Below are 56,741 nucleotides of genomic sequence, written 5' to 3'. Positions count from 1 at the left end.
GAACGCCATGGTGAACAAGACCAGCAAGGTCGACAGGGCAGCGATCGACGGGTCGAAGCTGTTTTCCATATGGCCCAGCATCTCGATCGGCAAGGTGCTGATGCCGGGGCCCGTCAGGAACAGCGACACGGGCACCTGGTTGAACGAGGTGACGAAAGCGAGGAAGAAGGCGGCGATCACGGCGTTGCGGATATTCGGCAGCACGATCATGAAGAAGGCGCGCAGGCGCGACGCGCCCAGGGTGATGGCGGCATCCTCGATATCCACGCGCAAATTCACCAGGCTGGCGTACACCACGCGCACCGAATACGGAATCAGCAGCGCGATGTGGCCGATCAGCAGGCCCACGTAGACGGGCGCGTTGATGGTCAGCACCAGGTGGTGCAGCAAGCCCAGGCCCACCAGGATGGCGGGAATGATCAGCGGGGACGTCAGCACCTGGCGGATGGCGCCGATGCCCGGCGGCGGCATGCGCGAAAACGCGTAGGCCACGGGGATGCCCAGGGCCAGCGCGATGACGGTGGCGATCAGGCCGATTTCCAGGCTGGTCTGGAAGGCGCGGCGGAACTCGGGCGCCGACCACACTTCGATGATCCAGCGCAGCGAGTACGACTCGGGCGGGAAGGCCAGCGTTTCGCCGCCGGAAAAGCCCGCCAGCACGACGATGGCAAATGGCCCCAGCAGGAACAGGAACACCAGCCACAGGATGGCGCGCGAAAATAAGCTTTCTTTCATACGGAACTCCGGCTCGAGGAAATACGTTTAAGGCCGGCATTCACCAGCAGGGTCATGCAGACGAGGATGACGGCGATGACATTCGCGGCGCCGAAATCGCTCTCCACGCTGACCTTCTGGTACAGCAGGGTTTCCAGCATCAGCACCTTGGTGCCGCCCAGCAGGGCCGGCGTCACGTAGGCCGTCACGCAGCCCGTAAATACCAGCGTGCCGCCGACAACCAGGCCTTCCTGCGTCAGCGGCAGGGTGACCTTGCAGAAAACTTGCCATGGATTGGCGCCCAGGGTGGCGGCGGCCGGTTCCACGTCGCGCGGCAGGTTTTCCAGCGCGCCCGCCAGCGACATCAGCATCAATGGCAGCAGCAATTGCAGCAGGCCGACAAAGACGGCGAATTCGCTGAACAGCAGGCGCAGCGGCTCGTCCGTGAAGCCCATGTTGACCAGCGCCGCGTTGACGGCGCCGTTACGGCCCAGCAGCACGATCCAGGCGTAGGTACGCGCGATGGGCGAGACCATCAGCGGCAGGATCATCATGCCCACCACCAGGCCGCGCCACTTCGGCGACACGCGCGCCACGGCCTGCGCGGCCGGGTAGCCGAGGATGACGGACGCCAGGGTCACCAGCGCGGCGATGCGCAGGGTGCGCCAGAAGATGGTGCGGTTGAATTCCTGCGAGAAGAATTCGACGAAGCGGTCGACGCCCCATTGCATGCCGTCGCCGACGCGGAAGGCGTCGACCAGCAAGGCCAGCACGGGCAGCAGGAAGCAGACGACGATAAAGATCAGCGCAGGCAGGACCAGCAGCAGGCCCAGGCGCTTTTTTGGATCAGCAAACATGGTGTTCTCTCCTCGTCACCACTATTTGCTCATGGCCTTGTTCCACTGCGTCATCCAGTTGGTGCGTTGCTTGAGGATGGTTTCCGGTTTGACGAATTTCAGCGAATTGATCTGGTCGGCGCCATAGGTATTGAATTGGGCGGCCGCCACGGACAGGCGCACTTCCTTGTTGACGGGCGAGTCGACCAGGTTGGTCGCCAGCTGCGTCTGCACTTCCTTGGACAGCCAGAAATCCATCAGCTGGTACGCCAGGTCCGCGTTCTTCGAACCGGCGACGATGCCCATCACGTTCATGCCGGCCGCCTGGCCTTCGGCCGGGATGCTCCATTTCAGGGGCAGGCCCGTCTTGAGCATTTGCGACCACGTGAAGCGCGCCACGGGCGCGGCCCAGATTTCATCCTGGGCGAACAGGGCCGCCAGCTGGGCGCTGTTCTTCGAGAAGGTGACGACATTGCCCTTCATGCCGACGATCTTCGCAAAACCGGTGGCGTAATCGTCCGTCTTGCCGCCCCAGGCCGCGTCGGCCATGCGCAGCATCAGCGGGCCCTGCGTGGTGCTCACGTCAGGGAAGGCCACGCGACCCTTCAATTCAGGGCGCCACAGGTCTTTCCACGACGTCAGCGGGGCGATCTTGTCGCTGCGGTACACCAGACCCACCGAGTACAGGGTGTAGCCGACGGCGTAATTGCCGCCGACGGGGTTTTTCGCCACGTCGTACAGCTCCTTGTAATTGCTCAGCTTGGAGTAATCCATGGGCTGGATCACGCCCTTCTGCGCCGCTTCCAGCATGCCGGAATCGGACAGCAGCACCAGGTCGATCACCGGATTCTTGGCGTGCACCACCAGCTTGGCGATGCGGTCCGCGTTATTGCCCGTTTCCACCTTGATATCGCAACCGCATTTGGCCTTGAACGGCTCGTACACATACTTCATGAACAAGGGTTGGGCAATCGGGTAGGCCGAAATGACCAGCTCGCGTTTTTCCGCGTGGGCGGCGTTTGCCAGCAAGCCTAGGCTCAAAGCCAACATGAGGTGCTTTTTCAAGATGCTTCCTTTCAGGGGGCGGCGCTGCGGGACAGCGCCTGTAAAGATGAATCAGTCGTCAGAAATAATGTCGCATGCCAACAATCAAGACGCTTTGCGTCTTGCCGCCGGAGGCGCCAAAGCCGAACACGCGGGCGAAGGTCGCGTCGCCGGCCGCTTTCTGGTAGCTCCAGGTGACGGCGACGTCGGTGCGCTTGGACAGGAAGTAATCGGCCTGGAAGTTGACCTGATGCCATTTCGGCGTCTTGTTGACCACATCATATTTACCGGTGGTAAAGAAATACGATGCACCCAGGTTCAGCGCTTCCGTCAGCTTGTGGTTCATGTTCAGATCCACGTTCTGCAAGGTCAGATTGCTTTGATCCATGTAGTGGTAGCGCACGTTGGTGTACAGCGCGCCAAACTTGGTCCTGCCCACATTATAAAAGCCTCCCGTGCCGGCGATGGCCTGGCTGTTCACGCCGGCGCCGCTGACGGCGCTCTTGTTGAAGATCAGCAAGGAGCTGCCGTAGTCATTGCCGATGGCGCCATTCGGCGCGTCCGGGGCATTCGGGTGATCCATCTTGGTGTAGGCGACAGCCCAGCTGAAGGCATCGACTTTGTAGCCGGCACCCATGCTGTAGACGCGGTTGCGGTTGGAATCCTGCGGATTTTCGCTGAAGCCATACAGGCCCGTGAACGACAGGTTGCTGATGTTCGGGCTGACGTACTTGACGGCGTTTTGCACGCGCAAGTTGTTGTAGCCATTGTCGTTGTCGCCGATGTGCACGCCGTTACTGGCGATGACCACCGGACCCAGCAGATCCTTGACGGCCTCGTACTGGCGGCCCAGGGTCAGCGTGCCCTTGTCATTGCTGGACAGGCCCACGTACGACTGGCGGCCGAACAGGCGGCCGCTTTGCGCCGCCGTGCCCGTCATCACATTGAAGCCGTTTTCCAGCACGAAGAGCGCCTTGGTGCCGTTGCCCAGGTCTTCCTGGCCGCGGAAACCGATGCGCGGATTCTGATTCGTGCCGCTCAGCGCATGCGTGCGGCTGCCGTTGCCTTCATCCGAGACATAGCCGATACCGGCCGACAGCAAGCCATACACTTGCACGCTGCTTTGTGCCTGCGCAGCCCCCTGCGCCGCCAGCAAGCCACCCACTACCATCGTTCCAGTCATCCATTTGTTCATCGCCGCCGCCCTAAAAAAGAATAAACCCTGAGTTTTTTTGGAATTATTTTTGATTGCCTGTGCCCCTTGCATGCTGGCCGCCGCGTGTGCCGGCGCCGCCTGGCAAGCACTTCTCCGAAAATTGTTGCTTTCAAGACAAGTAAAGACCAGTCCAGAATATGGTAAATTGCGGGATAAGAAAATTTGTTTATTTTTATAAATCCATTACTTTTTCTAATAAGCAAACCCATGCATGAGTTGAGCAAGAAAATTTCCTTACGACATTTACAAGCGTTTTCCACCCTAGCCCGGGTAAACAGCTTCAGCAAGGCTGCACAGGAATTGTGCGTGACCCAGCCGGCCCTCAGCGCCTCGATCAAGCTGCTGGAAAATCAACTGGGGAAAAAGTTGTTTAACCGCACAACCCACCAGCTGGACCTGACGCGCGAAGGCAAGCTGGCGCTCGAATATGCGACCCATTTGCTCAATACGGCGAGCAATACGTTCGCCGATATCCAGCGCGCCATCGGCAGCGGCCGGCACCGCATCCGCATCGGCGCCATCCCGTCGGCCATGGCCATGACGGCGGCCGTGGTGGCGCGCTACAGCGAGCAGCATGGCGACGAAGTGGAAATCGTCCTGTCGGACATGCCCAACGATGGCTTGCTGCACGCCCTGCATTCGGGCCAGCTGGATTTTTGCGTGGGCATCGAAGTGCCCGGCTCCGTCTCGCTGGAAAGCGTCGGCCTGTTCGAAGATGAACTGGTGCTGGTGACGGCGGGACGCCATGCGCTGGCGCCGCTGAAGGAAGTGCGCTGGGAACAGCTGGCGGGCCAGGAGATCGTCGTGTTTACCAAGGGCAGCATCTGGGAGTTCGCCTCCAGCGCCCTGCGCCAGCATGGCTTGAGCCCGTCGAGCCTGTACCAGATGATCCACAGCGAATCGCTGTATGGCGTGGTGCGCGCCGGCATCGCCGTGGGCATCATGCCCAGCCTGTACACGACCTTCCTCAACGACGAAGAACTGCATGTGGCGCCCCTGCGCCAGCCCACCTGCAAGCGCAAGATCGCCTTGATGCGGCGCAATGAAATCAGCCGCAACCACCATGTCGACGACTGCTTTTCCGCACTACGGCAGGATCTGCAGCAGGTCGACCAGTGGTTTTGATGGTCACTACCGGGGTCAGCCCCCCCACTCGCGTCGACGCCTGTTCAGGCGCTGCGGGTGGAGAGGGTCTGACCCCAGCTCTGGCGATTACTGCGGCGCCTTCAGCAAGTTCGCCAGCGCCACGTATTGCTCCAGCCCCACGGTTTCCGGACGCAGGGTCGGGTCGATGCCGGCCGCCTTGATCTGCTCTTCCGTAAACATGCCGGCCAGGCAGTTGCGGATCACCTTGCGGCGCTGCGAGAAGGCCTTCATGACCACCGCTTCCAGAGTGGCCTGGTCGCAGGCCAGGCGCTGGGCCACGGGTATCATGCGCACGATGGCCGATTCCACCTTCGGCGGCGGATCGAAGGCCGTCGGCGGCACGATGAACAGCAGCGACATGTCATAGCGCCATTGCAGCATCACGGACAAACGACCATACGCCTTGCTGCCCGGTTCGGCCACCATGCGTTCGACGACTTCCTTTTGCAGCATGAAATGCTGGTCCTGCACCAGCGGCGCGAAGTCCGCCAGGTGGAACAGCAGGGGGCTGGAAATGTTGTACGGCAAGTTGCCCACGATGCGCAGCTTCTGGCCGGCCGGCACGGGAATTTGCGCGAAATCGAATTTCAGCGCGTCGCCCGAGTGGATCGTCAGCTTGGCCGGATTGAAAGTCTTTTCCAGGCGCACGATCAGGTCGCGGTCCAGCTCCACCACGTGCATCTGTTTCAGGTGGCGCAGCAGCTGCTCCGTCATGGCACCCAGGCCAGGGCCGATCTCGACCATGGCATCGTCAGGCTGGGGCGCGATGGCAGCCGTGATGTCGTCGAGGACGAAGCGGTCATGCAGGAAATTCTGGCCAAAGCGTTTGCGGGCAACGTGTTTCATAATGTGTTTTCTATCAATGCGGTAAAGCCGGCACGGGCCGGCGGAATCGGTTCAGCAAGCAGCGTCAGGTGATGGCTAACCCGACCTGCGCTCTATGCTCTGGTCGGGGTACTCGCGCGCAGCATGTCGAGCGCCGTTTGCAGGGCCTGCCGCATGCTGTGGTCGTCGGCCAGGCCCAGTCCCTGCGAGGCCAGGTCCAGCGCCGTGCCGTGGTCGACCGAGGTGCGGATCAGCGGCAAGCCCAGGGTGATATTGATGCCGCGTCCGAAGGTGGCATATTTCAGCACGGGCAAGCCCTGGTCGTGGTACATGGCCAGCACGCAGTCGGCATCCACCAGGTACTTGTGCTGGAACAGGGTGTCGGCAGGATACGGTCCGCGCGCATCGATGCCGCGCGCTTGCGCCGCGGCAATGGCCGGGGCGATGATATCGATTTCCTCGCGCCCAAGATACCCGCCCTCGCCCGCGTGCGGGTTCAGGCCGGTGACCAGGATGCGCGGCGCGGCGATGCCGAATTTCTGTTGCAGGTCGCGCTGGAGAATATCCAGGGTGACGGCCAGGCTGTCCATGGTGATGGCGGCCGGCACATCCTTCAACGGCAGATGCGTGGTGGCCAGCGCCACGCGCAGCGTCGGTTCGCCATGGCCCGGTTCACCGGCCAGCATCATGACCACTTGCGGCGTGCCGGTTTTTTCCGCCAGGTATTCCGTGTGGCCGGAAAAGGCCACGCCCGCGTCATTGATCGTGCTCTTTTGCAAAGGCGCCGTGACCATGGCGCCAAACCAGCCCGCCTGGACACCTTCTACGGCCGCGTCCAGGGTAGCAAGCACGGCACGCCCATTTTCCTTGTCGAGCACGCCCGGGATGACGTTGTTTACAGTGGGAATGTCGATCACTGCCAGACGGCCGGACCCGAACTGCGGCAAGCCGCTGTTGCGCACGGCTTGCAGGGACAGCGCCGCCAGGCGGATCTCCGGGTCGATCAGGCTGGCCGTCAGCGCCAGGAAGGCGGCGTCGCCCAGCAGGATGCAGTTGACCTCGTTGCGCATGGCCCAGGCGGCGCGGATGGAGATTTCCGGGCCGACACCGGCCGGCTCGCCACAGGTGATGGCGATGGCGGGGCGGCGTGGTGCGGGTAAATTACTCATGCGCAAACAGTCAACCGCATTACTGGTCGTCCGGACGGAATTCGACGTAGGCGCGGTCGCGCACTTCGCGCGCCCAGTTTTCCGTCGCTTCTTCCAGCTTGCGCTCGCGCAAGGCATTGCGCGCGGCGCTGCGCTGCTTCTCTTTCGAGACGTCGTCGCTCTTGCGTTCCAGCACTTCAATCAGGTGGAAACCAAAGCTCGACTCGATCGGCTCGCTCACTTCGCCCGGTTTCAATGCATTCATCGCCGTTTCGAATTCCGGCACGGTGTCGCCTGGATACAGCCAGCCCAGGTCGCCGCCCTTGGCGGCCGATCCATCATTCGAGAACAGGCGGGCCAGGTCTTCGAACTTGGCTGCCTTGTTGTCGAGGCGCTCTTTCAATTCCAGCAGTTTACGCTTGGCTTCGGCGGCCGACAGGGTCGGCGTCACTTTCAGCAGGATGTGGCGGGCATGCGTCTGCTGCACGGCGGCGACGGCTTGCGCCTCGGCGGCGCTGCGGCGGTCCACCAGCTTCAGGATATGGAAGCCCGTGTTGCTCTTGATGATGGGCGTGATCTGGCCCGGTTTCAATTTCAGCAATTGTTCCGTGAACAGGGGCGGCAGGCGGTCGCTATTGCGCCAGCCGATATCGCCGCCGCTCAGCGCATCGCTGGCGTCGGAATAGGTGGCGGCCATCTTGGCGAAATCGGCGCCCGTGCGCAGCTGGCGGCTGACTTCTTCGGCACGCGCGCGGCGCGCGGCGATCTGTTCCGGGCTGGAGTTTTCCGGGATGCGCACGAGAATTTGCGCCAGGTTCAGTTCGACCTGCTCGCTGGCGGCGGCTTTTTCCGCTTCCAGGAAATTGTCCACTTCGGAGTCGGAGATCTGGATCTTGGCATCGACTTCGTGCTCGCGCAGGCGCTGCATGATGATTTCATCACGAATTTGTTCGCGGAAAGTCGCAAACGGCGTGCCTTCCTTTTCCATCTCGTTGCGCAAGTCCTGTACCGTCATTTTTTGCTGTTCAGCAATACGGCCAATCGCGCGGTCCAAGGTCAGGTCATCGACGCGCACGCCCATTTCCTTGGCCAGCTGCATTTGCGCGCGCTCGACAATCATCCGTTCCAGCAACTGGCGACGCAGGTCGGCAGGATCGGGCATGGGAATGTTCTGCGCCTTCATGCGCTGTTCCACGCTCTTGATGCGGGCAGCTACTTCATTACGCGTGATCACATCGTCATTGACGACGACGGCGATGGCATCGATGGTCTGGCCGCTGCTCGATGCTGGCGGCGTGAAACCCTTGACTGGGGCAGCGGCGGCAGGTTTCGCGGCGGCCGGCGCGGCAGCAGCCGGCGTGGCGGCTGGCGCTGGCGCAGCCTGTTGCGCCCAGACACTACTGGTCGTGGCGCCGGAGATGGCGCACAACAAGACCGTGGCAATTTTGAGTTGGTGCATACTGGCATTACGCATAATGTGTAGAGCGCTCATGAGTTCAAGTGAATAAAAAAACCGGTTTGTGCCAGCGCCGGGGCATCCGGCGGCGGCAACGGTGACCATCTTAACGGAGTGGCTGGCTCAGTGCCTGATAACCAGGGATGGTTTTGGTAAATGTTTCCAGGCCATTCGCTCCCAGGCCCAGGCCATTCGACAAGCCCGTCAATTCCAGCTGGAAGAAAATCGGTGTCGAGACAGTCTTGGTCGTCGTCACGAAACGCTGCGCCCCCATGCGGAAAACCCAGCAATCGCCCTTGTATTCCAGGCCGATCAGGCTATCCAGCATGCTGCGATCCTTCACCGAGTAACTGATGCGGCCCACGCCATACAGGCGGTCCGTCAGCGGCCATTGTGTTGACACTTCGACATTGCGCCAACCTGAATTAGCATCACCACGCTGGAAACGATTGCTGAAATTCAATACTTTCTTCGGGCCGGGCTGGTATTGCAACGCGTAGTTGTAGTTCATCAGCTGGCGGTCGCTGGGATTGTACTGCACCAGGCTGTCGACGGTCCAAGTCTCCGACACGCGGCCCGTTGCCGCCAGCAGGATGTCCGAGCGCGACTGGTTGACGGGCGTGCTCGAATCGAGCTGCACGCGCTGGTCGGCAAAATAGAAACGCTGGCCGAAGGTCAAGCGCATGCGCTCGGCGCCGTCTGGCTGCAGGAAGCGCGAAACGACGGCCGCCGTGACCTGGTTGGCGTCGCCAATGCGGTCGCTGCCGACGAAGCGGTTTTCCGTGAAGATCTGCGTCAGGTTGAAGGTGCCGTTGGCCGTATCGAAGTTCGGGAACTGCGACTGGTCGCGGTACGGCGTATAGACGTAGAACAGGCGCGGCTCCAGTGTCTGCGTGCCGCCCTTGGAACCAAACAGATTCGTGTCGCGTTCAAACACCAGGCCGCTGTCGACCGAGAAGGTCGGTACGGCGCGCGTGAACGAAGTATTCGGGAACTGCGCCTTGGTCGTGGCATTGTTGTCGAGCTGGTAGGCGCTGGCGTTCAGCATCAGCTTGGGCGTGACGAAATAGCCAGGGCGAACGATGGGGAAACTCACCTGCGGCACGGCCACCACGCGCGAACCCTGCACCAGCGTCGGATGCGCGAAACGCGTCACTTCCGTGTCAAAGGTCCAGTCGAAACCGCCCCATACATCATATTTACCGGCGTGGAAATTTACCGATGGCAAGCGGTCATACGGCCGGGTGACGAAAAGACTGGGATTGTTAACCGCGTCGGGATCCTGCAGCACCTGGTAATTCTGCACGCGCGCCGTCAGGCTCCAGTCTTCCGTGCGGTAATCGGTGCGCAGTTCGCGCAGCAGCTGGCGCTCGGTGGCGCTGGCCACGTTTTTCGAAAAATCGTTCGGGTAATTATTGTCCGACGCTTCGCGCAAATCCCAGGCATAGGTCCAGCCCTTGGCCAGCGCCTGCTCGTGCTTGGACTTGATCATGTAGCGGTCGGTCTTGGTCTGCTTGTCGTTCGGCAAATACTCGATCGACGTCTCGCCGCTGTACAGACCGGCATCCGTCTCGCCCAGGTAGCGTCCGACGGCGCCCAGCTGAATGCCGCGCCGCTGGATATATTTCGGGTACAGGGTCAGGTCGCGGTTCGGCGCGATATTCACGTAATACGGTACCATCAGCTCAAAGCCGTTCTTCGAGGCAAAGCCTGGCGTGGGCGCCAGCCAGCCCGAACGGCGCGCGCCCGACAGCGAGAACGAGATGCCGGGCGTGCCCAGGATCGGCACGTCCTTGAAATAAATGATGGTCTTGCTACCGGTGCCCACGTCGCGGCCCGTATCAAGGTTCAGGGTGCTCGACTTCAGATACCAGTCCGGATTCGGTCCTTCGCAGGTACTGTAGGTCCCGTCGATGACATTGGCTTCGTCGGGATTGATGAAATCGACGCGCTCGGCCTTGCCCTGGCCGCCGCCCACTTCGAAACGATACGTGGGATTGAGCAGGAAACCCTTGCCCGTCTCCATGTTCAGCTTCAGCACATCGCCCGTGTAGTAATTGCCAAAACGCCACATCTTGATATGGCCTTCCGCCTCGAACTGATCTTCAACTTGTTTGTAACAAGCTGTATCGGAAGTCATTTTTGTGGTTTTTCCGCGTTCAATCACGACATTCTTGTCAAGATTGATCTCCCTTTCCGGTCGCCCGCTCATGCTTTCCGCCGTCATGACGGTAGGCGCGTCAGGATCTTCCACGTGCACCGGGCGCGGTGCCTTCTGGGCGTGGACAGGCACCGTCGTGGCGGCGACGAGCGCGCTGATGGCGAAAGCCCAGCGCTGCGAAGGGGGGGAGGCCGAAAACCAGCTCATGAATTGGAAGGGGCAAGCACCATTGACAGGCGATTTTTTAATTTGAATCCCTTATTATATGGGAATACGCACCATCAACCCGATTCCACAGGCCGCTTAATGTCATTCTCCCCCAATTCCTCCACCGCGCCGGTCCAAGCCGACGCTCGCCTGACCCTGTTGAAAGCCTGGTTGACCTCGCTTAACCTCGTCGCGCCCGATTCCGCCCGCCCCGCTTCCAGCGATGCCAGCTTCCGCCGCTACTACCGCCTCGACGTGCTGCCCGGCAATGCAACCTTGCCAGGAAACACACTCATCGCCATGGATGCGCCGCCGGAGCGCGAAAACGTGCCCGCCTTTGTCAAGGTGGCCGGCCTGCTGAAGGCGGCCGGCGTCTCCGTGCCCGAGATCATCGCGCAAGACCTGGACAACGGCTTCCTGCTGCTGTCCGACCTGGGCACGACCACCTACTTGGACGCGCTGAACCACGACAATGCCAGCGTGCTGTACGCCGAAGCGCTCGAGTCCCTGATGAAGATCCAGCTGGCCAGCGCCCCCGACGTGCTGCCCGAATTCGACCGCGCCTTCATCCTGCGCGAAATGAATCTGTTCCCGGAATGGTTCATCGGCAAGCACCTGGGCGCCACCTTGACGGATGTGCAACAAACCCAGCTGGACAAGGTCTTCGAAGCCATCACGGCGAATATATTGTCGCAACAGCAAGTATTCATGCACCGCGACTACCATTCGCGTAATTTGATGCACATCAACGATGGCTCCATCCCCAATCCCGGCATCCTCGACTTCCAGGATGCCGTCTTCGGTCCCGTCACGTACGACATCGCCTCGCTGCTGCGCGACGCCTACATCCAGTGGGATGAAGAACTGGTGCTCGACTGGGTGATCCGCTACTGGCAGCGCGCCAAGCAACTGGGCTTGCCAGTGAATCCCGACATCGACGCCTTCTACCGCGATTTCGAGTTCACGGCCCTGCAGCGCCACCTGAAAATCCTCGGCCTGTTCGCGCGCCTGAATTACCGCGACGGCAAGGACCTGTACATGGGCGACTTGCCAACCGTGCTCGACTACGTACGCAAGACGGCCAACCGCTACACGGAACTCAAGCCGCTGGTGCGTTTGCTCGATGCGCTGGAGAATAAAACGCCCCAGGTCGGTTATACCTTCTAGTCAGCGCACCTGCCCCGTCCGCTGCGGGGCCCAGGCCCCGCCTCACATTTATTGCACAGAAAACGAGTCCTACCATGAAAGCCATGATCTTCGCCGCAGGCCGTGGTGAACGGATGCGTCCGCTCACCGACACCTGCCCCAAACCGCTGCTGAAAGTACGCGGCCGTCCGCTGATCGTCTGGCACGTGCTGAACCTGGTGCGCGCCGGCATCACGGAGATCGTCATCAACCATTCGCACCTGGGCCACCTCATCGAGGAAACCCTGGGCGACGGCAGCACGTACGGCGCGCGCATCGCCTATTCGCCGGAAAGCACGCCGCTGGAAACGGCGGGCGGCATCGCCCAGGCCCGCCACTTGCTGGGCGAGGAGCCGTTTCTGGCCATTTCCGGCGATATCTATTGTCCCTACTTTGATTTCACGCAAGTACTCGACGTACTGGCCGACAAGGATGTGCTGGGCACGCCCTACCCGGCCGACCAGCGCGACATCGCCTGGACCTACCTGGTGCCCAATCCGGACTTCCATCCCAAGGGCGACTTTGGGCTGACCTTGTTCGCGATCAACAATACGGACGAAACCAAATGGACCTTCGCCAATATCGGCGTGTACCGTCCTGAAATGTTCGACGGCATCACGCCAGGGAGCCATGCCAAACTGGGCGACCTGCTGCGCCGCTATGCGGACCAGGGGCGCGTGGGCGGCGAGATCTATCCGGGCGAGTGGACCAATGTGGGCACGCCGCAGCAACTCGACGCGCTCAACGGCGTCGCGGCCAAGGCGCCCGCGGCATGATGGCCAACTACGCGGCGCGGCGCGCGGCGCTGCTGGCGCAGATGCTGCCCGGCAGCGTGGCCATCCTCGCCACGGCGCCCGAAGTGCCGCGCAACAGCGATTGCGACTATCCCTACCGCCACGACAGCTATTTTTACTACCTCACGGGCTTTACGGAGCCCGACAGCGCCGTGGCCCTGGTGGCCGCCAGCGCCACGGCGCCCGCGCGCGCCATCCTGTTTTGCCGCGCCAAGAACACGGAGCGCGAAATCTGGGATGGCTTTCGCCATGGCCCCGAGGCGGCGCGCGCCACCTTCGGTTTCGACGCGGCCTTTCCCATCGAGGAACTCGACGGGGAAATGACGCGCACCCTGGCCGACGCGCCGGCCATTTACTATGCCCTCGGCGGCAGCCTCGATGCGCAGGTCAAGGTCTGGCTGCACAATGTGCGCCAGAAGGCGCGCAGCGGCGTCACGGCGCCGGCCATCGCGCATGACATCAACGGCATGCTCGACGCCATGCGCCTGCTGAAGGACACGCAGGAGCAGCAGCTGATGCGCCGCGCCGCCGCCATCTCCAGCGCGGCGCACGCGCGCGCCATGCGCGCCACGCGGCCCGGCATGCATGAGTACGCGCTGGAAGCGGAACTGCTGTACGAGTTTCGCCGCAGCGGCGCGCAGTTCCCCGCCTATTCCTCCATCGTGGCCGGCGGCGACAATGCCTGCATCTTGCACTACAGCGCCAACAACGCCGTCCTGCAGGATGGCCAGCTGGTGCTCATCGACGCCGGCTGCGAACTCGATGGCTACGCTTCCGACATCACGCGCACCTGGCCCGTCAACGGCCGTTTCAGCGGCCCGCAGCGGGCCCTGTACGAACTGGTGCTGGCGGCGCAGCAGGCGGCGCTGGACATGGTGCGTCCCGGCCTGCCGCACAGCGCCATCCACGAAGCGGCCGTGCAGGTGCTGGCGCAGGGCATGCTGGACCTGGGCTTGCTGGACCGGCAAAAGAACGGCAGCGCGCAGGACGTCATCGCCGACAAGAGCTATGCGCCCTTCTACATGCACGGCACCAGCCACTGGCTGGGCATGGACGTCCACGACGTGGGCGCCTACCGCGACACGAGCGCGCCCGGCAAGCCATGGCGCCCGCTGGCAGCGGGCATGGTGCTGACGGTGGAACCGGGCATCTATGTGCGCCCCGGCGCCGGCGTGCCGGAGCAGTTCTGGCATACGGGCATCCGCATCGAGGACGACGTGCTGGTCACGCCGCAAGGCCATGAAGTCTTCAGCACGGCGCCAAAAAGCGTGGCTGAAATCGAACAACTGATGTCACAGGATTAAGCCCGCCGCATGCATACACCGCCCACTTTCGATCTCGCCATCTGTGGCGCAGGCCCCGTCGGCATGGCGCTGGCCGCCCTGCTGGCACGGCGCGGCGCACGCGCCGACGGCATCGCCCTGCTCGACGCCAAGTCCGTCGAGCAGGCCAGGCGCGATCCGCGCACCATCGCCCTGTCGCACGGCAGCCGCCAGATCCTCGAGGAAGCGGGCGCCTGGCCCGTGGAAGCGACGCCTATCCATGAAATTCACGTCTCGCGCCGCGGCCACTTCGGCCGCAGCCTGATGGACCGCGCCGAACATGGCGTCGAGGCGCTCGGCTACGTGGCGCGCTACGGCGCCGTGGTCGGCGTGCTGGCCGACGTCTGCGCACGCCTGGGCGTGGCCACCGTGCGCCCGGCCCTGGTCACGGGCAGCGTGGAAGACGGCGATGGCGTGACCGTGCAGATCGGGCAGGATGGCGCCACTTCCTGCCTGCGCGCCAGCCTGCTGGTGCAGGCCGAGGGCGGCCTGTTCGGCCAGCAGCAGGAACGCGCCGTCAGCCGCGATTATGGCCAGAGCGCCATCATCGCCCATGTGCGCGTGAGCGGCCCCCTCCCCCACCGCGCGTATGAGCGCTTCACGGACGAGGGGCCGCTGGCCCTGCTGCCGCAGGACGACGGCTACGCGCTGGTCTGGTGCGTGCCGCCCACGCGCGCGGAACAGCTGCTGGCGCTCGACGACGCGGCGTTCCTGGCGCGCCTGGGCGCCGCCTTCGGCAGCCGCCTGGGGCGCTTTACCCATGCGACGCCGCGCCTGGCCTATCCGCTGGGGCTGAACGCCCAGGCGGGCGGCACGGCGCGCACGGTCGCCATCGGCAATGCGGCGCAAACCCTGCATCCGGTGGCGGGGCAAGGCTTGAACCTGGGCTTGCGCGATGCCGCCGTGCTGGCCCGCGTGCTGGCGCAGGACAGCAGTCCGGCGGGACTGGAACGCTATGCGGCAAGGCGCCAGACGGACCGGGGGCTGACCGTGCGCGTGACGGACACCATGGCGCGCATCTTCACGGGCAGCGCGCCCACGCAGGGCTTGCTGGGCCTGTCGCTGGGCTTGCTGGATGCCGTTCCTTCCGCGCGCAAGGGCCTGGCCGAACTGATGATGTACGGCCGGCGCTGAGGGCGCGCCAGGGACCGGGCGCGGGCAAAAAAGAAACAGGCGGCTTCTCCGTCATGGAGTAAACGGCCTGCGGATGCGACAATGGGCCTCACCTGGTTTTTGGCGACCGTTCCATGACAGATGCATTGCCCGCAGCACCGCCTGCCGCCCTTCCCGAAGTCCTCTTTTCCCGCCTGCTGGAAGACGCCCTCGACGCCGTCATCATCATCGACGAGCAGTGCCGCATCCGCTACATCAATGGCGCCATGCAGGCGCTGTCGGGTTACGCCAGCGGCGAATTGCTGGGCCAGACCCTGAACGGCCTGCTGCCCGATGCCGTCGCCGCGCAGCACGACAACCACGTGATCAATTACATCCGCAGTTCGCGTCCCTCCAGCGTGCTGGGGAAAATCCGCGAATTCGCCATCCGCCACCGCAATGCGCAAATGATTCCCATCGAGATGAAGGCGCTGGACCTGGGCGTGGTGGACGGCATGCGCTATTTCGGCGCCTTTTTGCTCGACGTGCGCGAACGGCGCGAGCTGGCGGCGAAGAACGCCAGCCTGCTGGCGCAGCTGGAGCAGCAGGCCCTGTACGATGCCCTGACGGCGCTGCCGAACCGGCGCGCCTATGAAGCCCAGGCAGAACAGGCGATGGCGCGCGCGGCGCGCAGCGGCGCCGCCTTGACGGTGGGCGTGGCCGACCTCGATCATTTCAAGAAAATCAACGACCGCCATGGCCATGCCGTGGGCGACGCCGTGCTGCGCAACGTGGCGCAAGTGCTGCGCGACACGGGCCGCGTGACCGACGTGGCGGCGCGCCTGGGCGGCGAGGAATTCGGCCTGCTGTTTCCCGACGCGACCCTGAAGCAGGCCTACAAGGTGGCCGAGCGCATCCGCGCGGCGGTGGCCGCCGCCGTCACCGTGCTGCCCGACGGCACGCCGCTGCACGTCACCATCAGCATCGGCCTGGCGCCCCTCGTCAAGGGCGCCACGCTGGACGCGGCCATGTCGGAAGCGGACAAGGCCCTGTATGCGGCCAAGCACCAGGGCCGCAACAAGGTGGTGGCGGCAACATAGATGGCGGCATGAAAAAAACGGCCCGCGCAAGGCGGGCCGTCTCCGGTTGACCAAGGCATTGCCTTACTCGACTGCCTTGAGCATATCCTCGATCACCTTCTTCGCATCGCCAAACACCATCATCGTGTTCGGCTGGTAGAACAGTTCATTGTCCAGGCCCGCATAGCCGGAGGCCATCGAACGCTTGTTGACGATGATGCTCTTGGCTTTATACGCTTCCAGGATCGGCATGCCGGCGATCGGCGATTTCGGGTCTTTCGCAGCCGGGTTGACCACGTCGTTCGCGCCCAGCACCAGCACCACGTCGGTCTGGCCGAATTCGCCGTTGATGTCCTCCATCTCGAAGACCTGGTCGTACGGCACTTCCGCCTCGGCCAGCAGCACGTTCATGTGGCCCGGCATGCGCCCGGCCACCGGGTGGATCGCATACTTGACGGTGACGCCCTTGTGCGTGAGCTTTTCCACCAGTTCCTTGAGCGAGTGCTGCGCGCGCGCCACGGCCAGGCCGTAGCCGGGCACAATGATGACGGTTTCCGCATTGCCCATGATGAAGGCGGCGTCGTCTGCCGACCCCGATTTCACGGGACGCTGCTCCTGCGCGCCCGCCGCGCCCGCGGCCGGCGCATCGCCGCCGAAGCCGCCCAGGATGACGTTGAAGAAGGAGCGGTTCATGGCCTTGCACATGATGTACGACAGGATCGCGCCGGACGAACCCACGAGCGAGCCGGCGATGATCAGCATCGAGTTATTCAGCGAAAAGCCGATGCCGGCCGCGGCCCAGCCCGAATAGCTGTTGAGCATGGAGACCACCACCGGCATGTCGGCGCCGCCGATGGGGATGATGATCAGCACGCCCAGCGCAAAGGCGATGAGGGCCATGATGACGAACGGCGTCCACGCGGGTTCGACGCCATCGGCGAAGCAGAACGCCAGGCCCAGGCCCACCATCACCAGCGCCAGCACCAGGTTGAGCAGGTGCTGGCCCTTGAAGCTGACGGGCGCGCCCTGGAACAGGCGGAACTTGTATTTGCCCGACAGCTTGCCGAAGGCGATCACCGAACCGGAGAAGGTGATGGCCCCCACGAAGGTACCGATGAACAGCTCGAAGCGGTTACCGATGGGCAGCGCCTGGCCCTGCTCGGCGATATTGAAGGCCCACGGTTCCGACACGGCCGCCACGGCGATGCAGACGGCGGCCAGGCCGATCAGCGAGTGCATGGCCGCGACCAGTTCCGGCATCTTCGTCATTTCCACGGTTTTCGCCAGGTAGGCGCCGATGGCGCCGCCCGTGACGATGCCGATGATGACGAGGGTCAGGCCCATGCCGCCCGCCTGCTGCTCCTTCAGTTTCAGGATCAGCGCCACGGTGGTGACGGCGGCGATCGCCATGCCGCTCATGCCGAAGGCATTGCCGCGGCGCGCCGTCGAGGGCGACGACAGGCCTTTCAGGGCCTGGATGAAGCATACGGAGGCGATCAGGTACATCATCGTCACCAGGTTCATGGTGACGAAGCTCATGGCATGGCTCATTCTTTCGCTCCTTGCTTGGCCTTCGGTTCTTTTTTGCGGAACATCTCGAGCATGCGCTGCGTGACGAGGAAGCCGCCAAACACGTTGACGGCGGCCAGGGCCACGGCCAGGGTGCCGGCCACTTGCGCCAGCGGGCCGTCCGTCAGGCCGGCCGCCAGCATGGCGCCGACGATGATGATGGCGGAAATGGCGTTGGTGACGGCCATCAGCGGCGTGTGCAGCGCCGGCGTGACGGTCCAGACGACGTGGTAGCCGACATAAATGGCCAGCACGAAGATGATCAGGTTAATGATGGTGTGACTGATTTCCATGATGTTGTTCTCTCCGGCGCTGCATTAGTGACGCAAGATCGCGCTGTCCGCGCAGACCAGGCTGGCCTTGATGATTTCATCCTCGCGGTCGATCAGCAATTGATCGTCCTTGTCGATGATGAGCTTTAAAAAATCCAGCACGTTGCGCGCGTACAGGGCCGAGGCATCGGCCGCCACCAGGGTCGCCAGGTTCGGCTCGCCCACGATGTACACGCCGTGCTTCACCACCGTCTTGCCCAGCTCGGACAGGGGGCAGTTGCCGCCCTGCTCCACGGCCAGGTCGACGATGACGGAACCGGGCTTCATGGCTTTAACCGTTTCTTCGGAAATGAGCACGGGCGCGGCGCGGCCGGGAATCAGGGCGGTGGTGATGATGATGTCGGCCAGCTTGGCCCGTTCATGCACCAGTTCGGCCTGGCGGCGCATCCAGTCGGCCGGCATGGCGCGCGCATAGCCGCCCGAGCCCTTGGCGATCTCTTTTTCCTCGTCGGTGAGGAAGGGCACGTCGAGGAACTTGGCGCCCAGGGATTCGACCTGCTCCTTGACGGGCGGGCGCACGTCGGATGCCTCGATGACGGCGCCCAGGCGCTTGGCCGTGGCGATCGCCTGCAAGCCGGCCACGCCCACGCCCATGATCAGCACGCGGGCCGCCTTGACGGTGCCGGCCGCCGTCATCAGCATCGGCATGAAGCGCTGGTAGGTGTTGGCCGCCACCAGCACGGCCTTGTAGCCGGCGATGTTCGCCTGCGACGACAGCACGTCCATCGACTGCGCGCGGGTGATGCGCGGCACGGCTTCCAGGGCGAAGGCGGACAGGCCCGCCGTGGCCATGGCGGCGATATTGTCGCCGTCGAACGGATTGAGCATGCCGATCAATACCGTGCCGCTGGCCATCAGGCCCCGCTCGCCGGCGTCCGGCGCGCGCACCTTGAGCACGATGGCGCAGCCATACGCTTCCTGGGCGGTGCCGATCTGCGCGCCGGCGGCGGCATAGGCTTCGTCGGGGATCGACGCCTGCACGCCGGCCCCCGCCTGTACGACGACCTGATGCTTGGCCGCCAGCTTCTTGACTGTCTCGGGCGTTGCTGCCACCCGCGTCTCACCGGGCCGCGATTCGGCCGGTATGCCTATCCTCATGATGCCTCCGCTAATTGATAAACTGACTAGAATCTAACACGGAAAGCAGCGCGTTAAACGTTTGTGAAGCAGCAACTTTTAGTCGTACGACACTAATTTCCCCGTTACAACAACATTCGTTTCACCATGCGGCGCGGCGACCATATTGTGGGAAAGGTGTGTCAATCTCACCACAGTCCACTGCACGTGCGCGCTTGTTTTGACCACGGGGAAAGCCTATATTAGCGGGCGTTTCCTGCCATCTTGCCGCACCAGCCCCCATGCTAGTGCGCGCCCCGGGAAAGACGTAAGTACCTCCCACCGCTATTTGCTAAAACGTTGTCATTTATCAATATGTCCGCGCAACAAAAGGCCGGCTTCAAACCGCGCGCGCAGAACAAGATAAAATGTCGGCTCTTTCAAGGATGGAATCATGCCGAGAATCTGGAAACCCTCTGTCACCGTTGCCGCCATCGTCGAGCGCGATGGCCTGTTTTTACTGATTGAAGAAGAGACCAGCGAAGGCATCAAGATCAATCAACCAGCCGGCCACCTCGACCCGTTCGAGTCGCTGGAGCAGGCGGTGATCCGCGAAACGCTGGAAGAAGCTGCCTATGATTTCATCCCCACGGCACTGGTCGGCATGTACATGTCGCGCTATCAGTCGCTGCGCACGGGCGAGGACGTGACATATTTGCGCTTCACCTTTTGCGGCACGGCCGGCGCCGAGCATGACCGCCCGCTGGACGAAGGCATCCTGCGCACCCTGTGGATGACGCGCGATGAACTGGCGGCGTGCCAGGAACGCCACCGCAGCCCCCTGGTGCTGCAGTGCGTGGACGAATACCTGGCCGGCCGGCGCGCGCCGCTGGCCCTGCTGCACACGCATGCGTCTGTTTTTAATAGCGCCTAGACGCGTGCATGGCAACATTATCTAAAAGTAACTGGAAAGCAAGATGAGCAAGAAGAAAGTCGTTATCGGCATGTCGGGCGGGGTCGATTCCTCGGTCGCGGCATGGATGCTGAAGGAACAAGGCTATGAAGTCATCGGCCTGTTCATGAAAAACTGGGAAGATGACGACGATTCGGAATACTGCTCCACGCGCCAGGACTGGATCGATGCGGCCAGCGTGGCCGACGTCATCGGCGTCGATATCGAGGCCGTCAATTTCGCGTCCGAATACAAGGACCGCGTCTTCGCCGATTTTCTGCGCGAGTACCAGGCCGGCCGCACGCCGAACCCGGACGTGCTGTGCAACGCCGAAATCAAGTTCAAGGCTTTCCTCGACCATGCCATGACCCTGGGCGCCGACCTGATCGCCACGGGCCACTATGCGCGCGTGCGCCAGGCTCCGACGGATGCGGGCCGCTTCGAATTGCTCAAAGCCGTCGACGCCAGCAAGGACCAAAGCTACTTCCTGCACCGCTTGAACCAGGCGCAGCTGTCCAAGACCCTGTTTCCCCTCGGTGAAATCCCGAAGACGCAAGTGCGCCAGATCGCCGAAAAGCTGGCCTTGCCGAATGCGCAAAAGAAGGATTCGACGGGCATCTGTTTTATCGGCGAGCGCCCGTTCCGCGAATTCCTGAACCGCTACCTGTCGTACAAGCCGGGCCCCATGAAGACGGCCGACGGCAAGACCGTGGGCGAACACGTGGGCCTGAGTTTCTATACCCTGGGCCAGCGCAAGGGCATCGGCATCGGCGGCGTGAAGTCGTACCAGAACGCGGACGGCAGCAGCGACGCCTGGTACGTGGCGCGCAAGGATATCGCCAACAACACCCTGTACGTGGTGCAGGGCCATGACCATCCGTGGCTGCTGTCGCAATCCCTGACGGCCGACCAGGCCAGCTGGATCGCGGGCGTGGCGCCGCAGGCGGGCGCCTTGTCCGCCAAGACGCGCTACCGCCAGGCCGATGTGGCCTGCCAGCTGCTGCCGGACGGGAATGAACACTTCAGCCTGGCGTTCGACCAGGCGCAATGGGCCGTCACGCCGGGCCAGTCGGCCGTGCTGTACGACGGCGACGTGTGCCTCGGTGGCGGCATCATCGCCAGCGCCACAGGCGTGAGCAGCGTCTAGGAGTTGCCCTGCGCGGCAGCGGCCAGGGCCTGCTGCTTGCGCACCATGGCGATCACCGTGTTGCGCACGGTTTTCAGCACCGTGTCGGCCATGAACGGTTTCACGATGAAGCCGGACACGCCCATGGCGTGCGCCGCCTGCAGCGAGGCGGCGTCGATGCCGCCCGAGATCATGAAGATCAGCGTCTTCGGATACTGCTCGCGGATGGTTTGCACCACGTTCGTGCCATCTTCCACCTGTTCGCGCGCGATACACACGAAATGCGGCCGATGCTTGACCAGCAGCGCCAGTCCCAGCGCGCTGGTATGCGTCTGGCCGCAGACATCGTAGCCACCGTCGGTCAGGACCGTGTTCAGCAGGCCGCGCGCCACGGCGCTGCTATCGATCAGGACTGCCTTTAACATCATGATTTACTTCCCTTGCTTGATTGTTCTTGTCTTGCGCCAGGTGTCACTTCTCCCAGACCAGCTTGTTCCAGGTCACGCCCAGAGTCACGTCGGTTTTGAGTTCCACTAGCTTTCTTGAAAGATACAGTATTTCCCGCTCTTTTCGCAGGCTTTCCCCCAGCGCGCCGGGCAAAATGCCCGCGCCGGCCATCACGGCATCGATATTGCCGTAGGCGCGCAACAGTTTCGCCCCCGTTTTCAAGCCGATCTTCGATACGCCGGGAATGCTGTCCGTGACGTCGCCCATCAGCGCCAGCAGATCGGGCAGCAGTTCCGGCGGCACGCCGAACTTTGTCTCGACCCAGGCGTGGTCGTGCCAGACGCCCTTGAAATGGTCCCACACCAGCGCGCCGTGGGCGATCAGGCCGTGCAAATCCTTGTCGGTGGTGGCGATGACGGCCGCGCCGCGGCCCTCGTGCAGCCAGCGCATGACGGCCGTGCCGATCACGTCGTCGGCCTCGACTTCGGGAATGCTGACCACGTGCATGCCGAAGCCGGCCAGGGTGGCGTAAAAGCCGGGCAAGGCGTCGCGCAGCACTTGCGGCATGGGCTGGCGCCCCTCGCGGTAGCCCGCATACAGGGCATGGCGCCAGGTGGGTCCGCCAAAGTCGAAGGCCGGCAGGATGTGCGTCGGCTCGTGGTCGTTGATGAGGGTGCGGAACGACGACAGCGCATGGCGCAGCGCGATCTCCGCCTTCAGGTCGGAATCGGGTTCAGGACTGGCTTCGTAGACGCGGCGTACGATATTCAAGCCGTCGATAGCGAGGAGTCTGGCCATGCGGTAAGTGGATACTGGTTGAATCGATCATTTTACCGTATGGCGCAAGCACTATTGCCGGCCAATTCCGCTTGGCAGGTTTTACGCAACGTCACAACGCCGAACAAAACCGTAGCGAGCGGAAGTGAATTGTGGCTAAGAAGCGCAACCGTACTCTGTACGGGGGCGCCGAGCCGGTGAGCATCGCAGGCCGCAAGTCGCGACGCGCAGCAGGTTTGCTTAGGCGCTCTCACTTGGCGAAATCGTACGGGCCGCCTTTTTCCAGCGCCCGCTGGTAGGCCGGCCGCGCGTGGATGCGCTGCAAAAAGGCCGTCAATTTCGGCTGGCGTTCATCGAGTCCGCCGCGCGAAGCGGCCGCTTCCAGCGGAAAGCTCATCTGGATGTCGGCCGCCGAGAACTCATTGCCAGCAAACCATTTTTCTTTTTCCAGCTCCGCTTCCATGTAGGCCAGCTGGCTGTTGATGTTCGGCATGATGAAGGTCTGCTTCACCTTGCTGGCGATGCCGCGCGCGATGGGCTTGACGAAAAATGGCATGGGCGACGCCTCGATCTTGTCGAATACCAGCTTCATCAGCAGCGGCGGCATGGCCGAGCCTTCCGCGAAATGCAGCCAGTAGGTCCAGCGCAGCTTGTCCGGCGTGCCGGCTGCCGGCACCAGGCGGCCGTTGCCGTAGCGCTCGAGCAGGTATTCGATGATGGCGCCCGATTCGGCGATGGTGTTGGCGCCATCCGTGATCACGGGCGACTTGCCCAGTGGATGCACGGCCTTCAGCGATGCGGGCGCCAGCATGGTTTTCGGGTCGCGCTGGTAGCGCTTGACCTCGTACTCGAGCCCCAGCTCTTCAAGCAGCCAGAGCACGCGCTGCGAGCGCGAATTGTTCAGATGGTGGACGATGATCATGGCGGTTCCCGTTAAGCGATGGTTGAGTTCCAGTATAGCCGGGGCAGCGCCATTGCGGCGAGGCAAGCGAAATCCATGAAAAATTGCGAAAAATAGTAGTTTCAATTGATAACTTTTCAGTAATCCTTTATCTTGTTTTGTTTCCAATAAGTAAGGATCTACCCCCGTGGATGTCGACGTCAACAACAACAGCGCCAAGCGCGAAGCCATCACCTTCAGCGCCACCGGCAGCGAATACTTCCGTATCTGGATCGTCAACCTGCTGCTGAGCATCGTCACCCTGGGCATTTATTCCGCCTGGGCCAAGGTGCGCCGCAACCGTTATTTCTATTCCAGCACCCACCTGGCGGGCAGCAGCTTCGAATACCATGGCAATGCCGTCGCCATCCTGAAGGGACGCATCGCGGCGCTGGTGCTGATCGGCGGCTACAACATCGCCTTCCAGGTCTCGCCCGTCATCGGCCTGGTCATGCTGGTGCTGATGATGGCCGTGCTGCCCTGGCTGGTCTGGAAAAGCCTGCAATTCAAGCTGTACAACACCAGCTACCGCGGCATCCGCTTCGGCTTTGGCGGCAGCGCCAAGGAAGCCTACAAGTATTTCCTGTGGCTACCCATCCTGAATACCTTCACGGGCGGCCTGATGACGCCGTTCCTGCACCAGCGCGTGAAGCGCTTCCAGCATACGCACAGCCGCTTCGGCACCAGCAACTTCAGCTTCAACGCCAGCGTCGGCAGCTTCTACAAGACGTATCTGCTGTTCTTCGCCCTGCTGCTGGCCGGTTTCCTGGTGCTGATCTTTATCGTCTTCGCCAGCGTCTTCGCCACGTTTGCCACCAATGCCAACGACGTCACCAAGGCCGGCAGCATCTTCGGCGCCGTGGCCGCCCTGTACGCCTGGCTCTTCATCGTGCTGCCGCTGTTCCTCACCATGATCCAGAACCTGATCTGGAACCATACGCGCCTGCAGCAGCACCAGTTCCAGTCGCAGCTGACCTGGGGCCGCACCACCTTCATCATGCTGACCAACCTGCTGGGCATCGTCGTCACCCTGGGCCTGTTTTCGCCGTTCGCCCACGTGCGCTGGCTGAAGTACCGCCTGGAAGCGACGTCGCTGCTGGTGCACGGCAGCCTCGATGAGTTTGTCGCCGCCACCGGTGAGCAAGTGTCGGCCACAGGCGAAGGCGTGGTCGACCTGCTGGACTTCGACCTGTCGCTGTAGCATGACGCTCGGTCAACAGGACACGGGCGCCGCGCTGGCCGCGCGCTATTTCGACGGCCAGAGTTCGCGCCTGTACCACGTCACCTTGAGCGTGCGCGATGGCATGGCCGTGCTGGCCGGCGATATCGAGCGCAGCTGCCCGCTGGGCCAGCTGCACGTGTCCGAGCGCAGCAGCCACGCCGCGCGCAAGGTCAGCTTTCCCGATGGCGCCTACCTGGAAATCGCCGACCAGGCCGCCTTCAACGCCCTGCTGCACGACACGGGCCACCGCGACGGCTGGGTGGTGCGGCTGCAGCAAAGCTGGCGTGGCGCCATGCTGGCCCTGCTAGCCACGGTGCTGGCCCTGTGGCTCAGCTATCAGTACCTGCTGCCCGTGGCGGCGAAGGGCGTGGCTTATGCGATTCCCCAGTCCGTCGAGCGCCAGCTGGGCCAGGGCGTGCTCGACTTCCTCGACCGGCACGTGTTCGCCGCCAGCCAGCTCGACGCGGCACGCCAGCAAGCCTTGCGCGCGCAGTTCGCCCGCCTGGCCACGCCGGGCGACAGCGTGCCCGCGCACCGCATCATTTTTCGCAAAAGTAAGATCGGCCCGAACGCCTTCGCCCTGCCGTCCGGCGACATCGTGCTGACGGATGAAATGGTGGCGCTGATGCCCGACGATGCAGCCATCATGGGCGTGCTGGCACATGAGCTGGGGCACTTGCAGCAACGCCACCTGACGCGGCGGCTGATTCAGACCTCGGCAGTGGGCGCCGGCGCGGCGCTGCTGTTCGGCGACGTCTCGACGGTGGTGGCGACCTTGCCGCCGCTGCTGCTGGACCTGAAGTATTCGCGCGATGTCGAGCGCGAAGCGGACGACTACGCGATCGCCATGCTGCGCCAGAACGGCATTCCCCTGGAACACCTGGCGCAGGTGTTTGTCGCGCTGGGCAAACTGGATAGCGACACGCCCTATCTGTCGAGCCATCCGGCCAGCGCGGAACGCGTCGCGCGCATCCGCGCCGCACAGCGGTGAACACCTGACCAAACCTACTGCGCGTTGCGCTTTGCGGCCGGCGATGCTCACCGGCTCGCTACGGTTTGGTCAGGTGTCGCGCGTATGGATAGCGTCGCTCCAGCAGTACACCTGCCCAATCAGCAAGATCCACAAATCACCGGTACACTCAGCAATATCAGTCTGACTTCACCGGAGTGCCCATGCACCTAGTACCATTTCGCTACCTGACCTTCATTGCGACGGCCGCCATCTTTGTCCTGTCCCTGTTTTACTACGATCACTACTGGCTGCCCGTGCTGGCCGGCGCGCTAACCCTGCTGGGCGTCAGCGATCTGCTGCAAACCAAGCGCGCCCTGCGCCGCAACTACCCCATCCTCGCCCACTTCCGTTTTCTCTTCGAAAGCATCCGCCCCGAGATCCGCCAGTACTTCCTCGAAAGCGACACGGAAGCGACGCCGTTCTCGCGCAGCCAGCGCAGCATCGTCTACCAGCGCGCCAAGGAGCAGACGGACAAGCGCCCGTTCGGCACCCAGCTCGACGTGTATGAAGCGGGCTATGAATGGATCAACCATTCCATCGCTCCCGCCAAGGTGACGGGCCACGACTTCCGCATCGAGATCGGCAACCATCCGGACTGCCCGCGCGCCAAACCGTATTCGGCCAGCGTCTTCAATATCTCGGCGATGAGCTTTGGCGCCCTGTCGGCCAACGCCATCCTGGCCCTGAACGGCGGCGCGCGCAGCGGCGGCTTCATGCACGATACGGGCGAAGGCAGCATCAGCCCTTATCACCGCGAGCACGGCGGCGACCTGGTATGGGAAATCGGCTCCGGCTATTTCGGCTGCCGCAACCAGGACGGCACCTTTTCCGAGGAGCGCTTCATCGCCAACGCCAGTTCCGAGCAAGTGAAAATGATCGAGCTGAAGATGTCGCAAGGCGCCAAGCCGGGCCACGGCGGCGTGCTGCCCGGGCCGAAAGTCACCATCGAGATCGCCACCACGCGCGGCGTGATGGTGGGCGAGGATTGCGTCTCGCCGGCCGCGCACAGCGCCTTTTCCACGCCGCTGGAAATGCTGCATTTCATCGAGCGCCTGCGCACCCTGTCGGGCGGCAAGCCGACGGGATTCAAGCTGGCCATCGGCCACCCGTGGGAGTTTTTCGGCATCGTGAAAGCCATGCTGGCCACCGGCATCACGCCCGATTTCATCGTCGTCGACGGCAGCGAAGGGGGCACCGGCGCCGCACCCGTGGAATTCACGGACCACGTGGGCACGCCGCTGCAGGAAGCCCTGGTGCTGGTGCATAACACATTGGTGGGCGCCAACCTGCGCGACAAGATCAAGATCGGCTGCTCGGGCAAGATCATCACGGCGTTCGATATCGCCCGCCTGCTGGCGCTGGGCGCCGACTGGTGCAATTCGGCGCGCGGCTTCATGTTCGCGCTGGGCTGCATCCAGTCGCAAAGCTGCCACACGGACCGCTGCCCGACGGGCGTGGCCACGCAGGACCCGCAGCGCCAGCGCGCCCTGGTGGTGGAAGACAAGTTGGAGCGCGTGGCGCACTTCCACCAGAACACCATGAAGGCGCTGGCCGAACTGATCGCCGCCGCCGGCCTGGCACACCCGCAGGAACTGCGCCCGCACCACCTGGTGCGGCGCATTTCACCGAACCAGGTGAAACTGGTCTCCGCCCTGCTGCCCTTCCTGGAAGCGGGCCAGCTGCTCGACCCGAGCCAGCTGCCGCAGCTGCCGCCCGTATTCGGCCTGTACTGGCCCAAGGCGCAGGCGGCGTCGTTCAAGCGCCTGGATTGACGGCGTCGTTGCGCAGGTGGGGCAGTGGAGCAATACCACTTAATAACCACTTGCGCAAAAATCTGAATCCAATACAATACCAAAACAAGTACACAACAAGGCAGCTTTTCCGCTCACCGCCACGCTGCGGCATCGCGGGCCACAATACGTCTGCCATCATCACAATGAATACCGGAGGAGTTGCAGCATGGAGCAGGGTTTGCGCGAAAAAGTAGGACAGTTGTTCATGGTGGGCTTTGACGCCCTGCAGGCGGACGAGCATATCAAGACCTTGATACGGCAAAAGAAAGTGGGCGGCGTGATCCTGTTCCGCCGCAACGTGCACACGCCGGCCCAAGTGTCGGCCCTGTGCCGCGAACTGCAAGAGATCAACGCGGAAGTGTCCGACACGCCGCTGCTCATCTCCATCGACCAGGAAGGCGGCATGGTCATGCGCATCGAGCAGGGCGTCACGCCGATTCCCGCCGCCATGGCCTTCCAGGCCGCCGGCTCGCCGATTGACTGCGAGCGCATGAACCAGATCAGCGGCGACGAGATGCGCCAGGTCGGCATCAACATGCTGCTCGCGCCCGTGCTGGACGTGAACAACAACCGCAACAACCCCGTCATCGGCGTGCGCGCGTATGGCGAAGATGCCGACACCGTCATCGAATACGGCATGTCCGCCATGCGCGGCCAGCGCGCCAGCGGCCTGGCCGTCACGGCCAAGCATTTCCCCGGCCACGGCGACACGGCCATCGACACGCACTACGCCATGGCCCTCGTGCCGCACGACAAGGAGCGCCTGCGCGCCGTGGAACTGGCGCCCTTCCGCGCGGCCATTGCCGGCGGCGTTGACGCCATCATGACGGCGCACGTGGTCTTCCCCGCCTTCGAGGCCGACACCAGCGTGCCGGCCACCTTGTCGAAAGGCGTGCTGACGGACCTGCTGCGCGGGGAAATGAACTACCAGGGCGTGGTCATCACCGACTGCCTGGAAATGGCGGCCATCGCCGACGGCATCGGCATCCCCAAGGGCGCCATCGCCACCCTGCAGGCGGGCGCCGACATCGTCCTCATTTCGCACCGCGAAGCGCAGCAGACGGCCGCCATCGACGCCGTCATCGCCGCCGTGGAACGCGGCGAGATCGCCATGACGCGCATCGACGCGGCGCTTGCCCGCGTGGCTGAACTCAAGCGCAACCGCGCCGTGCGCGACTGGCGCGAACGCCCCGTCGCCCCGCCGGCGCTGATGCAGCCGGCCGCCATGGCCCTGTCGCAGCTGCTGCAAAAGGCGGCCTTGCGCGTGCAGGGCGACTACCGCGCGCTCGATGCCAGCCTGCCCGTGACCCTGCTGACGGTGGAAGTGCGCTCGCGCAGCGAGATCGACGAAGTGGCGCTGGGCCGCAACAAGGAAGCGCGCAGCTCCATGCTGCCGGCGCTGCAGGAGGCGGGCCTGGACGTGCGCGAATATGCGCTGTCGGCCGAAGCGCTGGACGACGAGGTCAACGAGGCCATCGCCTTTGCCCAGGGCGCGCAGCAGATCGTGCTGCAGACGTATAACGCCATGTTCGTCGACGGCCAGCGCCGCCTGGTCGACGCCCTGCCGCACGACAAACTGTGGCTGGTGGCGGGCCGTTTGCCCTACGACCTGGACCTGGCGCCCGATGCGCAAGGCCGCCTGGCCGCCTTCGGCTGCCGCCCGGCGGCGCTGGCGCCCGTGGTGGAGAAGCTGGTGGGCAAGGCGTAAAGCCACGCCCCCTCCCGTACATGCCGGGCGCCGCCCGGCATTTTTTATGCGGCGCCGCAATCGAAGCGCAGGCATGTCATCTGCTCGCTCAGCGTCCATAGCCGGCGTGCCTGCACGGGATCGATGGCCCAGCGCCGCACACCCGGCCCCGTGCTGTCGTCGGGCACCAGCGCGGCGATATCGCCATCCTCGCAATACACGCCGCCAATGCCCTCAAGCTGCGCGCTGGTGGCACACCAGACGGTGGTGGCCGCTCCCTGCGGCACATTCTTGAAACCCGACTGCGGCGGCGGGTTCACCTTGCCATCATCATCGAGCGCCCCCACCCTGCGCAAATCATCCTGGTCCAGGTGGCGCACCAGCGGCGTCAGGATGGCGCCCGGATGCAGCGAGTAGGCGCGCACGCCGTGCCCCGCGCCGCGCCGGTCCAGTTCCACGGCAAACAGCGCATTGGCGCTTTTCGACTGCGCATACGCGCGCCATTTGTCGTACGGCTGGCGCAGGAAATGCGGATCATCCAGGTCGACGCCCGCCTGCCGGTGTCCCAGCGACGACACGCACACCACGCGCGCGCCGCGCGCCTGCCTCAAGGCTGGCCACAGGCGCGCCGTCAACTGGAAATGTCCCAGGTGATTCGTCGCGAACTGCGCCTCGTAGCCACGCGCATCGCGCAGCAAGGGCGTGGCCATGATGCCGGCGCCGTTCACCAGCAGGTGCAGGGCGCGGCCGGTGGCAAGGAAGGCAGCCGCGAATGCGTCGATCGATTGCGGATCGAGCAGATCGAGCGCCGCGACCTCCACGCCAGCCATGCCGGCCAGGGCAGCTTGGGCCTGATGCTGGTCGCGCGCCGGCACCAGCACCCTGGCGCCAGCGCCAGCCAGCACGCGCACCGTTTCCAGCCCCAGGCCCGACGCGCCGCCCGTGACGATGGCCTGCACGCCGGACAGGTTACGGCCAGCCAACACCTCGCTGGCGGTCGTGGCCGCGCCGAAGCCGGAATGAAGGGGAATTTGCCTGTGATCGCCGTATGTCATGTCTGCCTCTGCATGTGGGTGGCCAGCGCGGGATGGCTGGCGACATGCTTATTTTGCGCGGACATTTCTGGACTGTGAATGGCGTAAAATCTTCATTACTATCGCCACCGTCCAGAATTGCCCTCGCCATGGATTTGCTCTCCGATGTACTCTCGCTGTTTGATACGCGCAGCTCCTACTTTGCCGGCCTGAAGGCGGGCGGCGACTGGGCCATCGACTTTCCGCCGCCGGACGGCATCAAGTTCAACGCCGTGATCGAAGGCGCTTGCTGGCTGACGGTCGCGGGCATCGACGCGCCCCTGCCGCTGCAGACGGGCGACTGCTTCCTGCTGGCGCCGGGACGCGCGTTCACGCTGGCCAGCACGCCCGGCTTGCCGGCCGCGCCAGCGCTGGAAGTGTACCGGCACGCGCAGCAGGGCGTGGCCCGCCACGGCGCGCCGCAGCACGATTTCTTCCTCATTGGCGGCCGCTTCCACTTTGGCGACGAAGCGGCCATCCTGCTCGACTGCCTGCCGCCCCTGCTGCACGTGCGCGGCGACACGGACCAGGCCAGCGTGCTGCACTGGGCCTTGCAACGGCTGGCGCAGGAACTGCAGGCGACGGCGCCTGGCGCGGCGCTGATGACGCGCCACCTGGGCCACATGATGCTGCTGCAAATGCTGCGCCAATATCTTGAAGCGCAGGCCTCGCACCCGGCGGGCTGGCTGTTCGCCCTGGCCGATCCACGGCTGCGCGCCGCCATCGAGGCCATGCACGCGCAGCCGGCGCGGCGCTGGACCTTGCCGCAACTGGCCGCCGTCGCGGGGCAGTCGCGCTCCGCCTTTGCCTTGCACTTCAAGACGCGGGTGGGCGTGACGCCGCTCGGCTACCTGCTGCGCTGGCGCATGCGCCTGGCCACGCGGCGCCTGAAGGACAGTGCCGCGACAGTGACGTTGATCGCGCAAGCGCTGGGCTACGATTCCGACAGCGCCTTCAGCCACGCCTTCAAGCGCGTCATGGCCTGCTCGCCGCGCCAGTACCGGCTGCGCCACGCGGGCGAGCAGGCGTAAAAAAACCCGCGCTTGCGGGTTTTTTTAATACAGGGTCAGCGCGCCGTCACGGGCGGCAGGGCCGCCACCGCCAGCAAGGCAAACGGTCCGAGGAACAGGCCGATGCCGAACCAGACGCCGCCATGGCGGCCGCGCCGGCTGGCCAGCAGCCAGGTGGCGACGGCAAACAAAAACATGAAGATCAACAGTATCGCCATTGCCACTCCTTTCCATACGGAAAGCCGAGTGTAGCCCAGGGACGCGCCCGTGGCTAGATCTGCGTCAGTCCTGGCGCTGCACCTGCATCAGGATCACGCGCTTGCTGCTGCCGTCCGCGGGCGGCGCGGCGGACGGTGGCGGCGGACTGTCGCAGGAGCCGCAGGAACCGCAGCCGCTGCCGCAGCCGGGCGCCACCTTGAAGAAGGCCGACAGCTTCGCCTCGTCGAGACCGCAGCGCACGAGGCCCCGCACGATGGCGCGGCGCACGCCGGCCGGCAGGTACTTGGTCGAAAAATGCAGCAGCGCGGCTGCGACGATGAGGGCGACGATGAGGGTTTGCCACATGGTTTTCTCCTAAGCGCCCAGCAACAGGGCGACGCGGTACGTGATGAACGAGGCGGCATACGCCAGCGCGAACATGTAGCCGGCCATCAGCAGCGGATAGCGCCAGCCGCCCGTCTCGCGTTTCACCACGGAGAGGGTCGACAGGCACTGCGGCGCAAAGACGTACCAGGCCAGCAGGGACAGCGCGGTGGCCATCGACCACGAGTGGGCGATCAGCGGCTCCAGGGTCGAGGCCAGCGCATCGCCCGTCTGCGACAGGGCGTACACGGTGCCCAGTGCGCCGACGGCCACTTCGCGCGCCGCCATGCCCGGCACCAGCGCGATGCAGATCTGCCAGTTGAAGCCGATCGGCGCGAAGATCACTTCCAGGCCGCGGCCCAGGATGCCGGCCAGGCTGTAGTAGATCGGCGGGTGGATGGCGTTGTCCGGTGCGCCAGGGAAGGTGCTGAGGAACCACAGGATGATCATCAGGCTCAGGATGATGGTACCGACGCGCGTGAGGAAGATCTTCGCGCGTTCCCACAGGCTGACGGCCAGGTTGCGCAAATGCGGCCAGTGGTAGGCAGGCAGTTCCAGCATCAGCGGCTGGTTGCCGCGCACGCCCATGCCGCGCTTCATGACCCAGGCCACGGCCATGGCCGAGATGATGCCGGCGAAGTACAGCACGAACAGCACCAGGCCTTGCAGGCTCAGGTAGCCCCACACTTCGCGCTCGGGGATGAAGGCGGCGATGATCAGCGCATACACGGGCAGGCGCGCGGAACACGTCATCAGCGGCGCGATCATGATGGTGACCAGGCGGTCGCGCGGGTTCTGGATGGTGCGCGCCGCCATCACGCCGGGAATGGCGCAGGCAAAGCTCGACAGCAGCGGGATGAAGGCGCGGCCGGACAGGCCCACGCCGCCCATCAGGCGATCCAGCAAAAAGGCCGCGCGCGGCAGGTAGCCGCAGTCTTCCAGCGCCAGGATGAAGAAGAACAGGATCAGGATTTGCGGCAGGAATACCAGCACGCTGCCGACGCCGCCGATGATGCCTTCCACCAGCAGACTCTTCAGATGGCCGTCGGGCATGTTCGCCGTCAGCACGGCGCCCAGGTGGCCCACGCCATCGGTGATCATTTCCATCGGCGTGGCGGCCCAGGCAAACACGGCCTGGAAAATCAGGAACATCAGCACCGTCAGGATGAGGGGGCCGACCACGGGATGCAGCACCACGTCGTCGATCTTTTCCGTCAGATTGCCTTTGTCGCTCGCGTCATTGCTGACGGCGGCCAGGATGCGGCGCACTTCGCGCTGGGTTTCTTCGACGGAAACGGCGTCGATGGCCGCCAGCGGCTTGGCGTCGACTGCCGGCAGCGGCAGCATGGCGTCGATGGCGTCCAGCAGGGCTTTTTCGCCATCGTGCTGCACCGCCACGGTTTCCACCACGGGCATGCCCAGTTCGGCCGACAGCTTGGCCGTGTCGATCAGCATGCCGCGCTTGCGCGCCACGTCCGTCATGTTCAAGGCCAGCAGCATGGGCAGGCCCAGGCGCTTGACTTCCAGCACCAGGCGCAGGTTCAGGCGCAGATTGGTGGCATCGACCACGCAGACGATGGCGTCCGGACGCGGGTCGCCGCGGCGCAGCCCGCCCACCACGTCGCGCGTGATGGCTTCATCGGGCGTGGTGGCGGACAGGCTGTAGGCGCCCGGCAGATCGAGCACGCGCACGGGTTTGCCGGCCGGCGAGGTGAAATGGCCTTCCTTGCGCTCGATGGTCACGCCGGCGTAGTTCGCCACTTTCTGGCGCGCGCCCGTCAAACGGTTGAACAGGGCGGTCTTGCCGCAATTCGGATTGCCCAGCAAGGCAATTTGTGGCTGATGCGGCGGCTGGTGCACGCCCGCATCGACGATCGTTTCTACAGCGCCCATGGTCATTCCGGTTGAGTCAACGGTTGAATCGTGATCAGCGCCGCTTCGAAGCGGCGCAGTGCGAAGGTGGCATTGCCGACCTTGATGGCGAGCGGGTCGCCACCGGGAATGCCGCGCTTGAGCATGCGGATGCGTTCGCCGGGAACGAAGCCCAGCTCCATCAGGCGGCGGGCCAGATCGACGCCGTCCTCCGTCTGTCCGGCCGCGTGGGGCGTGATATGCAACACCGTGCCGCTCTGGCCGACTGCCAGCGCGTCGAGCGTCATCAAGGGTGGAACTAGAGTCATGAGCAAAATCCGTTCAAATTAAGAACACCGGAACAAGTTGCCGCGCCAGGCGCAGGACAATTGCGATCAGTGTTGTGAGGTAAAACGCAACTGTTGCGCATTACCGACAAGCGGCCTTTCATTATGTCCAGACGGCGACCGTCCGAGACAATACCAGCATTATAAACATGAATGCGAATAGTTTTTATTTAGCCCGGAGAGCCACCGCCGTCAAGGGCTTTGTCATTCGCGCGCAGGGCATTTCCGGCCCCTGCCGCCGCGCCGCGCCAGGCCGCCTGCAGCCACACGTTTCATCAAAATCGCTTGCATTGTCCTGCACTTTGCGCGACAATGAAACGTAATGATAATGATTCTCATTAAAACACTAGCAATAATGCTTCGCGGCACTAGTGTGTTTTTATCCTCCAGCCAGAAGGTGCATCAATGATTGTATGTGTCTGCAACAACATATCTGATCGTGAAATCCGTCAAGCCGTCGATCTTGGCCTGTCCAGCATGGCCGAACTGCGCCGCGACCTGGGCGTGGCCACGTGCTGCGGCAAATGCCATACCTGTGCACGCGAAGTGCTGAACGATCACCTGAGCGCCAGCGTCGTGCTGCAAGAAACCGTATTGATGCGGGCTGTACTGACAAACTAAGGAAAGTGATGAATGCCATGACGATGATGCCCCCGCCCATAACGGTGCAGGCCGTGGAACAATTTGCCGGTTTCGAGAAGAAGCGCAGCAAGTTCGTGCCACTGATGGCCATCGTCGTCCTGCATATCGCCGGCTTCTACGCGATCCAGAGCGGCTTGCTGAGCCGTGTCGTCTCGGCCACCATCCCGACCATCACCACCATCAGCATCATCGCTCCGCCAGCGCCGCCGAAACCGCCGGCACCGGCCGTGCCGAAAACCGTGGAACTGAGCGCGCCCGTGCCGCGCGCCGTCATCCCGCCACTGCCGCTGATCGCCGTGGCGCCGAGCGAACCGACGATCACGCCGCCGCAGCCGACGCGCTCCGAAGCGGCGCCTGCCGCCACGGCCGCGCCAACGGCGCCGTCGGCACCGGCGCCATCGCCGCCGGCCCCCGCGACGCCGCGCACCGTCAGCAGCGTGGAATACATCAAGGCGCCGCAACTGATCTACCCGAACCTGTCGCGCCGCCTGGGCGAGAGCGGCACCGTGGTGCTGCGTATCCTGATCAATGAAAAAGGCTTGCCCGAGCAAATCCTGATCCATAAATCCACCGGCTACAGCAACCTCGACGAAGCAGGCCGCCAGGCTGCGCAACGCGCCTTGTTCAAGCCGATGGTGGAAAACGGCAAAGCCGTGCCGGTGTACGTCCTCGTGCCGCTGACCTTCCAACTGAGCTAGCCCACGGCGGCGCCCTGCGCCGCTGCCAGCCCGCAAGCATCGCACCGTGTGCCCTGCTTGCTTTTTTGCGCCCTGTTTTCCGACCTGTTTTTAGTCAAGCGATTTGCTTGTTTCAGTCTGCCAGCCTACATCCCCGGGCCAGGCAGACTTTTTTTTGTCCGGGGTCAGACCGCAGGGGGAATGGGCCCCAATCGGGCGCATTCCGCTCGCGCAGCGACTGCCCCCTGTCTTACATCTCCGCCCACATCCGCAGCAGGTTGTGATAATGCCCCGTCAATCCCACCGTGGCCGGCGAATCGCCATGCTCGCCGCGCACGCTCTGGATATTCTGGTCAAGCTCGAACAGCATGCTGCGTTTCCAGTCTTCGCGCACCATGCTTTGCGTCCACAGGAATGAGCAGATGCGCTCGCCGCTGGTGACGGGCAGCACTTGATGCACGCTGCTCGACGGATACACGATCACGTCGCCGGCCGGCAGTTTCACTTCATGCGTGCCATACGCATCGACCACCACCAGCTCGCCGCCCTCGTATTCGTCCGGCTCGCTCAGGAAGACGGTGGACGAGACGTCGGCGCGCATCGACTGCATGCCGTTTTTCGGCGTGCGGATGGCGCCGTCGATATGCAGGCCGTAGTGCTCGCCGCCAGCGTAGCTGTTGAAGAACGGCGGCAGGATGCGCAGCGGCAGCACGGCCGAGAAGAACAGCGGATTGGCCATCAGCGCGCGGCTGACGATCTCGCCCAGCTCCAGCGCCAGCGGCGAACCTTCCGCCAGCTGGCGGTTGCGCTTGACTTGCGCACCCTGCGCGCCCACGCTGGCGCGTCCGTCGACCCAGTCCGTTTGCGCCAGGCGCTGGCGAAAGTGCGTGACCTGTTCCGGCGTCAGCACGCCAGGTATGTGCAGCATCATCTTGCATTCCTTTGTAGTGAGTTCCCCAGGGATTATCGCATCGCCGCCAGCGGCCAAGAAGACATAAAGGCAAGAACGGCGCAAACATTTGCCGCCTTTTCCAGCGGGCCGCGCAGGCGTGCAGCACATGCAAAAAAGACAGCAGAAACGCGAATGAGAATGGCCTCCATTTGCCTTAACAAATAAAAAACGGGAAAGTGTGGCGATTTACTTGAGAATGGGTTTTATTCGCACGATATTTACGTTAAAAAGACGGAAAAACGCCGTTTCGCAGCAAAAACCGCCCACATTTTGCGCTATCATGCGGGCATAGCGAGACCGGCAATTGCGCGCCACCAGGCAGCCCTTCGCCACCCGGCAGTGGCCGCCAGCAGCCTCCGGTTTCATCATCGAACGCAACACAGAACAAAGGAAATCCCATGAAGGGCGATAAAGAAGTCATCCGCTTGCTCAACGCACAGCTCACCAACGAACTGTCCGCCATCAACCAGTATTTCCTGCATGCCCGCATGTACAAGCACTGGGGCCTGGAAAAGCTGGGCAAGAAGGAATACGAAGAGTCGATCGGCGAAATGAAACACGCCGACAAGCTGATCGACCGCATCCTGATGCTCGACGGCCTGCCCAACCTGCAAGCGCTGCACAAGCTGCTGATCGGCGAGAACACGCCGGAAATGCTGGAATGCGACCTGAAACTGGAACGCGCCGCGCACGCGACCGTCAAGGAAGGCATCGCCACCTGCGAAAAAGCGGGCGACTACGTGTCGCGCGACCTGTTCCTGATGATCCTGGAAGACACGGAAGAGCATATCGACTGGCTGGAAACGCAGATCGACCTGATCGCCAAGGTCGGCATCCAGAACTACCTGCAAAGCCAGATGGCCGTCGAGGAGTAATGACACCGGATAAAACTGGCCGCGCGTCGGCATGGGCGGCCTGCGATGCTCACTCACCGTACCACAGTACGGTTGTGCTTCTCGGCCACCTCATCCTTCCGCCCGCGACGGTTTTATCACATGATTTAATGCCTGCATGGGCATAAAAAAAACCGGCAATGGCCGGTTTTTTTACATCCCCGCCTTTACTGCGGCACGGTATCCTTGAAGGACTGGCGCTCGGAGAGCTTGTCGAACAGGCGCACCAGCGCGGGATGGTCGGCGCGCCAGTCGATTTCCGGGAAACGGAAGCTGAGCCAGCCCAGGGTGCAGCCCACGGCCACGTCGGCCAGGGTGTAGTTCTTGCCGGCGCAATACGCGCTCTCGCCCAGGCGCGCTTCCAGCGCCGCCAGGCCCAGGGTGACTTTGTCCAGCTGGCGCGCGATCCAGGCCGCGCTCTGCTGTTCCGGCGGGCGCTGCGTGCGCTCCAGGCGCACCAGCACGCCCGCGTCGAGGATGCCGTCGGCCAGCGCTTCCCAGTTCTTGATGTCGGCCCGCTCGCGGCCATTGCCGCCGGCCGGCAGCAGCTTGCACACGGGCGTGAGCGTGTCGAGGTATTCGACGATGACTCTCGAGTCGATGAGCGCGCTGCCATCTTCCATCACCAGGCAGGGCACCTTGCCCAGCGGATTGGCCTGGGCGATGCGCGTTTCCGGCACCCACACGTTTTCCAGCTCAAAAACATAGTCGAGCTTTTTTTCCGCCAGCACGATGCGGGCTTTGCGGACATATGGGCTGGCGAGGGAACCGATCAGTTTCATGGATACTTTAAGGTGAAGGAGCAACGCCCAGTATAGCATCGGCGGCAGGCGCATTTGGCAGCGCGCGGATGACCTGGCGCAGGCTGTGGCAAGCAGGCCGCATCACGCGCGGATTCGCCGCCAAAACGGCCCTTTCACGGGCCAGCCAGCCCGCGCAGTGGTAAAATCGCCCTTTATCGTGGTGCGCCACCATGATCGCGCTCACGCCAGCGCCACCCTCCCCGCGCGCCACACGCCAACCGTTTCCTTAACTTGCGTCCGCTCTCATGACTTCTACTACTCCGTATTCCACGCTGTCGGCCCTGTCTCCGCTCGATGGCCGCTACGCCAGCAAGACCGATCTGCTGCGCCCGATCCTGTCCGAAGCCGGTTTCATGCACCACCGCGTGAAAGTGGAAATCTCCTGGCTGCAAGCCCTGTCGCAAGCCGGCTTCGCCGAAATCAAGCCATTCTCGGCAGAAGCGAATGCCCTGCTCGAGAAGATGGCGTCCGACTTCTCGGAAGCCGACGCGGCCCGCATCAAGGCCATCGAAGCGGTCACCAACCATGACGTCAAGGCCGTCGAGTACTGGCTGAAGGAACAAGTGGCGGACGTGCCGGAACTGGTGGCGGCATCGGAATTCATCCACTTCGCCTGCACCTCGGAAGACATCAACAACACCTCGCACGGCATGATGCTCAAGGCCGCCCGCGATGGCGTGATGCTGCCGGCATTGAACGGCCTGGTGGCCAAGCTGACGCAAATCGCGCACGACAATGCGGACGTGCCGATGCTGTCGCGCACGCACGGCCAGACGGCCAGCCCGACCACCCTGGGCAAGGAATTTGCCAACGTCGTGGCGCGCCTGCAGCGCGCCGTGAAACGCATCGCGCAAGTGGAAATCCTCGGCAAGATGAATGGCGCCGTCGGCAACTACAACGCCCATTTGTCCGCCTACCCGGGCTTCGACTGGCCGGCGTTCTCGCAAGCCGTCATCGAACAGCGCCTGGGCCTGGTGTTCAATCCGTACACCATCCAGATCGAGCCGCACGACTACATGGCCGAGCTGTTCGACGCCTTCGCGCGCGCCAACACCATCCTGCTGGACCTGAACCGCGACATCTGGACGTATGTCTCGCTGGGCTACTTCAAGCAGAAACTGAAAGCGGGCGAAATCGGTTCGTCGACCATGCCGCACAAGGTCAACCCGATCGACTTCGAAAACTCGGAAGGCAACCTGGGCCTGGCCAACGCCGTGCTGAAACACCTGTCGGAAAAACTGCCTGTCTCGCGCATGCAGCGCGACTTGACCGACTCGACCGTGCTGCGCAACATCGGCGTGGGCCTGGGCTACACCCTGCTGGCCTATGACAGCTGCCTGCGCGGCCTGAACAAGCTGGAAGTAAACCACGCGCGCCTGGCGCAAGACCTGGACGCCACCTGGGAAGTGCTGGCCGAGCCCGTGCAAACCGTGATGCGCCGCTATGGCATCGAAAATCCGTACGAGCAGCTGAAGGAATTGACGCGCGGCAAGGGCATCTCGAAAGAGGCGCTGCAAACCTTCGTCAACGGCCTGGCCATCCCGCAAGATGCCAAGGACGTGCTGCTGACCATGACGCCGGCGAACTACATCGGCATCGCGGCGCAGCTGGCCAAAGCCATTTAAGTTTTACGTAGTTTCCACATCCGGGGCCATGCGCCACCGGTGCACGGGGCGGCCAGCATACAAATGCTGCCCGCCCCGCGGTTTTTCTGCCACGCTTTCTTGTAGAATCTGCAGCACGCAACGCAATTTGCTTTTCTTTGGTATATTAGGCCGAATTAGTCCTAATACGTACTACTTTCAAGAAAGCCCCGCCGATGCAACGCTACACCACTACCGCCATCATCCTGCACTGGCTGACGGCCTTGCTGATCATCAGCGCCTTCATCATGGGCCTGGTCATGGTCGATATTCCCGGCCTGACGCCCACCAAGCTCAAATATTTCTCGTGGCATAAATGGCTGGGCGTGACCGTGCTGGCCATCGCCGCCATCCGCTTGCTGTGGCGCAAGGCCAACGTGCCGCCGCCGCATCCGGCCAGCATGGTTGCCTGGCAAAAGAAGGCGGCCGACGCCATGCACGTGCTGCTGTACATCCTGATCTTCGCCGTGCCCATTTCCGGCTACCTGTACACCCTGGCCGCCGGCGTGCCGGTGGTCTACCTGGGCCTGTTCCAGCTGCCCGTCTTCATGGCGCCGGACCCGGAACTTAAGCCACTTTTAAAAGAAATTCATTATGTTCTGAACATGACGATGGCTGCCGCCGTGGCTGCCCACGTACTGGCGGCGCTGAAGCACCAGTTCATCGACCGCGACGGCGTACTCAAGCGCATGCTGCCCTGATACCGACTTACCCTTGCCCACTGAAACTCCAGGAAAAAACAAGATGAAAACCACCCAACGCATCGTCCTCGCCTCCCTGCTGGGCCTGTCCGTGGCCGCCACCGCCGCCACCCTGCTGAAAGTCGATCCCGCCAAGACCAGCGTCTCGGCCGTGTTCAAGCAAATGAACGTGCCCGTGGAAGCGAAGTTCAAGAAATTCAATATCGCCATCGATTACAACCCGGCCACGCCGGACGCCTCGAAAGCATCGGTGGACATCGAAACGGCCAGCATCGATATCGGCGACCCCGAGTACAACAAGGAAGTGGCCAAGAAAGAATGGTTCAATTCCGCCCAGTTCCCGAAAGCCACTTTTGTCTCGAGCAGCATCAAGGCCGCCGGTGCAGGCAAGCTGACGGTGACAGGCAAGCTGAGCATCAAAGGCAAGACCAGCGACGTGACCTTCCCGCTGACGGTGAAAGCCGACGGCGGCAAATACACCTTCGACGGCGCCCTGCCCATCAAGCGCCTGACCTACAACATCGGCGAAGGCGAGTGGAAAGACACGAGCATGGTCGCCGATGAGGTCACCATCAAATTCCACGTCGCCGCGCAGTAAAGCCTGAGAAAACGTGCATGACGGGGATCTCTTGCCGGGTTGTCCACCTTGTACGTGCGTACTGCCTTCGGCAAGACGCCTTGTCCTGAACGTTTTTCAGACGTTAGCAAAAACAATCCCACAACCCTTTAGGATCTGCATGAAATTTTCGCACTTGATGATCGCCGTGCTGGCAGCGGCCGGCGCGGGTTCGGCCATGGCCGCCGCCGAGACGTACAACCTCGACCCGACGCATACCTTCCCCAGCTTTGAGGCCGATCACATGGGCATGTCCGTGTGGCGCGGCAAGTTCAACAAGACCAAGGGCACCGTGACCCTGGACCGCGCCGCCAAGACGGGCAGCCTGGACCTGGTCATCGATGCCGACTCCATCGATTTCGGCCTCGACGCCATGAACACGCACGCGAAAAAAGCGGACATGTTCAACGTGGAAAAATTCCCCGAAATCAGCTACAAGAGCAAGTCGTTCAAGTTCAACGGCGACCAGCTGGTGGAAGTCGACGGCGAGCTGACCCTGCTGGGCGTGACCAAGCCCGTCAAGCTGAACGTGAGCAAATTCAAGTGCATCATGCACCCGCGCTACAAGCGGGAAGTGTGCGGCGCCGACGCCACGGCCGAATTCAAGCGCAGCGACTTTGGCCTGAACTACGGCCTGCCGGCTTTCTCGCCGGAAGTCAAACTGGCCATCCAGGTCGAGGCCATCAAGGCCGATTAAACGGCACTGTGCTACAAAGCAAGCCCGCCTCGCTGCCCGCAGCCAGGCGGGCTTTTGCATGGGGCGCACGAATCCACTGGACTTTTCTATCGTGCGGCATCACTATCAGCTGGCATGATGCCTTTCTGACATGAAGAACCCCCTTACCATCGCGCGGAGGATTACATGAATTTCATTATCTGGATCGTTATTGGCGGTGTCATCGGCTGGCTGGCCAGCATGGTCATGAAAACCGATGCGCAACAGGGCATCTTCCTCAATATCGTCGTCGGTATTGTGGGCGCTTTCTTGGGCGGCTGGCTGCTGGCGCCCCTGTTTGGCACGGGCACGATCAATAGCGACAACTTCAGCTTGTCCTCGCTGCTGGTCTCGTTCCTGGGCGCCGTGATACTGCTGGGTATCGTGAATCTCTTGCGTCGCGGCAAAATACGCTGACGCTTAAACCAGCGCACCATCGCACACTGGCCGGGCCGCGCAAGCGCCCGGCCATTTTATTATCGCCGAAACAATTGTCTGGACAATACCACAGTCGCCAGCACGGCAACATGCGGCTTGGCAGCCTGAATAGCCCCGTGACAGCGCATGGAATATTTCCTTTAATGCATCAATTCTTAACATACCCAGCGGAAAATGTCATTGACTAGTCACACTTCGAAACGGATACTCTAGGTCGCCCGCTGAGAAAACCACTGGGTACGCACGCTGATTCCGACTTCCCACCATGTAAAAGACAAGAACTCGAATGAAAAAATCTCTAATCGCGCTCGCCATCCTGAGCAACTTCGCACACGCCGATGAAGGCATGTGGATGCCACAACAGCTGCCACAAGTAGCCAAGGAATTGAAAGCGGCCGGCCTGAAACTGGACCCGACCACCCTCACCAAACTGACCGAGTTCCCGATGGGCGCCATCGTCAGCCTGGGCGGCTGCTCGGCGTCGTTCGTCTCGCCGCAAGGCCTGGTTGCCACCAACCACCACTGCGTCTACAACAGCGTGGCAGTGAACTCGACCAAAGAGCGCGATTTGCTGGCCAACGGTTTCCTGGCCAAGACCTTTGCTGAAGAATTGCCGGCCGCCCCGGGCAGCCGCATCTTCGTTACCTCGGCCGTGACCAATGTCAGCGACAAGATCATCACGCCGGAAGTGGCCAAGCTGCAAGGCAAGGCGCGCATCGACGCGATCGAGAAAAACCAGAAGCAACTGGTGGCCGCATGCGAAAAAGAAGCGGGCTTCCGCTGCACCGTGTCGAGCTACTACGGCGGCCTGGAGTTCTACCTGATCAAGCAACTGGAAATCCGCGACGTGCGCCTGGTGCATGCACCGCCAGCCGGCGTGGGCAAGTTCGGCGGCGACACCGACAACTGGATGTGGCCACGCCACACGGGCGACTACGGTTTCTACCGCGCCTACGTCAGCAAGGACGGCAAAGCTGCCGACTTCAGCAAGGACAACGTGCCGTACCAGCCGAAACACGTGCTGAAACTGGCCAAGGATGGCTTGAAGGAAGGCGATTTCGTCATGGCGCTGGGCTACCCTGGCCGCACCAACCGCCACCGCCTGCCATCGGAAGTGGCGTTCACGTTTGACTGGAACTACCCGGCCTTCGTGAAGGCATCGGGCGAAACCCTGGCCATCATCGCGCGCGAAACCAAGGACAACAAGGATGTTGCCCTGAAATACGCGGGCCAGGTGGCCGGCGTGAACAACTACTACAAGAACCGCCAGGGCATGCTGGACTCGTACGCGGGCAGCGATTTCCTGGCCCGCAAGACGGCGGAACATGAAGCGCTGAAAACCTGGGTCAACGCCAATCCGGCACGCAAGGCGGAATTTGCCGGCGACATCGAGCAGGTGGAAAAACTGATCGCCGAGCGCGATGCGGACATCAAGCGCGATTTCTTCCTCGGCTACGCACAGCCACGCCTGCTGAACACGGCGCGCAGCCTGTACCGCCTGGCCAACGAGAGCACCAAGGCCGACACGGAACGCAAGTCCGGCTACCAGTCGCGCGACTTGCCACGCCTGGAAGCGGGCATCACGTCGGTCGAACGCACCTACGATGAAAAAGTCGACAAGGCGCTGGTATTGAACAGCCTGGCCAAGTACGCCGCCCAGCCGGCCGCGCAACGCCGCGCCAGCTTCGACGCCGCCATCGGCATCAAGGATGGCATGTCGCAAGCGGATCTGGCTGCAGCCCTGGACAAACTGTATGCCGGCAGCAAGCTGGCCGACAAGGCCGAGCGCGCAGCCTGGCTGAAACGCACGCCAGCCGAATTCCAGGCCAGCAAGGACAGCTTCATCCATGCCGCCGTGGCCATGTATCCGGATTCGCTGAAAAACGAAGCGGAAGACGAAGAATTGGCAGGCAAGATCCAGCAAAGCTACGCCAACTACATGAAAGCAAAAATTGCCTTCATGAAGAGCAAGGGCCAAGCCGTCTATCCTGACGCCAACAGCACCCTGCGCGTAACGTTCGGCAAAGTGGCCGGCCGTGACCATGGCGCCGATGGCACCACCTGGACCGCGTTCACCACCGTCAACGGCGTGGTGGCCAAGGCCACGGGCGAAGGCGAGTTCAATGCACCAGCGAAACAACTGGCCGCGATCAAAGCCAAGGACTTCGGCAAATTTGTCGATCCGAAGCTGAAAACCGTGCCGGTCGATTACCTGGCCACCCTGGACATCACCGGCGGTAACTCCGGTTCGGCGGCCCTGAACGCGAAAGGCGAATTCATCGGCCTGGCATTCGACGGCACGCTGGACTCGATCATTTCCGACTGGGACTACAACAAGGCCAACACCCGTTCGATCCAGGTCGACCTGCGCTACATGCTGTGGAACATGAAACACATCGACCACGCAGACAACCTGCTGAAAGAAATGGGCGCCGAGTAATTCGCGGATAACAACAACGAATAAGCCCGGCAACGGGCGGTTGTCGCCTGAGCCACTCCCCCGGGAGTGGCTTTTTTTCGCCTGGCGCTTTACCGGCGCCTTGCTAGCGCCTGACCTTGGCAAAGCGGAAAGGCACGGCTTGCTCCGCACCAAACACCTGCGCACCTGCACGTCCCAGCGGCAGCATCACGCGCCGCCCCTGTTCCAGCAGCAGGGCCAGGTCGGCGCCGGGAAAACGCTGCGCCAGCGCGGCATAGTCTTGCCGGGCAATGGGGGCGGCGGGAATCACGATGCGGTAATCGCCGTCGCCCACATCGAGCAGCAGCGCGGGCGCCTCGCCTGGCCCCGGCAAGGCCGTGATGCGCAGGCGCGTGCCGCCCTTGACCAGCTCGAACGACGACCACAGCGGCAAGTCATGCTGCGTGGCCGCGGCCTGCACGCGGGGCGCACGGCGCGCATGCGCCGACGTCAGCACGACGTCGGGACGATCGGCCGAAGCCGCCCCATCGACGGCCAGCAGCCAGCCCCGGTAGCGTATCAGCGCCCCCTGCGCGGCAGCCGTGACGGAGCCGCCATCCGCCACGCTCCCCTTCCCCGCCGGCAAGCGCAGCGGCGCCGCCTGCACCGCCAGGGCCAGCCACCACATCAGCACCGCCATCGCCGTCCTGCCCATGCCGCCTCCCGCGCGCGTGAAACGTATTCATACCACAAGTGCCTGCCTGGCCCCCTGCCGCGCATCAGGCCGGGGGCGCCGATGCTACAATTGACGCCTAGCGGGCGTACTTACCCAGCGCGCCTTCCCCCTCCCAGACTCAGACCGCTATGCCATCAGACTTGCGCACGACCTACGAACTCGGTAACCACAACCAGACCACGACCTGGCTGGAATGCATCACCTTCTACAACGATCTCGCCGCACGCTACCCGCAAGTGCTGCATTTCGAACAGATCGGCCTGTCCGACTCGGGCGTGCCCATCCATGCTGGCGTCGTCAGCGCGGACGGCGTGTTTGACCGCGAGCAGATCAAGCGGGCAGGGCGCACCGTCTTCTTCAACAACAACGGCATCCACCCGGGCGAGCCGGAAGGCATCGACGCCTGCATGGCCATCGTGCGCGACCTCTGCACGCAGCCGGAACGCCTGGCGGCGCTGGGCAGCACCGTGCTGCTGTTCATTCCGATCTACAACGTCGATGGCAGCCTGAACCGCGCCAATACGTCGCGCGTGAACCAGGATGGCCCGGAGCAATTCGGTTTCCGCGGCAACAGCCGCCACCTGGACCTGAACCGCGATTTCATCAAGTGCGACAGCCTGAACGCGCAAGTGTTCAACCGCCTGCTGGCCAGCTGGGACCCGGACGTGATGGTCGACACGCACACATCGAACGGCGCCGACTATCCGTACACGATGACCCTGATCCACACGCAGACGGACAAGCTGGGCAATGGCCTGGGTCCCTTCCTGCAAGACACCATGCTGCCGCACATCTTTGCGCAGATGGAACAGGCCGGCTGGCCCACCTGCCCGTATGTCAATCCCGTCAAGGACAGTCCTGACCACGGCATCGCCGAATTCCTCGAAGTACCGCGTTTCTCGACGGGCTTTGCGGCCCTGCATCACGTCATCGGTTTCATGCCGGAAACGCACATGTTGAAACCGTTTGCCGACCGCTACGCTTCCATGCGCGCCCTGCTCGACATCACCATGGCGTTCACGGTCGAACACGGCCAGCAGATCCAGCAGCTGCGGGCGCAAGCCAAGGCGGCGGGACGCACGCAAACCGCGTGGCCCATCCACTGGGCCATGAACGAAGCGCAACCGTCGACCTTCCCCTTCAAGGGCTATGCTGCCCGATACACGCCGAGCGTGCTGGGCGACTACCAGCGCCTGTCGTACGACCGTTCGCAGCCGTGGGAACGCGATATCGCCTATTACAACCGCTTCGATGCGGACGTCACCGTGGCCGCGCCGAAAGCCTATGTGGTGCCGCAGGCGTGGCGCGAAGTCATCGAGCGCCTGCGCTGGAATGGCGTCGAACTGACCCGCATCACCGCCGAACAGACGGCATCGGCACGCTACTACCACATTAGAAACCTCGGCACGCGCGCCACGGCCTACGAAGGCCACATGTTCCACGACACGGTGGAGGTGGAAGCGCGCACGGGCCAGTTCACCCTGCAGCCGGGCGACTATGTCGTCACCCTGGACCAGGACAACGCGCGCTACGCCGTGGAAACCCTGGAACCCGAGGCGCACGACAGCTTCTTCCGCTGGGGCTTCTTCAACAGCGTGCTGGAGAAAAAGGAAGCGTTTTCCGACTATGTGTTCGAAGACATGGCATCCGAACTGCTGCGCGACGAGCCGGCGCTGGCCGCCAAGTTTGCTGACTGGAAAGCGGCAAATCCAGCCCTGCTGAGCGATCAGGAAGCCGTGCTGAACTTTATTTTTGCACACTGCCAGCGCTTTGCCGAGCCGGAGTGGCGGAGGTATCCGGTGGTTGCCCTGATGTAAATCCGGGCTGTAGCGAATGCAATATCCTGGCGCCGCATCGGAGACCCCGGTGCGGCGCCTCTTTCTGTGCTCTACCCACAAGGTACACCCATGCACTACGCACTGAACCTGCGCACCTTCATTTACAGCCATTATTTTTACCTGGGCTTGCGCGTGGCCATCGGCCTCGTCGGACTGGCCTTGCTGACCCAGGAAATCAGCGACAGCGCCACCGCCATGACGGTGTGCATCGGCGCCCTGTGCACCACCCTGATGGACATGCCCAGCCCCCTGCGCCACAAGTTCAATGAAATGCTGGCCTCCGTGCTGCTGTGCAGTGCCGTCACGCTCCTGATCAGCCTGTGCGGCCCCGTGCACTGGCTGCTGCTGACCGTGCTCGTGCTGGTCAGTTTCCTCGCCAGCATGATGGTGGTGTACGGCAAGAAATCCATGCCCTTGCAACTGGCCGCCCTGTTCATCATGACCATGTCGATGGAACACCAGATGACATGGCAGCAATCGTTTCATCACGCGGGCCTGTTCATGCTGGGGGGATTGATCTATCTCGCCTACGCCATGGCCATCGCCTGGGTCTTGCGCCACCGCATCAAGCAGCAGGTGCTGGCCGAAGCCCTGTTCGAACTGGCCGCCTACATCGACATCAAGGCCGATTTCTACGACACGCGCTTCAACTTGACGGAGCAATTCAACAAGCTGGTGCGCCATCAAAGCATCCTGGCCGACCGCCAGCAGGCGTCGCGCGACTTGATCTTGCGCAGCCACAAGAACAGCAAGGATGCCATCGTCGTGCAGGTCCACGTCTGCATGCTGGACCTATATGAACTGATCCTGTCCACGCACACGGATTACGCGCTGCTGCGCCAGCACCTGGCCGATTCCGACGTGCTGACCTCCCTGCACGACCTGGCCTACAAGGCGGCGCGCGACATCGAATCCGTGGCCTACGCCGTCACGCGCAAGCGCGCCTCGTATGCGCAGATCAGCTACGACAGGGAATGGGACGCTATCGAAGCGGAAATTGCCCGCCTGCAGGCAAAAGGCGACAGTGCGCAAGAGGCGCTGGCCACCCTGGGTGCGCAGCGCAACAAGATCCGCGCCATCCTGAAGATGATCGGCGACCTGCACCTGGCCACGCAAAAAGTCTATGCCGACGTGCCGTTCTGGAGCGGCGCGGACATGGCGCCGTTCCTGTCGCAGCAAAAATACGAGCTGAAAACCCTGCTGTCGAATCTGCGCCTGGACTCGCCCGTGTTCCGCTTCGCCCTGCGCGTGTCGATGGCCATCTCGGTGGGCTTGCTGATCGGCCACTGGCTGCCGTACGCGGCGCACAGCTACTGGATCGTGCTCACCATCGTCATCATCCTGCGTCCCACGTTCAGCATGACGCGCCAGCGCCGCGCCGACCGCATCATCGGCACCATCATCGGCTGCGTCATCACGGCCATCGTGATCCGCTTCGTGCACAGCAATATCGTGCTGATGGCCATCCTCTTCCTCTCCATCGTCGCCACGCCCACCTTCATCTATCTGCGCTACCGCTACACGGCCATCGCCGTCAGCCTGATGATTCTGCTGCAAATGCATCTGGTAGCGCCCAGCAACCCGAACCTCGTCAGCGAACGCCTGATCGATACCCTGATCGGCGCGGCGGTGGCTACCGTGTTCAGCTTTGTGCTGGCCAACTGGGAATACCAGAGCCTGCCACGCCTCGTACGCCAGGTGCTGAACGTGAATCTGTCATACATGCAAGCCAGCTTCGAACTGCTGCAGGGAAAATGTTTCGATGATTTTGCCTACCGCATCGAGCGCAAGCGCCTGATGGACAGCCTGGCCGCACTGAGTTCGGCGCTGGTGCGCATGCTTGACGAACCGGCCAGCAAGCAGCGGGCAGTGGAAGACATCAACCTGTTCATCGTGCAAAATTACCTGCTGGTGGCCCACGTGGCGGCGCTGCGCTCCATCCTCGGGCGCCACGCCAGCCAGCTGCCTGTCGCGCCCGTCAATGCCTTGCTCAGCCACAGCCACACGCAAGTGTGTTTGACCCTGTCGCGCGCGCTGGACCAGCTCGACAACAAGGCCGCCATCAGCGCGCCGCTGGCGGCCCCCGCCGCGCCGCCCGTCAGCGAAGTGGACTGGTCGGGCTGGCCGCTGGTCAAAAGACGCATCCGCCTGTTGCAGGCAGATGCCGACAAGATCGTGGTGCATAGCGCGGCGATCGTGCATATCGTGGCACCCCGATAATCTATTCCAGCCACCCTGGCGCAAGTGGTGTCATCAGGAGGTCATCTGACCTCTCTATGATGCGATGGTTTTTTCCACTTCCAGCCAAGGTAATCCATGCACGCATTTCCCCTGACCCGGCGCCTGCCACTGGCGCTGGCCATCAGCGCCGCCCTCGCCCTCGCCGCCTGCGGCGGTTCCGATCACCCGGAAAGCGCACTCGTCATTCCCGCCGCGCCAGCCGATCAGGGCGCCGCCGATACGGCGCCGCCATCGGCCACGGCCCTTCCTTTCGTCGATAACATCGCCAGCAACCAGCGCGGCGACGCCCGCTACGCGACGGCCGCCACGAATGCGGGCGTGCGCGTGCTGACCGGCATGCTCGACATCTGGAAACCATTGACGGAAATCGTCGATGCGGGCGTGAGCGCACCGGCCGTGGACGGTTTCCCCGCCGTCGTGCCTTCCGCCTGGACGGGCGTGCCCAACGATGGCACGCCGGGCGGCACCATCGTCAATGCCAGCGTGCACAACGCGAATATCGATTTCGTCGTGAAAGCCACCACCAGCCGCACGCCGGCGCAGGAACTGGCCGCCTACCTGGACGACCGCCGCGGCAAGGGCTACAGCATCACCGACGGCATGGGTCCGCTGACGGACGCCTGGCGCAGCGCGGCGCGCCAGACCACCAGCATCACGGCCATCGCGCCGGACGCGACGAGCGTGCTGTACAACGACAGCGGCAGCAACACTGGCGTGGCCGGCAGCGGCAATGCCGAATTCGGCAACGTGGTTGGCCTCGTCAATGCCATGGGCAACAATGGTTCGACGGAACCGGCCAAGCGCTTCTACAAATATGCGCGCCCCTTCCGCTGGAGCAGCAATGTGGTGCTGATTCCCGCCCTGGTGCCGGCCAAGAGCGCCACGCCCGCCACCGATGGCGGCTTTACCAGCGGCCACTCGGCCGAAGCCGTGCGCGGCGCGCTGGGCATGGCCTATGCCTTGCCGGAGCGCTACCAGGAAATGGTGGCGCGGGGACTGGAACTGGGCGAAAACCGCATCATCGCGGGCATGCATTCGCCGCTCGACGTGATCAGCGGCCGCGTGCAGGCGCAAGCCATCGTCGCCGCCAACCTGCTCGATCCCGTCACGGCCGCCACCAAGGCGGCCGCCGTGACGCAGGCGCACGCAACCCTGATGGCAAAAACGGGCACCACGGCCGATACCTTCTATGACTATGCCCATTCGGGCACCAGCGCCAACGACCGCTTTGCCGATTACGCCAGCACCAAGGCCGCGTACATCCGCCGCCTGACCTTCGGCTTCGCGCAAACGGGCGCCACCACTGCGCCGGCCATCGTGCCCAAGGGTGCGGAAGTGCTGCTGGAAACGCGCCTGCCCTACCTGTCCGACGCACAGCGCCGCGTAGTGCTGAAAACCACGGCCTTGCCATCGGGCTACCCGGTGATGGACGATGCCGAAGGCTGGGGCCGCCTGAACCTGTTTGCCGCCGCCGACGGCTATGGCGTGTTTACCGGCAACGTGGTGGTGGCGATGGATGCGGCCAAGGGCGGCTTTTATGCAGTCGACCGCTGGCGCAACGATATCAGCGGCACGGGCAAGCTGAACAAGCAAGGCACGGGCACCCTGAAGCTGGGCGGCAACAACAGCTGGAGCGGCGGCACGCAGGTCGAAGCGGGCCGTCTGGAAGGCGTATCGGCCACGGCCTTCGGCAAGGGCGACGTGTATGTCAGCGGCGGCACCGTGGTCAGCAATGCCCAGTCCCCCCTGGCACTGGCCGGCAAATACACCCAGCTGACCGGCGGCAACCTGGAATTGAAACTGGGCAGCAGCCAAGGTGGCCGCCTGAGCGTGGCGGGCCTGATGACGGTCGCGGGCGGCAGCCTGAAAGTGACATTCCAGAATGGCTACAAACCGGCCGCTGGCGATACCCTGAACGTGATCACGGCGTCCAGCCTGAAAGGCAAATTCGACAGCATCACCGTCGAGGGCTTCAAGGTCACGCCGACCTACACGGAAACGGGCTTGCAGCTGCGCCTGGATATGTAATCTGCAGCGTCCTGCAGGAAAAAAGCCGCCCCAGGGCGGCTTGTTGACTTTTACTTCAAGTACTGCTCGAACCAGCCGACGATGCGGCGCTGCAAGTCGCGCTGGTGCTCGGGCTTGCGGAAGGAGTGCCCCTCGCCATCGTAGATGAACAGGCTGGACGGCACGCCCATGGCGCGCAAGCCGTGCCAGAATTCCAGCGACTGGGCGGCCGGCGTTTCCACGTCGCGCTCACCCACGTAGATCAGGGTCGGCGTCTTCGCCGCCTTGATCGATTCGATGGGCGAAGCCTTGCGGTAGACGGCCGGATCGTCATACGCGGAGGCGCCGAAGAAGGGAATCATCCACTGGTTGATGCCGTTCTGGCCGTAATAGCTGATCCAGTTCGCCACGCCCGCGCCCGCCACGGCCGCCTTGAAGCGGTCGCTGTGCGTGACGCCCCACATGGTCATGAAGCCGCCGTACGAGTGGCCGATCAGGCCCAGGCGCTGGCCATCGACGGGCGCCACTGCTTGCACGGCATCGATGCCGGCCAGGATGTCGCGCCAGTCGCCGCCGCCGAAGTCGGCGATGTTGGCGCGCGTAAAGGCCTGGCCCTGGCCAAAGCTGCCGCGCGGATTGGGCAGGAAGACAAAATAGCCTTTCTGCGTCAATTCCTCGATCACGGTGGCCGTTTCCACGTAACGGGGCGCAGCGGCGGCGCCCGGTCCGCCGTGCACGTTGACGATCATCGGATACTGCTTGCCCGCTTCCTTTTTCAACGGCCCCAGCAGCCAGCCTTGTACCCGGTATTGCTCATTGTTCCAGCCCACGTTTTGCACGCTCACCTGCGGCGCAAACTGGTCATTGTCGTGCGTAATCTTTTTCAGCTGGCCAAGCTGCCCCGCCACCAGGTGGCTGGCATGCGTAAAATCTTCCTGCACGGCCGCCGCCTGCCGGCCATCGGCACTGAACGACAGACGGCCATCGCTGCCGCCGCTGCTCAGTTCACCGAGCAACACGGGCTGGGCTGGCCCGGTTTGCGCATCGACGGGCACCAGCGCCAGCTGCGAGTCGATCAGGGCCGTCGCCAGCAGGCCGGCGCCGCGCCAGACGACGCCGTTGAAGGTGCCGCGGTAATCGGGCGTCAGGTTGCGCGGCGTGCCGCCGGCCAGCGGCACCGTGTAGAGATCGCCGCCGATGGAACCGAAGTCGCTCATCAGGCCGCCGATGAAGGCCACCGTCTTACCATCCGGCGACACCGAGGGCAGGTTCAGCTGCATGGCCGGCGAGGCGATCACGCGCAAGGCCCCCGTGGCCCCGTCGATATGGCTGAGCTTGGCGACCCACCAGTTGCTGTCGCCATTGCCCTGCGCGCTGGTGGCCACGAAGCCGCGGCCATCGGGCGTCCAGTTGTATTCATACACATAGGTGTCGTCCGGCGACAGCAAGCGCAGCTCGCCGCCGCCGGCCGGCACCACGGCGATGCGCTGGGCATCGTCATCGCGGCCCACTTCGCCCACCTGGCGCGCGCCCGCTTCCACGGCACCGGCCAGCTTGCGCGCGCCCACCGTGGCCAGCAGGGCCAGCCGCTGGCCATCGGGCGACCAGCGCACCGTACTGGCCACGCCTTTGATACTGATCACCATCCGGGCCTGCGCCTGTGCCATCGTGGCCAGATACAGATGCGCCTTGCCCGCCTTGGCATCATACGCAATGAAGGCCAGTTGGCGGCCGTCCGGCGACCAGCTGGGCTTGTCGTAGGAACACGCTGCGCAAGGATCGAATTGCTGCACGATGGCGCCGTTGGCGGTGTCGCGCACGATAATGGCCGCATGCGGGCGCTGCGGCTGCTCCCCCGCCTTCACCGACTCAATGGCAGCGATGCGCTGGCCATTGGCGGACAGTGCCACGGCACGGTAATCGCGCAAGGCCGGCGCGGCGCCGTTCGCCACAGGGGCCGCGTGAGCCGCCACGCCCAGGAGAAGGCTTGCGAACAAGCCAGAGCCGACCATATCAGTTATTTTCATCATGTAAATTCCGGTTAGAAATAAAAAAACCGCCGGCAAGCGCGGCGGTTTTTGAGTCGACAACGCGACATCACTTGGCTTGCTTGCCCAGGTGCGAATGCCGCACGCTGTACAGGAAGTAAATGGCCACCGTCACCGCCATCCAGATGCTGAACACGACGAACGTCGTATGCGGCAAGTCGCGCATGATGTACAGGCAGGCGAGCACGCTCAGGCCGGGAATCACGTACGGGCCGAACGGCACGCTGAAGCCTTCGATGCGGTTGGCCCCCTGCTTGTGGCGCAGCACGGGCACGGCGATCGACACCACCATGAAGGCCGTCAGGGTGCCGATGCTGACCATGTCCCACAAATACGTCGCGTCGACCGTGCCCGCCACCACGGCCACCACCAGGCAGACGATGATGGTATTGCTGACCGGCACCAGGGTGCGCGGGTGGATCTTCTGGAACGATTTCGGGATCAGGCCGTCGCGGCTGACGGCGAACAGGATGCGCGTCTGGCCATAGATCGTCACCAGCGTCACGCTGAAGACGGAAATGACGGCGCCGGCCGACAGCACCAGCGCGGGCCAGGTCTTGCCCGTGACGTTTTGCAGGATCACCGCCAGGCCCGCTTCCTGGCCTTCGAACAGCTTGGCCTGTTGCGCGCCCAGGGCGGCCACGGCCACCAGCAAGTAAAACACGGTGACGATCAGCAAGGCGCCAAGGATGCCGCGCGGCACATTGCGCGTGGGATTTTTCACTTCGTCGCCCGCCGTGGCCACCGTGTCGAGGCCGATGAAGGAAAAGAACACGGTGCCGGCGGCGGCCGTCACGCCCGTCATGCCGGCAAAGCCCTTGCTGTTGTCGGCATTAAAGAAGGGGAAGAAATTGTCGGCATTGAAGCCGGAAAACGCGATGACGATGAAAAATACGAGGATCGCCAGCTTGATGATGACCATGATGGCATTCATCAGCGCCGATTCCTTGGCGCCGCGCAGCAGCAGGAAGCCGCACATGCAGATCAGGAAGATGGGCGGCAGATTGATGTGGCCGGCCCGGAATTCCATGCCGTGGGGGCCGGAGACGATCATCGGCGTGCGCAGCATCTCGGGGATGTGCCAGCCAAACGCATTTTCCAGGAAGTTGTTCAGATACGATGACCAGCCGATGGCCACGGCACTGCCGGCCAGCCCGTACTCGAGCAGCAGACAGGCGGCCATGATGAAGGCAAGAAACTCGCCCACCGTGGCGTAGGCAAACGAATACGAGGAGCCGGAAGCGGGGATGCGGAACGACAGTTCCGCATAGCACAGCGCTGTCAGGCCGGCCGTGATGGCAGCGATGAGGAAGGACAGGATGACCGATGGGCCCGCCTTGGGAACGGCTTCAACCATGGTGAAGAAGATGCCCGTGCCAACGGTGGCGCCGACGCCGATCATGGTAAGGGAGAACAGGCCGATGGACCGGCTCAAGCCACTGCTGCTGAGGCCTTCACCATACTCGACCGTGGTATCGATCGGCTTGGTGCGGCAAATTTTCTGGACCAGGGTTTGGCTCACTAGGCTTCCTTTATGAGGCATGCTGTTGGAACTCCGATCAAAACCCGCTGCGCGTGGCGATTCGCGGCCGGCGATGCTCACGGACTCGGCGTCCCCGTGCATTCGCACGGTTGCGCTTCCTGGCCACGACGCATCCCGCGCGCTGCGGTTTTGTCAGATGTTGCTCGAAACATGACGGGTAAAAACACTTAAAAACGGCGCTCCGGCCTTAAGTAAGCCCCAATAAATTCTTGTGTTTTCTAGCTTCCATAAGTGGCGCGCTGCTGCGTTACCCATCGCTAGCAGTGCTCGCACTGCGTCGCGCCGGGCGCCTTGCATCACATCCACTTCTGTTTGCTATAAATTCACAATCATTTCCTGGAGATTACTTACCTGGAAAAAACCGGAAAGATCGCGTCCATTTTCAAAACTAAGCGATTATAGGGCTTTCATCGGCCCAGCTAAACAGAACTTTGATGCGAGGAAACAACGCCAGGCCTGCGCCGGCCAAACGGCGCACGTGCCGGCGGCGATGGAAATTGCTTGTATGAAATAAAAAGCGCGCCGCTGCAGAAGCAGGGGCGCGCCGTGGATCAGTTCAAGCGAGCTGACTTATTTCTTGCCGTGCGGGGCATCGGCCGGTGGCCAGCCTGCTTCGTAGCCTTGCGGCACGTCTTCGCGGCGCTCTTTCGGCGCCAGGCCCAGCACGTAATACAGCACCGTCAGCAGGATCAGCCAGGCCGGTCCGATCATCAGGGCGATGCGCGTATCGGGGAAATACGCCATCAGGCCGATCACCAGCGCCAGGAAGGCCAGCGAAATCCAGGAACCATATGGCGCGAACGGCATGCGGAAGGCCAGGTTCTTGATTTCCAGCGGCGTCAAGGTCTTGCGGAACTGGATCTGCGTCACCAGGATCACGCCCCAGGTCCAGACGGCGCCGAAGGTGGAGATCGACGTCACCCAGATAAACACTTTTTCCGGCACCATGTAGTTTAGCAGCACGCCGAGCAGCAGCGCCACGACGGACACCATGATGGCGCGGCGCGGCACGCCGCTGGCCGTGGTTTCCGCAAACGCTTTCGGCGCCTGGCCTTGCAGCGCCAGGTTGTACAGCATGCGACCCGTGCTGAAGATGCCGCCATTGCACGAGGACAAGGCCGCCGTCAGCACGACGAAGTTGATGATGCCGGCCGCCGTCTTGATGCCCAGGCGTTCGAAGGTCATGACGAACGGGCTGCCGGTGGTGCCGATTTCATTCCACGGGTAGATCGACAGGATGACGAACAGCGCGCCGACATAGAAAATCAGGATGCGCCAGAACACGGAATTGATGGCGTCCGGGATCGACTTCTTCGGGTTCGCCGCTTCGCCGGCCGTCAGGCCGATCATTTCCACGCCCAGGTAGGCAAACATCACCATCTGCAAGGACATCAGCACGCCCTGCGCGCCATTCGGGAAGAAGCCGCCATGCGTCCACAGGTTGGAAATGCCGATGGCCACGCCGTCATTGCCGAAACCGAAGATGATCATGCCGGCGCCGCCGACGATCATCAGGATGATGGTGACGACCTTGATCAGGGCAAACCAGAACTCGAACTCGCCGTAGGCTTTCACGGCCAGCAGGTTGATGGCGCCCATGGAGCCGAGGGCCGCCAAGGCCCAGATCCAGCGCGGCACGTCCGGGAACCAGATGCCCATGTAGATGGCGACGGCGGTAATTTCCGCCACACAAGTCACCAGCCACAGGAACCAGTAATTCCAGCCCGTCAGATAGCCTTGCAGGGGGCCCAGGTAATCCTGGGCATAGCGGCTGAAGGAGCCGGCGACGGGATTGTGCACGGCCATTTCGCCCAGCGCGCGCATGATCATGAAGATGACCGCGCCACCG

At 63.1% G+C, this 56,741-nt stretch carries 50 protein-coding genes (2 of these 50 cut by a window edge); 25 read left to right on the top strand and 25 right to left on the bottom strand.

What is annotated here, in order from left to right; genetic code table 11:
* The 4 genes in view from ACZ92H_RS07975 to ACZ92H_RS07960 are tightly spaced (at most 58 nt apart) and all read right to left on the bottom strand, a layout consistent with a single transcriptional unit that may run on beyond the window.
* Window positions 1–735, bottom strand: partial view of an ABC transporter permease gene (locus ACZ92H_RS07975; RefSeq protein ID WP_131373329.1) — the 5' portion only. 45 nt of this gene lie to the left of the window's left edge; 735 of the gene's 780 nt are visible here — the first part of the coding sequence; it begins with the start codon at window positions 733–735; its stop codon lies beyond the left edge, outside the window.
* The gene (locus ACZ92H_RS07970) at window positions 732–1,571 is read right to left on the bottom strand and encodes an ABC transporter permease (RefSeq protein ID WP_465048918.1); all 840 of its coding nucleotides are present in this window, start codon (window positions 1,569–1,571) and stop codon (window positions 732–734) included. Before ACZ92H_RS07970 ends, ACZ92H_RS07975 begins: the two co-directional genes overlap by 4 nt.
* 21 nt (window positions 1,572–1,592) lie before the next feature.
* Window positions 1,593–2,615, bottom strand: a complete 1,023-nt coding sequence (locus tag ACZ92H_RS07965) for an ABC transporter substrate-binding protein (RefSeq protein WP_465048917.1) — start codon at window positions 2,613–2,615, stop codon at window positions 1,593–1,595.
* Window positions 2,616–2,673: 58 nt separating this feature from the next.
* Window positions 2,674–3,777, bottom strand: a complete 1,104-nt coding sequence (locus ACZ92H_RS07960) for a porin (protein WP_131373326.1) — start codon at window positions 3,775–3,777, stop codon at window positions 2,674–2,676.
* A gap of 240 nt (window positions 3,778–4,017) precedes the next feature.
* Between ACZ92H_RS07960 and ACZ92H_RS07955 the strand changes: the two genes are divergently transcribed.
* Entirely contained in the window at window positions 4,018–4,935 is a 918-nt protein-coding gene (locus ACZ92H_RS07955; protein WP_131373325.1) for a LysR family transcriptional regulator, read from the top strand.
* Between the two features lie 87 nt (window positions 4,936–5,022).
* Here ACZ92H_RS07955 and rsmA read toward each other — a convergent pair whose 3' ends face one another.
* The 4 genes from rsmA to ACZ92H_RS07935 form a co-directional block, all read right to left on the bottom strand.
* Window positions 5,023–5,802 carry a 16S rRNA (adenine(1518)-N(6)/adenine(1519)-N(6))-dimethyltransferase RsmA gene (gene rsmA / locus ACZ92H_RS07950; RefSeq protein ID WP_131373324.1) on the bottom strand — a complete coding sequence of 260 codons (780 nt, stop codon included), beginning with the start codon at window positions 5,800–5,802 and terminating at the stop codon, window positions 5,023–5,025.
* Between the two features lie 92 nt (window positions 5,803–5,894).
* Window positions 5,895–6,950, bottom strand: coding sequence for a 4-hydroxythreonine-4-phosphate dehydrogenase PdxA (gene pdxA, locus ACZ92H_RS07945; RefSeq protein ID WP_465048916.1), 1,056 nt, complete (start codon window positions 6,948–6,950; stop codon window positions 5,895–5,897).
* A gap of 19 nt (window positions 6,951–6,969) precedes the next feature.
* Window positions 6,970–8,388 carry a peptidylprolyl isomerase gene (locus ACZ92H_RS07940; protein ID WP_465048915.1) on the bottom strand — a complete coding sequence of 473 codons (1,419 nt, stop codon included), beginning with the start codon at window positions 8,386–8,388 and terminating at the stop codon, window positions 6,970–6,972.
* Window positions 8,389–8,491: 103 nt separating this feature from the next.
* On the bottom strand, window positions 8,492–10,753 hold the full coding sequence (locus ACZ92H_RS07935) for an LPS-assembly protein LptD (RefSeq protein WP_465048914.1): 2,262 nt from the start codon (window positions 10,751–10,753) through the stop codon (window positions 8,492–8,494).
* 99 nt (window positions 10,754–10,852) lie between these two features.
* Here ACZ92H_RS07935 and ACZ92H_RS07930 point away from each other — a divergent pair, with 99 nt between their 5' ends.
* From ACZ92H_RS07930 to ACZ92H_RS07910, 5 genes are all read left to right on the top strand, one after another.
* Window positions 10,853–11,920: an aminoglycoside phosphotransferase family protein gene (locus ACZ92H_RS07930; protein WP_465048913.1), complete on the top strand. Its 1,068-nt coding sequence runs from the start codon at window positions 10,853–10,855 to the stop codon at window positions 11,918–11,920.
* A gap of 74 nt (window positions 11,921–11,994) precedes the next feature.
* Window positions 11,995–12,714: an N-acetylmuramate alpha-1-phosphate uridylyltransferase MurU gene (murU, locus tag ACZ92H_RS07925; RefSeq protein WP_465048912.1), complete on the top strand. Its 720-nt coding sequence runs from the start codon at window positions 11,995–11,997 to the stop codon at window positions 12,712–12,714.
* Window positions 12,714–14,036: an aminopeptidase P N-terminal domain-containing protein gene (locus tag ACZ92H_RS07920; RefSeq protein WP_465049237.1), complete on the top strand. Its 1,323-nt coding sequence runs from the start codon at window positions 12,714–12,716 to the stop codon at window positions 14,034–14,036. The genes murU and ACZ92H_RS07920 overlap by 1 nt, the downstream gene beginning before the upstream one ends.
* A gap of 9 nt (window positions 14,037–14,045) precedes the next feature.
* A complete protein-coding gene (locus tag ACZ92H_RS07915; protein WP_465048911.1) occupies window positions 14,046–15,188 on the top strand; it encodes a UbiH/UbiF/VisC/COQ6 family ubiquinone biosynthesis hydroxylase in 1,143 nt (380 codons plus the stop codon).
* Between the two features lie 113 nt (window positions 15,189–15,301).
* Complete coding sequence (locus tag ACZ92H_RS07910) at window positions 15,302–16,246, top strand: GGDEF domain-containing protein (protein WP_131373316.1); 945 nt, start codon at window positions 15,302–15,304, stop codon at window positions 16,244–16,246.
* A gap of 63 nt (window positions 16,247–16,309) precedes the next feature.
* On the opposite strand, the gene ACZ92H_RS07905 is transcribed toward ACZ92H_RS07910, so the two are convergent.
* From ACZ92H_RS07905 to ACZ92H_RS07895, 3 genes are read right to left on the bottom strand one after another with little or no spacing between them, the layout of a single operon-like run.
* On the bottom strand, window positions 16,310–17,764 hold the full coding sequence (locus ACZ92H_RS07905) for an NAD(P)(+) transhydrogenase (Re/Si-specific) subunit beta (protein WP_131373692.1): 1,455 nt from the start codon (window positions 17,762–17,764) through the stop codon (window positions 16,310–16,312).
* 8 nt (window positions 17,765–17,772) lie between these two features.
* Window positions 17,773–18,087, bottom strand: a complete 315-nt coding sequence (locus tag ACZ92H_RS07900; RefSeq protein WP_465048910.1) for an NAD(P) transhydrogenase subunit alpha part 2 — start codon at window positions 18,085–18,087, stop codon at window positions 17,773–17,775.
* A gap of 24 nt (window positions 18,088–18,111) precedes the next feature.
* Complete coding sequence (locus ACZ92H_RS07895) at window positions 18,112–19,224, bottom strand: Re/Si-specific NAD(P)(+) transhydrogenase subunit alpha (RefSeq protein WP_131373315.1); 1,113 nt, start codon at window positions 19,222–19,224, stop codon at window positions 18,112–18,114.
* Between the two features lie 412 nt (window positions 19,225–19,636).
* On the opposite strand from ACZ92H_RS07895, the gene ACZ92H_RS07890 reads away from it, so the two are divergent.
* Both ACZ92H_RS07890 and mnmA read left to right on the top strand, forming a co-directional pair.
* Window positions 19,637–20,116: an NUDIX hydrolase gene (locus tag ACZ92H_RS07890; protein WP_131373314.1), complete on the top strand. Its 480-nt coding sequence runs from the start codon at window positions 19,637–19,639 to the stop codon at window positions 20,114–20,116.
* Window positions 20,117–20,159: 43 nt separating this feature from the next.
* Window positions 20,160–21,281 carry a tRNA 2-thiouridine(34) synthase MnmA gene (mnmA, locus tag ACZ92H_RS07885; RefSeq protein WP_131373313.1) on the top strand — a complete coding sequence of 374 codons (1,122 nt, stop codon included), beginning with the start codon at window positions 20,160–20,162 and terminating at the stop codon, window positions 21,279–21,281.
* Here mnmA and ACZ92H_RS07880 read toward each other — a convergent pair.
* The 3 genes from ACZ92H_RS07880 to ACZ92H_RS07870 form a co-directional block, all read right to left on the bottom strand.
* Complete coding sequence (locus ACZ92H_RS07880) at window positions 21,278–21,685, bottom strand: response regulator (RefSeq protein WP_092803097.1); 408 nt, start codon at window positions 21,683–21,685, stop codon at window positions 21,278–21,280. The genes mnmA and ACZ92H_RS07880 overlap by 4 nt on opposite strands.
* Before the next feature lie 46 nt (window positions 21,686–21,731).
* A complete protein-coding gene (locus tag ACZ92H_RS07875) occupies window positions 21,732–22,505 on the bottom strand; it encodes a 5'-3' exonuclease (protein WP_465048909.1) in 774 nt (257 codons plus the stop codon).
* A 229-nt stretch (window positions 22,506–22,734) separates the two neighbouring features.
* On the bottom strand, window positions 22,735–23,406 hold the full coding sequence (locus ACZ92H_RS07870) for a glutathione S-transferase (RefSeq protein WP_465048908.1): 672 nt from the start codon (window positions 23,404–23,406) through the stop codon (window positions 22,735–22,737).
* A 166-nt stretch (window positions 23,407–23,572) separates the two neighbouring features.
* Between ACZ92H_RS07870 and ACZ92H_RS07865 the strand changes: the two genes are divergently transcribed.
* From ACZ92H_RS07865 to nagZ, 4 genes are all read left to right on the top strand, one after another.
* Entirely contained in the window at window positions 23,573–24,625 is a 1,053-nt protein-coding gene (locus tag ACZ92H_RS07865) for a YjgN family protein (RefSeq protein ID WP_465048907.1), read from the top strand.
* Window position 24,626: 1 nt separating this feature from the next.
* Window positions 24,627–25,637: a M48 family metallopeptidase gene (locus ACZ92H_RS07860; protein WP_465048906.1), complete on the top strand. Its 1,011-nt coding sequence runs from the start codon at window positions 24,627–24,629 to the stop codon at window positions 25,635–25,637.
* A gap of 182 nt (window positions 25,638–25,819) precedes the next feature.
* Complete coding sequence (locus ACZ92H_RS07855; protein WP_465048905.1) at window positions 25,820–27,430, top strand: FMN-binding glutamate synthase family protein; 1,611 nt, start codon at window positions 25,820–25,822, stop codon at window positions 27,428–27,430.
* Window positions 27,431–27,617: 187 nt separating this feature from the next.
* On the top strand, window positions 27,618–29,159 hold the full coding sequence (gene nagZ, locus ACZ92H_RS07850; protein ID WP_465048904.1) for a beta-N-acetylhexosaminidase: 1,542 nt from the start codon (window positions 27,618–27,620) through the stop codon (window positions 29,157–29,159).
* 44 nt (window positions 29,160–29,203) lie between these two features.
* Here the strand turns inward: nagZ and ACZ92H_RS07845 are convergent, their stop codons facing one another.
* Window positions 29,204–30,193, bottom strand: a complete 990-nt coding sequence (locus tag ACZ92H_RS07845; protein WP_465048903.1) for an oxidoreductase — start codon at window positions 30,191–30,193, stop codon at window positions 29,204–29,206.
* 128 nt (window positions 30,194–30,321) lie between these two features.
* Here ACZ92H_RS07845 and ACZ92H_RS07840 point away from each other — a divergent pair, with 128 nt between their 5' ends.
* On the top strand, window positions 30,322–31,242 hold the full coding sequence (locus ACZ92H_RS07840) for an AraC family transcriptional regulator (RefSeq protein ID WP_465048902.1): 921 nt from the start codon (window positions 30,322–30,324) through the stop codon (window positions 31,240–31,242).
* Window positions 31,243–31,277: 35 nt separating this feature from the next.
* On the opposite strand, the gene ACZ92H_RS07835 is transcribed toward ACZ92H_RS07840, so the two are convergent.
* The 4 genes from ACZ92H_RS07835 to ACZ92H_RS07820 form a co-directional block, all read right to left on the bottom strand.
* Window positions 31,278–31,439 carry a hypothetical protein gene (locus ACZ92H_RS07835; protein WP_465048901.1) on the bottom strand — a complete coding sequence of 54 codons (162 nt, stop codon included), beginning with the start codon at window positions 31,437–31,439 and terminating at the stop codon, window positions 31,278–31,280.
* A gap of 64 nt (window positions 31,440–31,503) precedes the next feature.
* The gene (locus ACZ92H_RS07830) at window positions 31,504–31,785 is read right to left on the bottom strand and encodes a hypothetical protein (protein WP_131373304.1); all 282 of its coding nucleotides are present in this window, start codon (window positions 31,783–31,785) and stop codon (window positions 31,504–31,506) included.
* 9 nt (window positions 31,786–31,794) lie between these two features.
* Complete coding sequence (gene feoB, locus ACZ92H_RS07825; protein ID WP_465048900.1) at window positions 31,795–33,696, bottom strand: ferrous iron transporter B; 1,902 nt, start codon at window positions 33,694–33,696, stop codon at window positions 31,795–31,797.
* A gap of 2 nt (window positions 33,697–33,698) precedes the next feature.
* Window positions 33,699–33,983 (bottom strand): FeoA family protein, encoded by a 285-nt coding sequence (locus ACZ92H_RS07820; protein ID WP_092802906.1) that lies wholly within the window; start codon window positions 33,981–33,983, stop codon window positions 33,699–33,701.
* Between the two features lie 423 nt (window positions 33,984–34,406).
* On the opposite strand from ACZ92H_RS07820, the gene ACZ92H_RS07815 reads away from it, so the two are divergent.
* Together ACZ92H_RS07815 and ACZ92H_RS07810 are read left to right on the top strand one after the other, a co-directional pair.
* Window positions 34,407–34,622 (top strand): (2Fe-2S)-binding protein, encoded by a 216-nt coding sequence (locus tag ACZ92H_RS07815; protein ID WP_092802909.1) that lies wholly within the window; start codon window positions 34,407–34,409, stop codon window positions 34,620–34,622.
* Between the two features lie 17 nt (window positions 34,623–34,639).
* Window positions 34,640–35,341, top strand: a complete 702-nt coding sequence (locus tag ACZ92H_RS07810; RefSeq protein WP_131373302.1) for an energy transducer TonB — start codon at window positions 34,640–34,642, stop codon at window positions 35,339–35,341.
* Window positions 35,342–35,570: 229 nt separating this feature from the next.
* Here ACZ92H_RS07810 and ACZ92H_RS07805 read toward each other — a convergent pair whose 3' ends face one another.
* A complete protein-coding gene (locus ACZ92H_RS07805; protein WP_131373301.1) occupies window positions 35,571–36,251 on the bottom strand; it encodes a Fe2+-dependent dioxygenase in 681 nt (226 codons plus the stop codon).
* A gap of 419 nt (window positions 36,252–36,670) precedes the next feature.
* On the opposite strand from ACZ92H_RS07805, the gene bfr reads away from it, so the two are divergent.
* Window positions 36,671–37,147: a bacterioferritin gene (gene bfr, locus ACZ92H_RS07800; protein ID WP_092802915.1), complete on the top strand. Its 477-nt coding sequence runs from the start codon at window positions 36,671–36,673 to the stop codon at window positions 37,145–37,147.
* Window positions 37,148–37,332: 185 nt separating this feature from the next.
* Here bfr and ACZ92H_RS07795 read toward each other — a convergent pair whose 3' ends face one another.
* Window positions 37,333–37,947: a glutathione S-transferase N-terminal domain-containing protein gene (locus ACZ92H_RS07795; RefSeq protein ID WP_131373300.1), complete on the bottom strand. Its 615-nt coding sequence runs from the start codon at window positions 37,945–37,947 to the stop codon at window positions 37,333–37,335.
* Window positions 37,948–38,213: 266 nt separating this feature from the next.
* On the opposite strand from ACZ92H_RS07795, the gene purB reads away from it, so the two are divergent.
* The 6 genes from purB (at window position 38,214) to ACZ92H_RS07765 (ending at window position 44,521) form a co-directional block, all read left to right on the top strand.
* Window positions 38,214–39,593, top strand: a complete 1,380-nt coding sequence (gene purB, locus ACZ92H_RS07790; RefSeq protein WP_465048899.1) for an adenylosuccinate lyase — start codon at window positions 38,214–38,216, stop codon at window positions 39,591–39,593.
* A 194-nt stretch (window positions 39,594–39,787) separates the two neighbouring features.
* Window positions 39,788–40,312 (top strand): cytochrome b, encoded by a 525-nt coding sequence (locus ACZ92H_RS07785; protein WP_131373298.1) that lies wholly within the window; start codon window positions 39,788–39,790, stop codon window positions 40,310–40,312.
* 43 nt (window positions 40,313–40,355) lie between these two features.
* Window positions 40,356–40,910, top strand: a complete 555-nt coding sequence (locus ACZ92H_RS07780; protein WP_131373297.1) for a YceI family protein — start codon at window positions 40,356–40,358, stop codon at window positions 40,908–40,910.
* 139 nt (window positions 40,911–41,049) lie between these two features.
* Window positions 41,050–41,625 carry a YceI family protein gene (locus ACZ92H_RS07775; protein ID WP_131373296.1) on the top strand — a complete coding sequence of 192 codons (576 nt, stop codon included), beginning with the start codon at window positions 41,050–41,052 and terminating at the stop codon, window positions 41,623–41,625.
* Window positions 41,626–41,790: 165 nt separating this feature from the next.
* Window positions 41,791–42,060, top strand: coding sequence for a GlsB/YeaQ/YmgE family stress response membrane protein (locus ACZ92H_RS07770; protein WP_071075198.1), 270 nt, complete (start codon window positions 41,791–41,793; stop codon window positions 42,058–42,060).
* Window positions 42,061–42,367: 307 nt separating this feature from the next.
* On the top strand, window positions 42,368–44,521 hold the full coding sequence (locus ACZ92H_RS07765; protein WP_465048898.1) for a S46 family peptidase: 2,154 nt from the start codon (window positions 42,368–42,370) through the stop codon (window positions 44,519–44,521).
* Between the two features lie 103 nt (window positions 44,522–44,624).
* Here ACZ92H_RS07765 and ACZ92H_RS07760 read toward each other — a convergent pair whose 3' ends face one another.
* Window positions 44,625–45,194 (bottom strand): hypothetical protein, encoded by a 570-nt coding sequence (locus ACZ92H_RS07760; protein ID WP_131373294.1) that lies wholly within the window; start codon window positions 45,192–45,194, stop codon window positions 44,625–44,627.
* Between the two features lie 149 nt (window positions 45,195–45,343).
* On the opposite strand from ACZ92H_RS07760, the gene ACZ92H_RS07755 reads away from it, so the two are divergent.
* From ACZ92H_RS07755 to ACZ92H_RS07745, 3 genes are all read left to right on the top strand, one after another.
* The gene (locus tag ACZ92H_RS07755) at window positions 45,344–47,032 is read left to right on the top strand and encodes a M14 family zinc carboxypeptidase (protein WP_465048897.1); all 1,689 of its coding nucleotides are present in this window, start codon (window positions 45,344–45,346) and stop codon (window positions 47,030–47,032) included.
* Between the two features lie 90 nt (window positions 47,033–47,122).
* A complete protein-coding gene (locus ACZ92H_RS07750) occupies window positions 47,123–49,273 on the top strand; it encodes an FUSC family protein (protein WP_465048896.1) in 2,151 nt (716 codons plus the stop codon).
* Between the two features lie 96 nt (window positions 49,274–49,369).
* Window positions 49,370–51,322, top strand: coding sequence for an acid phosphatase (locus ACZ92H_RS07745; protein WP_465048895.1), 1,953 nt, complete (start codon window positions 49,370–49,372; stop codon window positions 51,320–51,322).
* A 50-nt stretch (window positions 51,323–51,372) separates the two neighbouring features.
* On the opposite strand, the gene ACZ92H_RS07740 is transcribed toward ACZ92H_RS07745, so the two are convergent.
* The 3 genes from ACZ92H_RS07740 to ACZ92H_RS07730 form a co-directional block, all read right to left on the bottom strand.
* On the bottom strand, window positions 51,373–53,331 hold the full coding sequence (locus ACZ92H_RS07740; protein WP_465048894.1) for a S9 family peptidase: 1,959 nt from the start codon (window positions 53,329–53,331) through the stop codon (window positions 51,373–51,375).
* A 67-nt stretch (window positions 53,332–53,398) separates the two neighbouring features.
* A complete protein-coding gene (locus ACZ92H_RS07735; RefSeq protein ID WP_131373290.1) occupies window positions 53,399–54,871 on the bottom strand; it encodes an amino acid permease in 1,473 nt (490 codons plus the stop codon).
* Window positions 54,872–55,462: 591 nt separating this feature from the next.
* Window positions 55,463–56,741: the 3' portion of an amino acid permease gene (locus tag ACZ92H_RS07730; protein ID WP_465048893.1), read on the bottom strand. 152 nt of this gene lie beyond the right edge of the window; only the last 1,279 of its 1,431 coding nucleotides appear in the window; the start codon falls outside the window, past its right edge; it ends in the stop codon at window positions 55,463–55,465.

It is taken from the genome of Janthinobacterium foliorum, assembly GCF_978021625.1.
This window is presented reverse-complemented; position numbering and strand designations above follow the sequence as displayed.

Bases quoted from the DNA above. Each gene is read 5' to 3' on its own strand.
- ACZ92H_RS07970 (WP_465048918.1), bottom strand. From the start codon at position 1,571: ATGTTTGCTGATCCAAAAAAGCGCCTGGGCCTGCTGCTGGTCCTGCCT.
- ACZ92H_RS07960 (WP_131373326.1), bottom strand. From the start codon at position 3,777: ATGACTGGAACGATGGTAGTGGGTGGCTTGCTGGCGGCGCAGGGGGCT.
- ACZ92H_RS07955 (WP_131373325.1), top strand. From the start codon at position 4,018: ATGCATGAGTTGAGCAAGAAAATTTCCTTACGACATTTACAAGCGTTT.
- rsmA (WP_131373324.1), bottom strand. From the start codon at position 5,802: ATGAAACACGTTGCCCGCAAACGCTTTGGCCAGAATTTCCTGCATGAC.
- pdxA (WP_465048916.1), bottom strand. From the start codon at position 6,950: ATGAGTAATTTACCCGCACCACGCCGCCCCGCCATCGCCATCACCTGT.
- ACZ92H_RS07940 (WP_465048915.1), bottom strand. From the start codon at position 8,388: ATGCACCAACTCAAAATTGCCACGGTCTTGTTGTGCGCCATCTCCGGC.
- ACZ92H_RS07935 (WP_465048914.1), bottom strand. From the start codon at position 10,753: ATGAGCTGGTTTTCGGCCTCCCCCCCTTCGCAGCGCTGGGCTTTCGCC.
- ACZ92H_RS07930 (WP_465048913.1), top strand. From the start codon at position 10,853: ATGTCATTCTCCCCCAATTCCTCCACCGCGCCGGTCCAAGCCGACGCT.
- murU (WP_465048912.1), top strand. From the start codon at position 11,995: ATGAAAGCCATGATCTTCGCCGCAGGCCGTGGTGAACGGATGCGTCCG.
- ACZ92H_RS07920 (WP_465049237.1), top strand. From the start codon at position 12,714: ATGGCCAACTACGCGGCGCGGCGCGCGGCGCTGCTGGCGCAGATGCTG.
- ACZ92H_RS07915 (WP_465048911.1), top strand. From the start codon at position 14,046: ATGCATACACCGCCCACTTTCGATCTCGCCATCTGTGGCGCAGGCCCC.
- ACZ92H_RS07910 (WP_131373316.1), top strand. From the start codon at position 15,302: ATGACAGATGCATTGCCCGCAGCACCGCCTGCCGCCCTTCCCGAAGTC.
- ACZ92H_RS07905 (WP_131373692.1), bottom strand. From the start codon at position 17,764: ATGAGCTTCGTCACCATGAACCTGGTGACGATGATGTACCTGATCGCC.
- ACZ92H_RS07900 (WP_465048910.1), bottom strand. From the start codon at position 18,087: ATGGAAATCAGTCACACCATCATTAACCTGATCATCTTCGTGCTGGCC.
- ACZ92H_RS07895 (WP_131373315.1), bottom strand. From the start codon at position 19,224: ATGAGGATAGGCATACCGGCCGAATCGCGGCCCGGTGAGACGCGGGTG.
- ACZ92H_RS07890 (WP_131373314.1), top strand. From the start codon at position 19,637: ATGCCGAGAATCTGGAAACCCTCTGTCACCGTTGCCGCCATCGTCGAG.
- mnmA (WP_131373313.1), top strand. From the start codon at position 20,160: ATGAGCAAGAAGAAAGTCGTTATCGGCATGTCGGGCGGGGTCGATTCC.
- ACZ92H_RS07880 (WP_092803097.1), bottom strand. From the start codon at position 21,685: ATGTTAAAGGCAGTCCTGATCGATAGCAGCGCCGTGGCGCGCGGCCTG.
- ACZ92H_RS07875 (WP_465048909.1), bottom strand. From the start codon at position 22,505: ATGGCCAGACTCCTCGCTATCGACGGCTTGAATATCGTACGCCGCGTC.
- ACZ92H_RS07870 (WP_465048908.1), bottom strand. From the start codon at position 23,406: ATGATCATCGTCCACCATCTGAACAATTCGCGCTCGCAGCGCGTGCTC.
- ACZ92H_RS07860 (WP_465048906.1), top strand. From the start codon at position 24,627: ATGACGCTCGGTCAACAGGACACGGGCGCCGCGCTGGCCGCGCGCTAT.
- ACZ92H_RS07855 (WP_465048905.1), top strand. From the start codon at position 25,820: ATGCACCTAGTACCATTTCGCTACCTGACCTTCATTGCGACGGCCGCC.
- nagZ (WP_465048904.1), top strand. From the start codon at position 27,618: ATGGAGCAGGGTTTGCGCGAAAAAGTAGGACAGTTGTTCATGGTGGGC.
- ACZ92H_RS07845 (WP_465048903.1), bottom strand. From the start codon at position 30,193: ATGACATACGGCGATCACAGGCAAATTCCCCTTCATTCCGGCTTCGGC.
- ACZ92H_RS07840 (WP_465048902.1), top strand. From the start codon at position 30,322: ATGGATTTGCTCTCCGATGTACTCTCGCTGTTTGATACGCGCAGCTCC.
- ACZ92H_RS07835 (WP_465048901.1), bottom strand. From the start codon at position 31,439: ATGGCGATACTGTTGATCTTCATGTTTTTGTTTGCCGTCGCCACCTGG.
- ACZ92H_RS07830 (WP_131373304.1), bottom strand. From the start codon at position 31,785: ATGTGGCAAACCCTCATCGTCGCCCTCATCGTCGCAGCCGCGCTGCTG.
- feoB (WP_465048900.1), bottom strand. From the start codon at position 33,696: ATGGGCGCTGTAGAAACGATCGTCGATGCGGGCGTGCACCAGCCGCCG.
- ACZ92H_RS07820 (WP_092802906.1), bottom strand. From the start codon at position 33,983: ATGACTCTAGTTCCACCCTTGATGACGCTCGACGCGCTGGCAGTCGGC.
- ACZ92H_RS07815 (WP_092802909.1), top strand. From the start codon at position 34,407: ATGATTGTATGTGTCTGCAACAACATATCTGATCGTGAAATCCGTCAA.
- ACZ92H_RS07810 (WP_131373302.1), top strand. From the start codon at position 34,640: ATGACGATGATGCCCCCGCCCATAACGGTGCAGGCCGTGGAACAATTT.
- ACZ92H_RS07805 (WP_131373301.1), bottom strand. From the start codon at position 36,251: ATGATGCTGCACATACCTGGCGTGCTGACGCCGGAACAGGTCACGCAC.
- bfr (WP_092802915.1), top strand. From the start codon at position 36,671: ATGAAGGGCGATAAAGAAGTCATCCGCTTGCTCAACGCACAGCTCACC.
- ACZ92H_RS07795 (WP_131373300.1), bottom strand. From the start codon at position 37,947: ATGAAACTGATCGGTTCCCTCGCCAGCCCATATGTCCGCAAAGCCCGC.
- purB (WP_465048899.1), top strand. From the start codon at position 38,214: ATGACTTCTACTACTCCGTATTCCACGCTGTCGGCCCTGTCTCCGCTC.
- ACZ92H_RS07785 (WP_131373298.1), top strand. From the start codon at position 39,788: ATGCAACGCTACACCACTACCGCCATCATCCTGCACTGGCTGACGGCC.
- ACZ92H_RS07780 (WP_131373297.1), top strand. From the start codon at position 40,356: ATGAAAACCACCCAACGCATCGTCCTCGCCTCCCTGCTGGGCCTGTCC.
- ACZ92H_RS07775 (WP_131373296.1), top strand. From the start codon at position 41,050: ATGAAATTTTCGCACTTGATGATCGCCGTGCTGGCAGCGGCCGGCGCG.
- ACZ92H_RS07770 (WP_071075198.1), top strand. From the start codon at position 41,791: ATGAATTTCATTATCTGGATCGTTATTGGCGGTGTCATCGGCTGGCTG.
- ACZ92H_RS07765 (WP_465048898.1), top strand. From the start codon at position 42,368: ATGAAAAAATCTCTAATCGCGCTCGCCATCCTGAGCAACTTCGCACAC.
- ACZ92H_RS07760 (WP_131373294.1), bottom strand. From the start codon at position 45,194: ATGGGCAGGACGGCGATGGCGGTGCTGATGTGGTGGCTGGCCCTGGCG.
- ACZ92H_RS07755 (WP_465048897.1), top strand. From the start codon at position 45,344: ATGCCATCAGACTTGCGCACGACCTACGAACTCGGTAACCACAACCAG.
- ACZ92H_RS07750 (WP_465048896.1), top strand. From the start codon at position 47,123: ATGCACTACGCACTGAACCTGCGCACCTTCATTTACAGCCATTATTTT.
- ACZ92H_RS07745 (WP_465048895.1), top strand. From the start codon at position 49,370: ATGCACGCATTTCCCCTGACCCGGCGCCTGCCACTGGCGCTGGCCATC.
- ACZ92H_RS07740 (WP_465048894.1), bottom strand. From the start codon at position 53,331: ATGATGAAAATAACTGATATGGTCGGCTCTGGCTTGTTCGCAAGCCTT.